General features: G+C 69.0%; 44 protein-coding genes and 3 pseudogenes. 25 read left to right on the top strand and 22 right to left on the bottom strand.

All coding sequences use genetic code 11. From position 1 onward, the window contains the following. The 4 genes and pseudogenes from RZR99_RS28135 to RZR99_RS28120 all read left to right on the top strand — a co-directional run. A pseudogene (locus RZR99_RS28135) lies at positions 1–282 on the top strand (type VI secretion system tip protein VgrG); the annotation flags it as partial. Between the two features lie 13 nt (positions 283–295). Beyond that, the gene (locus RZR99_RS28130) at positions 296–2587 is read left to right on the top strand and encodes a T6SS effector phospholipase Tle3 domain-containing protein (RefSeq protein WP_323123049.1); all 2292 of its coding nucleotides are present in this window, start codon (positions 296–298) and stop codon (positions 2585–2587) included. A gap of 125 nt (positions 2588–2712) precedes the next feature. Further along, on the top strand, positions 2713–4242 hold the full coding sequence (locus RZR99_RS28125; protein ID WP_323123048.1) for a type VI lipase adapter Tla3 domain-containing protein: 1530 nt from the start codon (positions 2713–2715) through the stop codon (positions 4240–4242). A 118-nt stretch (positions 4243–4360) separates the two neighbouring features. Continuing rightward, the gene (locus RZR99_RS28120) at positions 4361–4999 is read left to right on the top strand and encodes an isochorismatase family cysteine hydrolase (RefSeq protein ID WP_323123047.1); all 639 of its coding nucleotides are present in this window, start codon (positions 4361–4363) and stop codon (positions 4997–4999) included. Positions 5000–5101: 102 nt separating this feature from the next. Here the strand turns inward: RZR99_RS28120 and RZR99_RS28115 are convergent, their stop codons facing one another. From RZR99_RS28115 to RZR99_RS28105, 3 genes and pseudogenes are all read right to left on the bottom strand, one after another. Then, positions 5102–6637, bottom strand: coding sequence for an FAD-dependent monooxygenase (locus RZR99_RS28115; protein WP_323123046.1), 1536 nt, complete (start codon positions 6635–6637; stop codon positions 5102–5104). A 202-nt stretch (positions 6638–6839) separates the two neighbouring features. Continuing rightward, positions 6840–7808 (bottom strand): annotated as a pseudogene (locus RZR99_RS28110) (DUF2242 domain-containing protein); the annotation flags it as partial. Between the two features lie 375 nt (positions 7809–8183). Then, the gene (locus RZR99_RS28105; protein WP_323123044.1) at positions 8184–10994 is read right to left on the bottom strand and encodes a TonB-dependent receptor domain-containing protein; all 2811 of its coding nucleotides are present in this window, start codon (positions 10992–10994) and stop codon (positions 8184–8186) included. A gap of 389 nt (positions 10995–11383) precedes the next feature. On the opposite strand from RZR99_RS28105, the gene RZR99_RS28100 reads away from it, so the two are divergent. Next, positions 11384–11758, top strand: coding sequence for a transposase (locus tag RZR99_RS28100; RefSeq protein ID WP_323123043.1), 375 nt, complete (start codon positions 11384–11386; stop codon positions 11756–11758). Between the two features lie 859 nt (positions 11759–12617). Here RZR99_RS28100 and RZR99_RS28095 read toward each other — a convergent pair. Next, positions 12618–13529: a LysR family transcriptional regulator gene (locus RZR99_RS28095; RefSeq protein WP_323123042.1), complete on the bottom strand. Its 912-nt coding sequence runs from the start codon at positions 13527–13529 to the stop codon at positions 12618–12620. A gap of 81 nt (positions 13530–13610) precedes the next feature. Here RZR99_RS28095 and RZR99_RS28090 point away from each other — a divergent pair, with 81 nt between their 5' ends. The 3 genes from RZR99_RS28090 to RZR99_RS28080 all read left to right on the top strand — a co-directional run bounded on the left by RZR99_RS28090 (position 13611) and on the right by RZR99_RS28080 (position 18294). Beyond that, the gene (locus RZR99_RS28090) at positions 13611–14540 is read left to right on the top strand and encodes a carbon-nitrogen hydrolase family protein (RefSeq protein ID WP_323123041.1); all 930 of its coding nucleotides are present in this window, start codon (positions 13611–13613) and stop codon (positions 14538–14540) included. Between the two features lie 557 nt (positions 14541–15097). Next, a complete protein-coding gene (locus RZR99_RS28085; protein ID WP_323123040.1) occupies positions 15098–15922 on the top strand; it encodes an alpha/beta fold hydrolase in 825 nt (274 codons plus the stop codon). 506 nt (positions 15923–16428) lie between these two features. Further along, entirely contained in the window at positions 16429–18294 is a 1866-nt protein-coding gene (locus RZR99_RS28080; RefSeq protein ID WP_323123039.1) for a phosphoenolpyruvate carboxykinase (GTP), read from the top strand. Between the two features lie 136 nt (positions 18295–18430). Here RZR99_RS28080 and RZR99_RS28075 read toward each other — a convergent pair whose 3' ends face one another. From RZR99_RS28075 to RZR99_RS28055, 5 genes are all read right to left on the bottom strand, one after another. Further along, complete coding sequence (locus RZR99_RS28075; protein WP_323123038.1) at positions 18431–19453, bottom strand: AraC family transcriptional regulator; 1023 nt, start codon at positions 19451–19453, stop codon at positions 18431–18433. A gap of 116 nt (positions 19454–19569) precedes the next feature. Further along, positions 19570–20766: a porin gene (locus RZR99_RS28070; RefSeq protein ID WP_323123037.1), complete on the bottom strand. Its 1197-nt coding sequence runs from the start codon at positions 20764–20766 to the stop codon at positions 19570–19572. A gap of 145 nt (positions 20767–20911) precedes the next feature. Next, positions 20912–22105: an MFS transporter gene (locus RZR99_RS28065; RefSeq protein WP_323123036.1), complete on the bottom strand. Its 1194-nt coding sequence runs from the start codon at positions 22103–22105 to the stop codon at positions 20912–20914. A gap of 144 nt (positions 22106–22249) precedes the next feature. Beyond that, a complete protein-coding gene (locus RZR99_RS28060) occupies positions 22250–23536 on the bottom strand; it encodes a D-arabinono-1,4-lactone oxidase (RefSeq protein ID WP_323123035.1) in 1287 nt (428 codons plus the stop codon). A gap of 57 nt (positions 23537–23593) precedes the next feature. Further along, a complete protein-coding gene (locus tag RZR99_RS28055; protein ID WP_323123034.1) occupies positions 23594–24823 on the bottom strand; it encodes an amino acid deaminase/aldolase in 1230 nt (409 codons plus the stop codon). 428 nt (positions 24824–25251) lie between these two features. On the opposite strand from RZR99_RS28055, the gene plcR reads away from it, so the two are divergent. The 3 genes from plcR (at position 25252) to RZR99_RS28040 (ending at position 28438) form a co-directional block, all read left to right on the top strand. Further along, the gene (gene plcR, locus RZR99_RS28050) at positions 25252–25959 is read left to right on the top strand and encodes a phospholipase C accessory protein PlcR (RefSeq protein ID WP_323123033.1); all 708 of its coding nucleotides are present in this window, start codon (positions 25252–25254) and stop codon (positions 25957–25959) included. A gap of 79 nt (positions 25960–26038) precedes the next feature. Further along, positions 26039–27415, top strand: coding sequence for a pectin acetylesterase-family hydrolase (locus RZR99_RS28045; protein WP_323123032.1), 1377 nt, complete (start codon positions 26039–26041; stop codon positions 27413–27415). Positions 27416–27520: 105 nt separating this feature from the next. Continuing rightward, a complete protein-coding gene (locus tag RZR99_RS28040) occupies positions 27521–28438 on the top strand; it encodes a 3-hydroxyacyl-CoA dehydrogenase NAD-binding domain-containing protein (protein ID WP_323123031.1) in 918 nt (305 codons plus the stop codon). Between the two features lie 48 nt (positions 28439–28486). Here the strand turns inward: RZR99_RS28040 and RZR99_RS28035 are convergent, their stop codons facing one another. After that, the gene (locus RZR99_RS28035; RefSeq protein ID WP_323123030.1) at positions 28487–29284 is read right to left on the bottom strand and encodes an AraC family transcriptional regulator; all 798 of its coding nucleotides are present in this window, start codon (positions 29282–29284) and stop codon (positions 28487–28489) included. 124 nt (positions 29285–29408) lie between these two features. On the opposite strand from RZR99_RS28035, the gene RZR99_RS28030 reads away from it, so the two are divergent. Next, entirely contained in the window at positions 29409–30317 is a 909-nt protein-coding gene (locus RZR99_RS28030) for an ATP-binding protein (RefSeq protein ID WP_323123029.1), read from the top strand. Positions 30318–30341: 24 nt separating this feature from the next. Here the strand turns inward: RZR99_RS28030 and RZR99_RS28025 are convergent, their stop codons facing one another. The 8 genes from RZR99_RS28025 to RZR99_RS27990 all read right to left on the bottom strand — a co-directional run bounded on the left by RZR99_RS28025 (position 30342) and on the right by RZR99_RS27990 (position 36208). Then, on the bottom strand, positions 30342–30605 hold the full coding sequence (locus tag RZR99_RS28025) for a DUF4148 domain-containing protein (RefSeq protein ID WP_323123028.1): 264 nt from the start codon (positions 30603–30605) through the stop codon (positions 30342–30344). Between the two features lie 171 nt (positions 30606–30776). Beyond that, a complete protein-coding gene (locus RZR99_RS28020; protein ID WP_323123027.1) occupies positions 30777–31715 on the bottom strand; it encodes a copper resistance D family protein in 939 nt (312 codons plus the stop codon). Next, positions 31712–32080, bottom strand: coding sequence for a copper resistance CopC family protein (locus tag RZR99_RS28015; protein WP_323123026.1), 369 nt, complete (start codon positions 32078–32080; stop codon positions 31712–31714). The genes RZR99_RS28020 and RZR99_RS28015 overlap by 4 nt, the downstream gene beginning before the upstream one ends. A 57-nt stretch (positions 32081–32137) precedes the next feature. Then, complete coding sequence (locus RZR99_RS28010) at positions 32138–32500, bottom strand: copper-binding protein (protein ID WP_323123025.1); 363 nt, start codon at positions 32498–32500, stop codon at positions 32138–32140. A 77-nt stretch (positions 32501–32577) separates the two neighbouring features. Next, complete coding sequence (locus tag RZR99_RS28005; RefSeq protein WP_323123024.1) at positions 32578–33870, bottom strand: multicopper oxidase family protein; 1293 nt, start codon at positions 33868–33870, stop codon at positions 32578–32580. A gap of 2 nt (positions 33871–33872) precedes the next feature. After that, the gene (locus tag RZR99_RS28000; RefSeq protein ID WP_323123023.1) at positions 33873–35429 is read right to left on the bottom strand and encodes a TolC family protein; all 1557 of its coding nucleotides are present in this window, start codon (positions 35427–35429) and stop codon (positions 33873–33875) included. Further along, positions 35426–35731 (bottom strand): hypothetical protein, encoded by a 306-nt coding sequence (locus RZR99_RS27995; protein WP_323123022.1) that lies wholly within the window; start codon positions 35729–35731, stop codon positions 35426–35428. The genes RZR99_RS28000 and RZR99_RS27995 overlap by 4 nt, the downstream gene beginning before the upstream one ends. An 87-nt stretch (positions 35732–35818) precedes the next feature. After that, on the bottom strand, positions 35819–36208 hold the full coding sequence (locus tag RZR99_RS27990; RefSeq protein WP_323123021.1) for a hypothetical protein: 390 nt from the start codon (positions 36206–36208) through the stop codon (positions 35819–35821). A gap of 223 nt (positions 36209–36431) precedes the next feature. Between RZR99_RS27990 and RZR99_RS27985 the strand changes: the two genes are divergently transcribed. Further along, a complete protein-coding gene (locus tag RZR99_RS27985) occupies positions 36432–37103 on the top strand; it encodes a heavy metal response regulator transcription factor (protein ID WP_323123020.1) in 672 nt (223 codons plus the stop codon). Beyond that, positions 37100–38497, top strand: coding sequence for a heavy metal sensor histidine kinase (locus RZR99_RS27980; RefSeq protein WP_323123019.1), 1398 nt, complete (start codon positions 37100–37102; stop codon positions 38495–38497). Before RZR99_RS27985 ends, RZR99_RS27980 begins: the two co-directional genes overlap by 4 nt. Positions 38498–38513: 16 nt before the next feature. Here the strand turns inward: RZR99_RS27980 and RZR99_RS27975 are convergent, their stop codons facing one another. After that, positions 38514–39362, bottom strand: coding sequence for a LysR family transcriptional regulator (locus RZR99_RS27975; RefSeq protein WP_323123018.1), 849 nt, complete (start codon positions 39360–39362; stop codon positions 38514–38516). 249 nt (positions 39363–39611) lie between these two features. Here RZR99_RS27975 and madL point away from each other — a divergent pair, with 249 nt between their 5' ends. From madL to RZR99_RS27920, 11 genes are all read left to right on the top strand, one after another. Further along, complete coding sequence (madL, locus tag RZR99_RS27970) at positions 39612–40007, top strand: malonate transporter subunit MadL (RefSeq protein WP_323123017.1); 396 nt, start codon at positions 39612–39614, stop codon at positions 40005–40007. A gap of 12 nt (positions 40008–40019) precedes the next feature. Beyond that, on the top strand, positions 40020–40787 hold the full coding sequence (madM, locus tag RZR99_RS27965; RefSeq protein WP_323123016.1) for a malonate transporter subunit MadM: 768 nt from the start codon (positions 40020–40022) through the stop codon (positions 40785–40787). Between the two features lie 229 nt (positions 40788–41016). After that, on the top strand, positions 41017–42663 hold the full coding sequence (gene mdcA / locus RZR99_RS27960) for a malonate decarboxylase subunit alpha (RefSeq protein ID WP_323123015.1): 1647 nt from the start codon (positions 41017–41019) through the stop codon (positions 42661–42663). A gap of 12 nt (positions 42664–42675) precedes the next feature. Continuing rightward, positions 42676–42993, top strand: coding sequence for a malonate decarboxylase acyl carrier protein (mdcC, locus tag RZR99_RS27955; protein WP_323123014.1), 318 nt, complete (start codon positions 42676–42678; stop codon positions 42991–42993). After that, entirely contained in the window at positions 42990–43925 is a 936-nt protein-coding gene (locus tag RZR99_RS27950) for a biotin-independent malonate decarboxylase subunit beta (protein WP_323123013.1), read from the top strand. The genes mdcC and RZR99_RS27950 overlap by 4 nt, the downstream gene beginning before the upstream one ends. Beyond that, positions 43912–44634: a biotin-independent malonate decarboxylase subunit gamma gene (gene mdcE, locus RZR99_RS27945; protein ID WP_323123012.1), complete on the top strand. Its 723-nt coding sequence runs from the start codon at positions 43912–43914 to the stop codon at positions 44632–44634. The genes RZR99_RS27950 and mdcE overlap by 14 nt, the downstream gene beginning before the upstream one ends. Then, on the top strand, positions 44609–45280 hold the full coding sequence (gene mdcG, locus RZR99_RS27940) for a malonate decarboxylase holo-[acyl-carrier-protein] synthase (RefSeq protein ID WP_323123051.1): 672 nt from the start codon (positions 44609–44611) through the stop codon (positions 45278–45280). Before mdcE ends, mdcG begins: the two co-directional genes overlap by 26 nt. Further along, a complete protein-coding gene (mdcB, locus tag RZR99_RS27935) occupies positions 45277–46200 on the top strand; it encodes a triphosphoribosyl-dephospho-CoA synthase MdcB (RefSeq protein WP_323123011.1) in 924 nt (307 codons plus the stop codon). The genes mdcG and mdcB overlap by 4 nt, the downstream gene beginning before the upstream one ends. Further along, positions 46197–47132 (top strand): malonate decarboxylase subunit epsilon, encoded by a 936-nt coding sequence (gene mdcH / locus RZR99_RS27930; RefSeq protein ID WP_323123010.1) that lies wholly within the window; start codon positions 46197–46199, stop codon positions 47130–47132. Before mdcB ends, mdcH begins: the two co-directional genes overlap by 4 nt. Positions 47133–47229: 97 nt before the next feature. After that, positions 47230–47763 (top strand): phospholipase D-like domain-containing protein, encoded by a 534-nt coding sequence (locus tag RZR99_RS27925; RefSeq protein WP_323123009.1) that lies wholly within the window; start codon positions 47230–47232, stop codon positions 47761–47763. Between the two features lie 87 nt (positions 47764–47850). Continuing rightward, positions 47851–48720: an alpha/beta hydrolase family protein gene (locus RZR99_RS27920; protein ID WP_323123050.1), complete on the top strand. Its 870-nt coding sequence runs from the start codon at positions 47851–47853 to the stop codon at positions 48718–48720. 249 nt (positions 48721–48969) lie between these two features. Here RZR99_RS27920 and RZR99_RS27915 read toward each other — a convergent pair whose 3' ends face one another. From RZR99_RS27915 to RZR99_RS27905, 3 genes and pseudogenes are all read right to left on the bottom strand, one after another. Then, positions 48970–50568, bottom strand: coding sequence for an ATP-binding cassette domain-containing protein (locus RZR99_RS27915; RefSeq protein ID WP_323123008.1), 1599 nt, complete (start codon positions 50566–50568; stop codon positions 48970–48972). 311 nt (positions 50569–50879) lie between these two features. Continuing rightward, positions 50880–53477 (bottom strand): condensation domain-containing protein, encoded by a 2598-nt coding sequence (locus RZR99_RS27910; RefSeq protein WP_323123007.1) that lies wholly within the window; start codon positions 53475–53477, stop codon positions 50880–50882. A 1-nt stretch (position 53478) separates the two neighbouring features. Beyond that, positions 53479–54242 (bottom strand): annotated as a pseudogene (locus RZR99_RS27905) (AMP-binding enzyme); the annotation flags it as partial.

Raw genomic sequence — 54242 nt, 5'->3', positions numbered from 1 at the left:
GGGGATATCAAGCTGCTGTCGGCGTCGCACCAGTGGGGCGGGCCGTCGACGGAGCAGGCGACGAAGACGGCGTTCGGCAATCAACCGACCGATCAGCGTTTCAAATTGCACTACCCCGGCGAGGACGGAGACCTTCCCTCGGCTGTGAACAAGAAATTCCGGATAACGCTGGACGACGGTCGCGTGATCGAAGGCAAGACCGATGCGAACGGGTTGACCGACCTCGTCAAGGACGACGCGATGCGCATCGCGAAAATCGACTATCTGAAGCCGAAGCTTTGAGCGTGAATCCATCATGACCGACAACAGCTCGTATAACGTGGCCGCGCAAGGCGCTGCCGCGACGATGGCGTGCCGTCCCGGCGACCGTCCCGTGCAGATTCCGGCCGATAGGCCGGGCATCGTCATTGTGATTCATGGCGTGAACGATCCGGGCGGGTCGTTCGGGGCGATTGAGAAGGGGCTGTGCGATGGGCTGAATGATCGGTTGTCGAGGAAGGATCTCAGTTCCGGAAAATACGGCGCGGATTATCTAACCGCGGCGAAAAAGAAACAGCCAGACAGGAACGATCAAACCTACCTGAACGATCCGGAAAAATACCTCTACCGCAGAGAGGACGATACATCGACGCACAGCTTTGTCATCCCGTTTTACTGGGGATACCGCGCGTCGAACAACGAGATCGCAAAGCACCATGATGCAGGTGACGTGAAGAGCAAGCAGGAGGATCCAAACGGCTATCTGATGACGCGGGGCCAGTATCAAGACAAGAAAGGAAATCGTCTCGATAAACACTTCGCCAAAGGCGGTGGCTTCTTCGCGAATGCGACGAACAACATCCCCGACATGTACAACACCCACTTCAAAGCGCCCTGGAAAGGCAAGCAGGCGAGCAAGCAGGGGTTGGCGCCCAATTCGTCTTACATCGCGGACGCGCCCGAGCGCCGTTATTTCGTTCTCGCGGCGGAGCGGCTCGCGAATCTGATCAGCACCATCCGGGGTATTCAGGCGTCCGACGAGGCGAAGGCGGAAGGTTACGATCCGGCAAACGACACCATTACCGTGGTGGGCCATAGTCAAGGAACGATCATCACGTTGCTGGCGCAGGCGCTGCTCGCTCAGCGAGGCGAACGCTGTGTCGACTGCATCATCATGGTCGATAGTCCTTATGGTTTTCACACGACCGACATGAGCGAGCAGACCGGTCAGGCCAAGTTGAAGACCTTCATCGACATCGTCAACGAGGTGACGCAGAAGCCCTACTCGCTTCCCAAGCTGACCGACCTGCTGGTTGCGTGCGATCAGTCCGGCGGCCGGACGGGCAAAGGCTGGACGCCGGAGAAGGGCAAGCGCAAGGACAAGCTCGGTAACGAGGTGACGTTCAAGGAGCGCGATAACCGGGGTAAGGTTTATTCGTATTTCTGTCCTGAAGATACCGTGGTCGCGTTGAGCAACATCCATGGTATCGGCACCTTTGGCGTGCCTGACGACGTCGAAACAGAAACGTACTACCGCGATCCGAATCGCACGCGTCCGCAGCACTATAGCCAGAAGCTGAACGCGATGAAGGATCTGCAGGGTATGCGATTCTTCCAGCGCATGTGGACCCGCATGGAGCGCGATCGTAACGGCGACGGAAAATTCAAGAAGGTGCTGGTCGGGTTGGCGCCGGCGCGTGTGCCCGTTCGGGAGAATGCCGAACGCCTGTCGGTCGGTCCGGACACCGATGGTTCCATGCTGGGAACGGCAATCGTGTCGGGCACGAATATGGCGACGATGGACTCGCACACGCGCAATGAGATCCGCTATATCAATGGTGAGGCCCTGACGCCGCCTCATGAGCCGGATATGTACGCGGGTGAGGCGGTTCAGGGTGGACCCAAGCCCGGGCATGCGGACGTGGCGGGCAAGCTTGCTCCCGATGCGATCGAGCAGAATGTCGCGCTGGGCAACCAGTACGCGTCGTTCAAGTGGATCGATGTCGATACGACCATGAATCCGTTTGCGGATGTCGACCAGTACAAGGCACAGTTCAATGCGAGCAAGTCAGTCGAAGATCAGTCGCAGAACTGGAAGCTTGTACCCAAGACGGTCCTCCTTATGCCGGTTCCGGGTGTGTTCGTGATCCAGCGCGAGCAGACGCCGAATGAAGCGCGGCAGACGATGTCGAATGATGCGAGTACATGGGATGCGAATAACTACCACGGCGCTATTTTGCGGAGCAGCGAGAATCAGCGTTGGGTGACGGCGATGGATGTGGCTATCGGGCAGGCGGTGAGTATGGACGACAAGGATTGGCGTGCACTGCTGGCCATGATGGCGGACTGGAAGCTTGATTCCAAGATTTATAAAGCGTTAACCAATAACCCAATCTATCAAGCAGGAAAGTTAGATCAGAAGACAGCGAAATTGCTTGAGGCGAATATGAAGTACTACACGACCGGAGTTTTCCCGCCTGAGTCGGTTGTGTCGCTTGAGACGATGCCGCCATTGGTGACGAGCGAAACGGTTGCGCAGCAAGAGAATCCTCCATCTCCGCCTCCTGCGCCGGTATTTCAATTTGGGAATTACTCGGGATTGAAATAATGACAACGAGACCGCGTATCTGGCCTTACGTCGTCGCGTTCGCCGGGTTGGCATTGCTGTGGACGTTTCTTGTGATGAACCATTATTATCGAGCTTGGCAAACCACGGGCGAGGGAGCTTGGGACATGAGCAGCAATATCCGCAACGGCGTATTTATCCTGTTCGGTATCGCCATTGTGGCATACGGTGCAAGTTTCGCTTGGCTTCATCGTTCGCAGACAAGCGGTAGTGTGAGTACTAGAGATGGCACCCAAGGCGTTGTTTTAACCGAACCTGACGTAGCACACGGCATCCTTGCTCAAACCGGTCAGCGATTTGCGTTAGAGGTACGAGGGCTTTCCATTGTCGTTGGTACAAACTCTAGCGACGAGATCTGGCGGGCCATCGAGTCGAAGGCAAGCAACTTCGAGACGTATCGATCGCAGGATCCGAAGGATCATGCAAAGAGTTCGGATGAACGAATGACTCGCTTGGGGGTCGCGGAGACGGTTGCATTCGAGACGGGAGTTAAACGTGCCGTCGAGCGTTGGCCGATTCCCGTCTTCATCTGGGGGCCGCTGAAGGCAGCGCACTCGGGTCGTGCAGCCGTCGATATTTCCGACGCGAGACAAGAGGCAGGACTGGGTGCGACTCTGTTCCTCTGGCAAGAGGATTCCAATACAGATGATCCGATCGTAATGATTGAAAAACTGTTCGAGTTTTTCGATACGCATCCGGACGTACCTCAGGCTATATTGTTCAGCGAAGATGGCTCCATGTTGAGAAGCTTGCTGCAGACTCCTGGGGAAAAACCTTTACCTCGATGGGAATACGTTCCGGCGATCCCGGACAGCTACGAGGTGATGGTTGTGTCGCGTTCGGATCGCGTTGACAAACTGATTCGGCCGTTTGCGGTTGATGGCGTAAGCGGCGATGCCTCGGACGATGGCAAACTTTGGGACTACTACTGGGAAAAGAATGACGGCCAAGGCCCCGATGGATTCGCCGCATACTATCGTTCACATACCAAGAACGAGGGCGTGGGTCCTACTTGGGTGCCGGGCACAATGCAGGCGAGTTGGTGGCAACAACAGTTGCCTGCATTCTGGAAGGGCATCAGCAACAAGGGCCCAGGACAATTCACGCCTACGCCATATCTACCGATTCGCTGGACCGAAGGCCAACTGAAACAGTTCGACAACGCGCCGCTGATCGGCTATTTGCATCGACCGGTCGACGTCAAGTTGTCGAATGATCAAGGGCAACCGCTCAAGACTTCCGAGCAGGCCGAAGCGCTCAAGGCCGGTTGGACACAGGCGCTGCGCACATTGCCGGAGGGCGTTGTGCCCAAACGCGTGTTTTACGACACGAGCGGGGATCGTCAGTGGGCGATTCCGCTGACTCAGGCACTTGCCGGAGCGGGTAAAACGGCACCGGACCTGGGCGATGTGCATGAAGGTTACGACATAGGGCGGCGGATTGCCGATACGGGAGTGAGTTCGGCGATGGTCCAGATGGGGTTGGGGTTGATCGCGGGGTACACGGACGGTGCGACGAGTGCGACCGTCAGCCGTCGTCCGGACGGTCGAGCGACGATCATCATGGTGAGCCCGCCTTCACCCGAGCGAAAAGCGGAATGGGAGAAGGCGAACGGTAACGCCAATCCGTTTGATTGACCCGCCCGGATAGTTGCTTGCATGACGCCATAAAGTATCATCGCGACGGCGACGAAGCGTCGAAAGATGTCGTGTCGCGACAGACGCTCCCCGGCGTCGAAATCGAGGAGAAACGTCGATGGCAGGCACTTTGAGTCCCGGCAGCAGCGAGGTCGAAATCGTCGGCGCACCCGCGTCGCGCCCGAAGCCGCCGATCCCGGCAATCGTGCCGGCACGAACCGCGCTTGTCGTCATGCATTACCAGACCGACATTCTCGGGCTCTTTCCCTCGGTCTCGCAGGCCTTGCTCGCCAACACCCGCACGCTATGCGAGGCGGCGAGAGCCCAAGGCGTGGCCGTCTATTTCGCCCATCTCCACTTCAGCCCCGGCTATCCGGAAGTCAGCCCGTCGAACAAGAACGGGCAGGGGATCAAGCAGCTCGGCCTTTTCGTCGACGACCGGATTTCGCCGGAGCTGGACCGGCGGCCCGACGAACCGGTCATCGTCGCGCATCGCGCCAGCGTGTTCTTCGGCACCGACCTGCAGGCCCGGCTCGCAGCGCAAGGGATCGATTCGCTGATCATGGTCGGCATTGCGTCGACCGGTGTGATGCTGTCGTCGGTCGCGTATGCGAGCGATGCGGACTTCCGCCTGTTCACGGTGAAGGATTGCTGCTACGACCCGGATCAGGTGGTACACGACCATCTGTTTTCCACCGCATTCGAATCGCGCACCACGGTGCTGTCGCTCCCGGATGCCTTGCGGCTGCTTGCGTAGGCGCGAGGTGACTGCGCCGGAGCAAGCCCGGGCCGCGCGAGCGACGGGCGACGATCGAGCGATTGGGCCGATGCCATCCGCGCCTCGCCGGCGCCGGCCGGTTCAAGCCGACTCGGGTTCGTTTTCCGGCATGCCGAACCAGCGCGAGGCGGCCTGAACCGCCGCCTCGTGGTCGGGAGAAGCGGCATCGCCGGCCCAGGCGACGAAGCCGTCGGGGCGTACGAGTACCGCGCTCACCCCGAGGCGATTCGTCACATCCTGTCCGACATACGTGATCCGGTCGCGCCAGCGGTTCGCCAGTGCACGAAGCGGGGGACGCGCGTCGAAGTCCAGCAGCAGGCCTTTTCCCGTCGCGAGCAGCCCGCCGAGCGTCGTGCCGTCGATCAGCGCGAAATCGGGCGCGCTGCGGCCCGCCAGCGGGTGGCTGTCGCCGAGATCGTAGCGGAGCGCCGTGCCCCAGACCCTCTCGGCGAAATAGGTTGCGCCGTCGCGCGTCTCGATGAGGTCGCGGATGATGGCCTCGAGCGCGCGCGAACTCCGGCTCGGCCGCATGAGCGCGACTTGGGCGCGCGACCAGTCGAGTACCTGCGCGCCCACCGGATGCCGCTCGCTCGCATAGCTGTCGAGCAGGCCGGCCGGCGCGTCGCCGCGAAGGGTCGCGGCCAGTTTCCAGGCGAGATTCATCGCGTCGCCCACGCCCAGGTTGAGACCCTGGCCGCCCAGCGGGGAATGGATGTGCGCGGCGTCGCCCGCGAGCAGCACGCGCCCCTTGCGGTATGTCGTTGCGTGATGGGCGCGATCCGTCCAGGTGGTGGCAAGCAGCAGCGACGTCACGGTGACGTCGGTGCCGGAGACATGGCGCAACACCGTCTGCACATGATCGAGCGTGATCGATTCGGTTCGATGGAACGCGCCGCCATCGAAATCGACCATCGCGATAGTCCCGGGCTTCTGGAAGGTGTACATGCCCGTCGGCGTGTAGTGGCGGCCCGGCTCGAGCGTGTCCTGATCGGCCAGTTCGACCTGGACGGAGTAGCCGGTGAATTCGGGATCGGTGCCGACGAACTCGAAGCCGCCGGCCTTGCGGATCGTGCTGCGTCCGCCATCGCAACCGACGAGCCATCGTCCGTGAAAGACCTCGCCTCCGGCGCGAACGGCCACGCCGTCCTCCGACGCGTCGAAGCCTTCGACGCCGAGGCCGTACCGGATCTCGACTTCCAGCGCGGCGGCGCGCGCGGCCAACACGGTTTCGAGATGTTCCATCTCGACCGCCATGCTGGTGCCTGCCGGGCCGGGCAGGCGATACGGCCACTTCGAGGTGTCGATGTTGTCGTGATGGAACTGGATGCCGGCGAAGTGGCCGCCCGGGCGGCGCGCCTGCTGCATCCAGTGCGGCGTATTCTCCGCGCCGTCTTTTGCGCGTTGCGGCGCCGCGATCTCGTTCAGCAGGCCGCGCCGGTAGAAGGCTTCGATGGTGGGCGCCGACAGGCCGCGCAAACCGAACGGAAGCCGCTTCAAGGGAGAGCTCCGGTCCCCGGCCTGTTCCAGCACCAGCACCGAGCGGCCGGCGAGGCGCAGCTCGCAGGCGAGAAACAGGCCGACCGGGCCCGCGCCGGCAATCACGACGTCATGGATCAAAGTGGATTCCTTTCAGTGTCTTGACTGCTGCCGTGCGGCGTCGCGGGAGGTCGGGGTCTTGCGGGCGATGAGGGGCGGGCAAGTCATGAGGTAAGCGGCGCGCCGCCCGCGCGGCGGCGCTGCAATTTTTATCGTATCACCCGCATGTGATCGGTCAATTGAAAGGATCACGGGGTGGTCTCCATCCTGGTTCGTCTCAGTTTGCGCTGCCGCCGGAGGCCGCCGAGGCGGACGCCGGCGTGGCTTGATCGGCGGCCGGAGCGATGGTGCCGGGTTGTGCCGGGGATGCGGACCGGACTGCGGGGGCCGGTGCCGAAGCAGGGGCCGGAGCAGGCTCAGATGCCGAGACAGGCGCAGACACCGAAGCAGGCGCAGACACCGAAGCAGGCGCAGACACCGAAGCAGGCGCAGACACCGAAGCAGGCGCAGACACCGACCCAGGCACCGACACCGACCCAGGCGCAACCGCCGAAGCCCCCGCCGCTTCCACTCCCGCCCCCGGCAGCGCATTCGCCGTCGGCACGGCCGGCGTATTCAGCTTGAGCGGCGCCCCCTCGGCCGTCACGGCGGGCTCGGGCAGCGGGACGACGGGCTCTTTCTCGGCCGCTTTCGCCGCAGCCTTGTCGCGGCGCGCCGGATCGATCTTCAGGAAGTGATCGACCAGATTGAAGAAACGTTCGTAGAACACGCCGGCGGGAATCGTCTCGCTGGCGATCTTGACCATCGCATCGTCGCTCGATCCGATCGGCAGCGACAGCGAGCCAAACACGCTCAGACCGACGCTTGCCGACGTGTTGGTTTTCTTCAGCGAGTAGCGGTCCTGCACCGCGTTGACGTACGCGATGCTGGATGCGCCGTCCGAATCCGCATCCGCGCAAACCACGTGGAATTCGATGACGACGTGCGAGTCGTTGCTCGGCTGGAAGTTCTTGCTGCCGTCGACCGCATCGGCGCGCGCGAGGTTGGTGATGTAGCCCTGGCTCAGCAGCGCGCGGCGCGCGGCCTCGCAGGTCGCGGTCGCCCGTTCGTGGAACGTGCGCGTATAAGGGCTGCTCGCCGCGTCGAACTGCTCCTGCTGGTAGAGCGGCTTCGGGGTCGACGAGCAGGCCGACAGCGCGATCGCGATCGCGGTCGCGCACGGAACGGAGAACAGTCGGAATCGGTTGTGCATGGCGTATTTCAAGAGGATCGGCCAGAGGGTGAAGCCTGTCGGTCGACCCTGTTTGACGCGAAGGGTCGGCCACCGCCGATCGGGTACTGCCGCTTGCGTGAATCGACGTCGCTGGCGCGCTTCGCGCGGCGGCTCGCCCGTGATCCGGGGCGGCGCGGCGTGGCACGGCTGGCCGCTATTATAGTTTCCTTTGGCGGCGGCCCGGCCCGAGTTCCGATATCGTATCGGCGCGCCGCGCGGCGGCGACCCGCTCGCCGGCCCGCCGGGAGCAAGCCGGAGCGGGCGCACCGGCGGGGCGGCCGGCACAAGACCGGCACAAGACCAGCACGAACCGGCCCCTGCGGCGACGGCCGCCTGGCGCGGCGCGCCGGGCCCTCAGTTGAAGCGGTGATCGAACTCCAGCCAGAACGTCCGGCCGTACGGCATGTAGTAGCCGACCGTGTAGTACGGCCATCCTCCGGACGTGTCGTGCTTCACGGTGTTCATCAGGTTGTTGACGATCAGCATCAGCGACGAGTCCTTCGTGAACTGGTGCGCGACGCTCAGATTCGCGAGCGCGGTCGGCGTCAGATATCCGGTCTGCCCGGCATTGGGCACCTTGCCGTACCGTTCGACCTGCAGCGTCGACGTCCACTTGGGCAGCGACCAGGTGAGACTCACCATCAGCTTGTCGGGCCACTCCGGGTTGCCGGTGGGATTTTGCAGCGAGTGCAGCAGATCCTGCACGGGGCCGTTCGCGTACTGCTGGTACTTGTGGCTCAGTACCTTCGTGTAGTTCACGGCCCATAGGAAGCTGCCGTAGCCGCGCACCCGGTAGCGCCACTTGCCGCCCAGGTCGAAGCCGCTCGTGCGCTCCATCGCCGCGTTGATCGGGTTGACCAGGATCGTGTTGATCGCGCCGGGATTGAGCACTGCCGTCATCGGGTTGCGGATCACGCGGCGCAGCGCGTCCTGGCAGTCCGCCGAATTGGGATTGGCCTGGCCCGAGCGGCATGCCGCCTCGGTACGCAGCAGATTGTCGGGATCGATGACGGTGACCAGGTTGTCGATGCGGATGTTGTAGTAGTCGGCCGACAGGTCGATGTCCGGCGTCGGCGCCAGCACGAAGCCCGCTCCCCACGACTTGCCGTTCTCGGGCTTGAGATTGTTGTTGCCGGTCTGCACGTAGTTGACGCCCGGCGACACGTTCGCGAATTCGCAATTGCTGATCGGCTGGCCCGCCTGGCTGCAGCGGTAGTAGTCGGTCGTGCTCTCGTAGTAGCCCTTGGTCTTGCCCTGGTAGATGTAGTTCATGTCCGGCGCGCGAAAACTCGTGCCGTAGTTGCCGCGCAGCAGCAGCGTGCGCAGCGGCCGATATTCGAGGCCGAGGTTGTAGGTCAGCTTGTCGTTGCTGCGGCCCGCGAACGTGTAGTCGTCGTAGCGGGTCGCGACGCTGGCGTTGAGCTGGCGGAAGATCGGGATCCGCAGCTCGAACGCGGCGGCGTAGCGCTTGCGGCTGCCGCTCACGCTTTGCACGTCGCCCGCGTTGTAGTACGCGCCCTGGTTGATCAGCGGGTCGGGCGTATTACTGAAGCCCTGCGTGCCGTACTCGAGCACGCCCGCCGCCTTCACGGCGCCCGCCGGCAGCGTGAACAGGTTGCCGTTGGCGCTCAGGCTGACGGTCTGCGTCCACGAATTGTTCTGGCTCGACGATTGCGCGTACAGCGAACTGAACTGGGCCGGCGTGAGCGGCGTCGCGAAGCGGCCCGGATCGGGCGAGTAGATCGGTACGCCGCCCGCGGTGGTGCCGAGCTGCGGGCCGAGATAGTAGTTGTCGATGCCGGACAGCAGCATCGGCCGGGTTGCGCGGCTCTGGTAGCCGGAAGCGCTGTACGCCAGTTCGTAGTTCCAGCTGCTGTCGAGGATCGTGCCGCGCACGCCGGTGATCAGGTTGCCCGCGCGGTCGTCCCAGCGCCGGTTCCAGGTCGACGCGCCGCCGATTTCCTCCGGCGCGAAGCGCTTGCTCCAGACTTCGTTCGCGCCCGTCGTCTGATTGAAGAAATAGCCGTCGCCGGTCGCGACCGACGTCCAGCTCGGGCCGCGCGTGTTGTTCTCCGTCTGGTTCCACGCGACCGACGCCGAGCCGAACAGCGTCGCCTGCGCGTTGAGCCGGTACTCGAAGCCGCCGTACAGGTTCTCGCTGCTGTTGCTGGTCTGCGTGGTCCAGAACGCCGGCTTCGCATTGCCGCTGCCGCAGTATTTGCCGTTGACGGTCGACGCGGTGCCGCCGAACGCGCCGATGCCGCTCAGTGCGCCGCATGCGCCGGGCGCGCCCAGGTAGGCCCCGGTGTCGAGATTCTGGCGCGACCAGATGCTGGTCGGCAACTCGCCGTTGAGCGTGGACGACGCCATGAAGTCCCGCTGCGACGACCAGATCGGATTGGTCCGGCTGACCTCGAGGCCGAACACGGTGCTGAGATTGCCGAACTCCTTGCCGCCCGTCACCTGCAGCCGCCCGTTCGCGCCGCCGCCGCGCTGGGTCGTGCCGCCCTTGACGTTCACTTCGACGCCGTCGATGTGCTTCTTCATGATGATGTTGACGACGCCGGCGATCGCGTCGGAGCCGTAGATCGCGGAGGCCGCGCCGTTCAGGATCTCGATCCGGTCGATCATCTCGGACGGGATGTTCGCCAGATTGACGAAATTGACGTTGCCGTCGTACGCGACCGGATAGTCGGCGACCCGGCGGCCGTCGACCAGCACGAGCGTATGGTTCGGGCCGAGGCCGCGCAGGTTGATCGCATTCGCGGACGGCGTGAACGTGTTGCCGTAGTCGGCGCCTTGCGTGAAGCCGGTGTTCTGCGTCTGCTGTTCGAGCGCGTCGAACACGTTCCGGTAGCCCTTGGATTCGAGATCCTGTCCGGTGATCACGGTGACCCCCGTCGCGCCTTCCTTCTCGGAGCGCGGAATTCTCGAACCGGTCACGACGAACTTGCGCAGCGTGGCGGCATCCTTGGCCGCCGTGCCGCTCGCGGGCTGCGCCGCGTCGGCGGCGCCGGCCGTTGCCGGTGCGCTGGCCGCGACGGGCGGCGGGACCGGCGAGGTTTCCTGTGCGCTGGCCTGGTTGCCCCCCGCCAGCAATGCGATCAGCCCGAGCGAGGCCACGCGTGCTTGTACTGAGTACAAGACGTTGTTGTTGATGGTCATGATGTCGCCGACGACGAACGCGATGTAATTGTTGAATGGAGGTGACGCCGGACCGGTGAGACGTGACGAGGCAGGTGCTTGGCGAGCCTGGTTTTTTTGACGGGTGCCGCTGAAATTTTTCGTAATTTATAGAGTCGGCGAAAGCGGGGTCAAACAATCTTTGCTTATATCGATGTGAGGGAGCCGGGGGCAAATGGCGCTGGGCGCTTTGTATAGAACAACATCGCATTTAGCGGTGCGGCAGGCTCATGTATCGTGGGCTCCCTGTCGGGCGGGCCGCGGCGATGATCGATCGTTGCCGCCGGCCGGACGCGGGAAGCGGCGGGCGATGCGCGACGCGAGTGCCGGAATGGGTCTGGTCGAGGTGAACAGCGATGCGGTGTGATGAATTGAGCGACGACGAGTGGGGGCGGGTGGAGCCGCTGTTGGACGACGAGCCGGCGCGGCGCGGACGGCCGCGCGCGGAGGCGCGCAGGGTGGTCAATGCGGTGTTGTGGGTCTTGTCGACCGGAGAGGGCTGGGGGGCGCTGCCCGAACGGTTTCCATCGTCGCCGACTTGCCGCCGCCGCTTCGAGGCATGGCTCGCCAGCGGTACGTTCTACGAAGTGATCGGGCGATTGCGCGACGGCGGACGGCGGGTGTCGCTGGACGGCCGGATCGGCCCGACGGCGGCGAAGCCGCTCGCGCTGCCGCGTTGCGATTCGCCGTATGTCTTCGCGTGCCGCGCGCCGGCTTCTTGGCGCGCGCCGGTCAAGCAGGAGTAGCGCCGCGCGGCGCATGCCCGCGGGCTTGGTGGTGGGGTTTCCGGGCGCGGCGTGGGAGCCGGCGTTCATGACGCGAGACGGCGTGGATGCGACGCGCAGGCGGGCCGTTGCCGCTCGCGCGATGCGCGGCTGTTCCGACGCATGGGTTCGACTGTCGCGAGCGATGGACGATGCATCGCGGGTGCCGCTTGCTTGGCGCGACGTGCATCATGGATTGCCGCAGCGTGCGATGCGTGGCCGCTTGGCAACGTCGACTCGATATCCGTGAATAGTGCATGACGTGCGCGCGTCTCGTGGAATGACCGGTGCGAATATCGTGATGCGCGCAATGCGGGGCTGCCCCGGCGCGCCGGCTCGATATCCGTGAGCATCGCATGCTCTGCATAACGAACAGATCGGACCGTCGCGACGCATGTCACGCACAAGCCGCCCGTGTAGCCAAGCTCGTCTCCGCGATCCGTAGATGAGATCCGCCGGTGCCGCGTGCCGTGGTTCGCCTGTCCCGATCGTTGCCGCGCGGCATCTTGCATAGACGCGAACCGGCTTCGGCGGGCGACCCATGACGACCGGTCCGCCCGGCCGCACCGGCGGCGGTCCGGTCAACGCGGCCGCTTGCCGCCGCAGCCGTTCGGAAATGCCGAGCCGGCGGTTCGATCGAAGCCGGCTATGCGCGACGGAGAGGGGCGACGATCGTCGATAGCCTGTCCCATTCCCTGATAGGCCGTCCATGTCTGATGCCTTTCCCGCCGTGCCGTCGCGCCGCGCATGGCTCGCGCAAGCGGCCGCCGGCTCGGCCGCGCTCGCGACCGGCACGCTGAGCGGCGCGCTGTGACGGCGGCCTCCGGCGTCCCGGATCGCATCAGTCGAGCAGGCGCCCGGCGCAGTCGGCGATCGCGTCCCGCGCGCGCATGATGGCCGGATCGCGGGAGGCGCTCGTGCGCCAGCCGATCTCGACCGTATAGCCGGGCAGCGCGACCGGACACGCATACGCTTTGAGCGGCGTGGCGCGCGCGATCGCGCGGGCGGCGTGAGCCGGAATCGTCGCTACCGCGTCGGTGCCGAGCAGCAGGTGCGGCAGCGCGGCGAAATGCGTGGTCGACGCGGCGACGCGGCGGCCGCGGCCGAGCGCCGCGAGCGCTTCGTCGACGATGCCGATCACGCCGCCCGACGACACCAGGATGTGATCGCGCCGCAGATAGTCGGCGAGCGTCAGGCGGCGCGGCGCGCCGGCGCGCGGATCGACGACGCACGCGTACGCGCCCGCGCCGATCACGCGCCGGCTGAGCCCGCTCGCGGAGAAGCCGCCGGAAGCGAGCGCGAGATCGACATGCCGGCCGAGCAGCGCGTCGCCCGCGATGCCGCTGTGGGTTTGCCGGAAGATCAGCCGCAGCGCGCGGCCTCGTGCCGCGACCGCGTCGATCAGCGCGCGTCCGAGTGCGATCTCGAAGTCGTCCGACATGCCGACCGAGATCGTGCGGCCGACTTGCTCGCCCGCGTCGGCGCTCATCGCGAGACTCTGCCGGCAGCGATCGAGCGCGTCGGACAGGATCGGCTTCAGCTCGTCCGCGCGCGGCGTCGGCGACAGCCCGCGGCCGGTGCGCACGAACAGCGGGTCGCGATAGAGCGTGCGCAGCCGCGCGAGCGCCGCGCTGACGGCGGATTGCGTCAGATCGAGCCGCAGCGCGGCGCGGCTCGCGCCGCCTTCCTCATGAAGCGCCTCGAACACCTTCAGCAGATTCAGGTCGATGCGGGCGATATCGATGGTGTTCATATCAGATATGTTTGTATCGATTTGATTGATGACCATCATATCGGCAAAGATGACGCGGTTCACTTCCGGAGAGACGTCATCATGCCCCGCTCAGTCATCGCCGCCTTGCAGACCGGCGCGTCGCCCGACGGCACGCGCGCCACGCTCGACACGATCCTCGGCTACGAAGCCGCGATACGCGAGCACGGCGCCGCGCTCGTGGTGCTGCCGGAGGCCGTGCTGGGCGGCTATCCGAAAGGCGAGAGCTTCGGCACCCGGCTCGGCTACCGGCTGCCGGAAGGACGCGACGCGTTCGCGCGCTATTACGCGCGGGCGATCGACGTACCCGGGCCGGAGACCGACGAGCTGGCCGCGCTCTCACAACGCTGCGGCGCGCATCTGGTCGCCGGGGTGATCGAGCGCGGCGGCAGCACGCTGTATTGCACGGCGCTGTTCTTCGATCCGCGCGCGGGGCTCGTCGCGAAGCATCGCAAGCTGATGCCGACCGGCGCCGAGCGCCTGATCTGGGGGCAGGGCGACGGCTCGACGCTGCCGGTCGTCGACAGCGCGGCGGGGCGCCTCGGCGCGGCGATCTGCTGGGAGAACCACATGCCGCTGCTGCGCGCCGCGATGTACGCGAAGGGCGTGCAGGTCTGGTGCGCGCCGACCGTCGACGAACGCGACATCTGGCGGAGTTCGATGCGCCATATCGCGCACGAGGGCCGCTGCTTCGTCGTCAGCGCGTGCCAGGTGCTGGCGTCGCCGCGCGCGCTCGGCGTCGATGCGCCGGGTTGGGAACCGGATCGTCCGCTGATTCGCGGCGGCAGCCTGATCGTCGGGCCGCTCGGCGACGTGTTGGCCGGCCCGCTGATCGGCGAGGCGGGGCTCGTGACCGCCGCTATCGACACCGACGAACTGGTGCGTGCGCGCTACGACTTCGACGTGGTCGGACACTACGCGCGCGCCGACGTGTTCTCGCTGCACGTCGACGAGCGGCCCAAGCGGCCGGTGGTGTTCAGCGGAGCGGCGTGACCCTTGCGGCGCCGCCCGCACCGGATGCGTGCGCGAGCAGCGCCGCCGCATCCGTTTCCCGCATCGCGCGAGCGACAATACGGTCGTCACGTTCGATCGATATACTGCGGTCCTGCGCATCTCACGCTCCACGCCGCGAATCGACCCCGATTCGCGCAGACACGGAGGCGCTTCATGGATATCACGCAGCCCCGCAGTCCCCTGATGGCGGCCGTCGCGCCGCGCCGGCACGGCTGCCGCGCTTCACGCGCGCGCCGGTCCGGGGCCGCCTGTGCGCGCCTTTCCGAGGCGACTGGACGGTGCCGGTCCCGCATCGCCCGCGATCGCGCGCATCCACCCGAGCGCTTCGAAACGGATCGGCACGGTGGTGCGATGCGGTTCTGCCCGAGCCGTCTTGTGCCTAGGCTCCCCAGTGTTTCGGCGACGCTCGCTGTAGCGGCCCGTCAGCCCGATTCGAACCGCGCGACGATGCCGATCGCGATCGCATCGCACGCGCTTGTCCGCGCGCCGGGCCGGCGCCCGCCGCGCCTTCCTCCCGCACTTCAAGGATGCCACTGATGACCACGATCACGACTCGGGACGGTACGCGAATCTTCTACAAGGACTGGGGCAGCGGGCGCCCGGTGGTGTTCTCGCACGGCTGGCCGCTGAACGCCGATGCGTGGGACCCGCAGATGCTGTTCCTGCTGCAGCACGGCTATCGCGTGATCGCGCACGACCGGCGCGGCCACGGCCGCTCGGACCAGCCGTCGCACGGCAACGACATGGACACCTACGCGGACGATCTGGCCGCGCTGCTCGACGCGCTCGATCTCGCCGAGGCGACGCTCGTCGGTCACTCGACGGGCGGCGGTGAAGTCGCGCACTACATCGGCCGGCACGGCACCCGGCGGGTGGCGCGCGCGGTGCTGATCGGCGCCGTGCCGCCGTTGATGCTGAAGACCGAAGCGAATCCGGGCGGCCTGCCGCTCGACGTGTTCGACGGCATACGCGAAGGTGTCGCCGCGAATCGTTCGCAGTTCTACCGGGATCTCGCGGTGCCGTTCTTCGGCTTCAACCGGCCGGGCGCGCAGGTGTCGCAGGGCACGATCGACGCATTCTGGGCGCAGGGGATGACGGGCGGGATCGCCGGCCAGTACGCGTGCATCCGCGAATTCTCCGAGGTCGACTATACCGGCGACCTGAAGAAGATCGACGTGCCGACGCTGATCCTGCATGGCGACGACGACCAGATCGTGCCGATCGACGCGGCCGGACGCCGCTCGGCGGACATCGTCAAGGGCGCGCAATTCAAGGTGTATGAAGGGGCATCGCACGGGATGTGCGCGGTGAATGCGGATCGGGTGAACGCCGATCTGCTGGCTTTCCTGCAGTCGTCGTAACGGCGGCGCGGTCCGTTCAACGGGACGGACCGCGCGCGGCGGCGTTTCGCCTCGTGCTTCGATTCCTGCTTCGCCTCGCATTTCGCACGATCGGTTTCTTTCCCTATTGCATCGCGGTGAAAAGAGTGCGCCCCTCCGCGCGCTCGGGATCGGCATGTCCGCGCGCGCCGCGCCGGGGCTGCATTCCGGCATGCGGCGTGTCGAGGCGCGATGCCGCGCTTCCTTGCTGCGGCGCAACGCCATCCCCATTTCTGCGATGGTATGCTGGCCGACACCTCATTCGCATGGCAGTCGTACGGCAAGCATGGCGCTCCCGTCGCGCGTTACCCCAGATAAAACGAACGCTCCGCACGCAACGGAGTCGGAACAGTGAGTGTGACGCCCGAGCATGCGCGCATGCGCACGCGTGCGGCCCGCAGCGGCCGTGCGGCAGCCGATGCGCACCGGTTCCAGCGCGGGTCGCGCCCGCCCACCGAATTCTGGTTCCACAACATGGAGACACCCACATGACCCAAAGCCACGCGGCCGAGCACACGCGTACCGTTCCAATCGATGCACCCGACTACGTCCGTCATCGCGGACTGATCGACTGGGTCACGCAGGTCGCCCGGCTGACCGAACCCGATCGGGTCGTGTGGTGCGACGGTTCGCAGGCCGAATACGATCGTCTGTGCGATGCGATGGTGAAGCAGGGAACGATGATCCGGCTGAATCAGGCGAAGCGGCCGAATTCGTTTCTCGCGCTGTCCGATCCGTCCGACGTCGCGCGCGTCGAGGATCGCACCTTCATCTGCAGCGAACGCCGGGACGACGCCGGCCCGACCAACCACTGGGTCGCGCCCGCCGAGATGCGCGAGACGCTCGACGGTCTGTTCCGCGGCGCGATGCGCGGCCGCACGCTGTACGTCGTGCCGTTCTCGATGGGGCCGCTCGGCTCGCCGATCGCGCATATCGGCGTCGAGCTGTCGGACAGCCCGTACGTCGCGGTGAACATGCGCATCATGACGCGCATGGGCCGCGACGTGCTCGCGGCGCTCGGCGACGACGGCCACTACGTGCCGTGCGTGCACAGCGTCGGGCAGCCGCTCGCGGCCGGCGAGCAGGATGTGCGGTGGCCGTGCAATCCGACCAAGTACATCGTGCATTTCCCCGAGACGCGCGAGATCTGGAGCTTCGGCTCCGGCTACGGCGGCAACGCGCTGCTCGGCAAGAAATGCTTCGCACTGCGCATCGCATCGACCATGGGGCGCGACGAAGGCTGGCTCGCCGAGCACATGCTGATCCTCGGCGTGACGTCGCCCGCCGGCAGGAAGTATCACATCGCGGCGGCGTTCCCGTCCGCATGCGGCAAGACCAATTTCGCGATGCTGATCCCGCCGCAGGGCTTCGAGGGCTGGCGCGTCAGCACGATCGGCGACGACATCGCGTGGCTCAAGCCGGGCAAGGACGGCCGCCTGTATGCGATCAATCCGGAGGCCGGCTATTTCGGCGTCGCGCCGGGCACCGGCGAAAAGACCAATCCGAACGCGCTCGCGACGCTGAAGGAAAACGTGATCTTCACCAACGTCGCGCTGACGGACGACGGCGACGTCTGGTGGGAAGGGCTGACCGATACGCCGCCCGCGCATTTGCGCGACTGGCAGGGCCACGACTGGACGCCGGAGATCGGCAAGGCCACCGGACGCAAGGCCGCGCATCCGAATTCGCGTTTCACCGCGCCCGCCGCGCAATGCCCGTCGATCGACGACGACTGGGACAATCCCGCCGGCGTGCCGATCGACGCGTTCATCTTCGGCGGCCGGCGCTCGACCACGGTGCCGCTCGTCGCCGAAGCGCGCGACTGGACCGAGGGCGTGTACATGGCGGCCACGATGGGCTCGGAAACCACGGCCGCCGCCGCCGGGCAGCAGGGCGTGGTGCGCCGCGATCCGTTCGCGATGCTGCCGTTCTGCGGCTACAACATGAGCGACTACTTCGCGCACTGGCTCGCGCTCGGCGAGCGGCTGGCCGCATCCGGCGCGCGCCTGCCGAAGATCTACTGCGTGAACTGGTTCCGCAAGGACGCGGACGGCCGCTTCGTGTGGCCGGGCTTCGGCGAGAACATGCGGGTGCTGAAGTGGATGCTCGACCGGATCGACGGCACGGGGCAGGGCGTCGGCAACGCGTTCGGCGTGACGCCGCGCTACGAGGATCTGAACTGGGACGGGTTGGCGTTCACGCCCGCGCAGTACGAGCAGGTGACGTCGATGGATCCGGCCGCGTGGCGCGATGAGCTGGCGCTGCATGCCGAACTCTTCGACAAGCTGAAGGCCCGCTTGCCGCAAGCGCTGGTCGATACGAAGGCGAAGATCGAAAGCCGGCTCGCCGGCTGACGATCGCGGCGGCCGCCGCGCGAGCGGCGCCGGGCTGAACGGGCCGCACGGACACCCCGTCCGTGCGGCCCGTTCGTTTTCCGCGCGAGGCATGAAGCCGGACGGCGCGGGCGCATGCGATCGTCGCGAACCGGTTTCAGAGCGGCGCGCCGTGCGGCTCGCGCGGCCCGTGTCCGGTCCAGCGCTTGAACGCGCGGCGGAAGTTGTGGGAGTCGCTGAAGCCGACTTCGTGCGCGACGTCCTCGATCGACAGGCGCGGGTTGCTCAACAGCGTGAACGCGCGCTTCTGGCGGATGTTGTCGATCATCGTCTGGTACGACACGCCCTGATCGGCGAGCCGCCGCCGCAGCGTGCGCTCGCTCATGCACAGCTGCGCGGCGATCGCGGCGAGCGTCGGCGCGCGCCGCAGGTCGCGGCGCACGATGCGTTCGATCGATTCCAGGAAGTCGGTGCCCTCGGCTTCGGGCGGCAGCGTGGTCTGCAGGAATTCGAGCGCCTGGCGATGCGCGAGCGGGTCGTAGGTCGCGATCGACCGGCTGCCCCAGTCGGCGTCGCACGAGAACAGGTTGTGCTCGCGTTCGAACCGCACCGGGCACTGGAAGATCCGCGTGTAGTAGTCCGCGTAATCGGGACGGGGGTAGCTCAGGTCGACCGCTTTCGGCCGGAAGCCGTCGCCGGCCAGCGCGCGGCCGATCTTCATGAAGCTGCCGAACGCTTCCTCGACCAGGAATGCCTCGATGTCCGGTTCGAGAAACAGGTTGGTCGCGTAGATCGACATCGCCCGCGCATCGACCGTGAGGTCGAAGTGCAGCAGCGGGCCGGTGTGCCGCTGCAGCCGCATGCCGACCGCGATCGCATCCTTGAAGGTGGGACTCGTCAGCATCGCGTAGCCGACCAGGCCGATCGACGCGATCGTCTCGCGGGTGCCGAGTTCGAGGCCGAGCGCGCGCCGGGGCGCCATCTCGAGGGCGCGCCGGATCATCGCGCTCGCCTGCCGCAGCGAAATCCGGCAGGACGGATTGGACAGATCGGCCACGTCGAAGCCGAGGCCGAGGCACAGCCGTGTCGGGTCGATGCCCAGTTCCTTGCTTGTCTCCGCCAGGCACCGCAATAAATGAACCGGCAGATTCGCCGTCGTATAACGGGCGGTATCGTCCATGGGTTCTCCATGCTTTTTCCCACGGATTGTACTCGTCCCGCCCGGGCGCGGCGCCCCTCCGGCCCGCGCGCGATCCGGCGGCGGCGCGCAGCCCGCCGCCGCGCCTTCCATCCCGCTCAGAAGTAGTGGCGCACGCCGACCATCGCGCCGAGCTGGCTGGAGGCCGTGCTCGGCGACTGGCCGTTGACGCCCACCAGCTGCGCGCCGATCAGGCCGCCGCGATAGAGCGCGTAGTCGAGTTCCGCGTACAGCATGTCGCGCTTCGACAGGCTGTAGCCGGCCACCACCTGGTACTGCCGCGCGCGGCCGTCGAAATCGGCGGTGTAGCCGGTCTGGCGGGTCCACCATGCGTTGACGGCGGCCGTCAGCGCCGGCGTGATCCGGTAGGTGAGCCCGGCGAGGAACATGTCGCGCCGGCGAAAGCCGCCGGGCGTGGTCGGGTCGACCACCTGCGCCGGCGAAATGATGCCGAGGGCAGCGAGATCCGCCGCGCTGAACGGCCCGTTGGCGAACGCCGTGAAATCGTTGTCGCGCGCGTTGCCGATGTAGCCGGCGTTGAAGGTGGCGTCGCCGAGCGTCACCGAGCCGCCGCCGGTGTAGATGTCGAACTTCGCGTGCGTCGCGTCGTCCCAACTGCGCAGGAACGAGGCGCCCGCTGCGACCGGCCCCTTGTCCGGCGCATACGCGATGGCCGCGCCCAGCTGGCCGCCCTGCACGCCGCCGCCCGCGTGCCCGCCGGGCGAGAATTGCGCGAGCAGGTAGACGCTGCCCAGTTGCGCGTTGTACTGGATCATGTTGCTGGTGCGGGCGCCGGCGAGCATCGTCTGCTCGGGCTTGAACAGGTTGACGTAGGGATCCTGCGGGCCGGCCCACAGATTCGAGCCGTAGGTCATCGACACGCCCTCGAACGCGACGTTGTACTGGCGGCCGAGCATCAGCTGGCCGAGCGTGGTCGACGTCAGTCCGACATACGACACCTGGAAGAAATTGTCCGAGCCGATCGGCACGATCGAGCCGCTGTTCGGGCCGAAATGGCTTTCGAGCTGGAACTGTGCCTGCAGGCCGCCGCCGAGATCCTCCTGCCCCTTGATGCCCCAGTAGCTTTCGGTCAGGCCGCCGCCTTCCGTCATCGAGACCTTGCGGCCGGTCGAAACCGGCGCGCCGTCGGGTCCGTAGGACACGCCGTGCGTCTCGTAGCGGATCCCCGCGTCGAGCACGCCGTACAGGGTCACGCTGCTTTGCGCGTGGGCGGCGGCGCCGCACAGGGCCAGCGCCGCGCAGCACGCGACGCGGAGGCTTTCGTGACGATTCATTGTGTACTCCGTACGGAATGGCGGGGTGAAAGGCGGACGCGGCGGGGCCTCGTCGGGAACGACTGTAGGAAGCCAAATTTCCCCGGGCCAAGGCCGCGGCGGCCAATTTTGTGGTGCGTCGCGGCCAGCGTGGCCGCGCGGCGGCTCAGCGCGACAGCTCCCCGACGCCGCCGGATGCGCCGGGCGCCGGCGCGCCGCGCAGCGCGAGCCACGCGAGCGGCGCGGCGGCGAGCACGCCGGCGCAGAGCAGGTGCGCGACCTGCGTGCCGCCGTACCGGCCGAGCAGCGCCCCCGACAGCGCGGTGCCGATGCCGGCCGCGACGAAGGTGACGACGATGGTGCGCGCCACCAGCGAGCCGTCCGGATCGACGTCGGACAGCAGGCCCGTGAGGAACGGCACGATCACGAAGAACGCGCTGTTCAGCAGCAGTTGGCTCAGGAAATACGGCCACGCGCCGGCCGCGCCGAAGAACCACAGCAGCGACGCGATCATCGCGAGCTGCGCGGCCCAGATCAGCTTCAGCCGGTGCGGACGGCTCGCGCCGTGCGCGGGAATGAGCGCGCCGACGAAGCCGAGCAGCGACGACACCGACAGTAGCACGCCGATCGTCGAGGTCGACAGGCCGGCGCGCGCGCCGACGAAGCCCGCGATCGCCCATTGCGATGCCTGGACGCCGTAGATCAGCATCGTTACGCCCCAGATCGCGGCCACCGTGCGCCACGGCACGGCGCCGCGCTGCGCGCGCGCGAGGGCCGCGGGCGCCGCGTAGGCGCCGATGCGTCGAATCGCGGGTGCGAGCGCCGCGACCACGCCGACCAGCAGCCCGAACAGCCAGCGTCCGGACGACGCGGGCGGCATGAACGAAATGATCACGAGGATGCCGCCGTTGATCGCGCCGGCTAGCAGGTTGATTTGCCCCCAGAGGCGATCGGTCGACGCGCGCTGCGATACGCCGGACGCCACGACGACGAACAGCATCCCTTCGAACAGGCCGGTCAGCCCGCGCGCGACGCCGATCAGCGCGACGCTCGGCGCAAGCGCGCTCAGCGCCTGGCCCGCGATCACGCCGAGCATGCCCGCCAGCGTGAACGGGCGGGCCGCGCGCGCGATCCAGCGCGGCAGGATCGCGCAACTGAACGCCATGCCCAGGATCTCGATGCTGACGATTCCGGTCGCGGTGTCTTCGCCCAGCCGGAAGCGCGCCATCACGGCCGCGACCAGGAACGGCGACAGGATCAGGCCGTTGGTGGCGGCTGCGAACGCGAGCGCGAGCCGCGCGACGGCGCTGCCGGACGGATCGGGCCGCAGCGCGGCGGCGGGAGGGGCGGCTGGGTTCATCGGCTCTCCTGGGTCGGGAAACGGGACGGCGCTCATGGTAGGAACGGGCGGGACCGCCGACCATCGGTCGTATCCCGGATACGAGGCGGACGCGCTTCGCCGCGCGTCGAAGCATTCGCGTGGCGTGGCGGCGCGCATCGCACGTTACACGCCCAGCAGCGTGCGCAGATACGGGCTCAGGAAGCGGCCCTGCGGGTCCATCCGTTCGCGCAGCGCCAGAAAATCGTCCCAGCGGGGGTAGCACGCGGACAGTTCTCGCGCGGTGAGCGCATGCACCTTGCCCCAGTGCGGCCGGCCGCCGTGGTTCCGGCAGATGGCCTGCACGCCCGCGAAATACGCGTCGTGGGGCATGCCGCGATACTGGTGCGCCGAGATGTGCACGCTGTCGCGTCCGTAGTTCGGGCTGAGCCAGATATCGTCCGCGCGCACCCAGCGGTATTCGAGCGGGAACATCAGCGGGAAATCGCGGCGCGCGATGAACGCGCGGATCTCCCGCAGCGCGTCGGCGCCGCGCTCGGCCGGCACGGCCCATTCCATTTCGTTGAAGCGGACCCGGCGCACCGTCGACAGCATCGCGTGGCTCGCGTTCACCTGACGGCCGGGCGAGACGGCGGACGCGCACAGCCGGCTCAGCGCGGGGCACAGTGCCGGCACGTGCCTGCCGAGGCCGCACAGCGTACCGAACACCGAGTTCTCCAGGAACGATTCGGCGGCGCGGCCGGCCCAGCCGGCGGCGTCGATGTCGTCGTCGGTCACGTCCCACGCCTTGGTGAGCACGGTGTCCGTGTGCGGGAACCAGTAGAACTCGAACGAGCGATGGCGCGCGCTCAGCGCATCGGCTTGCTCGAGGCACGCGTCCAGCGCCATGGTGCCGCGTTCGAGACGGAGCCGGAACGACGGCACGAGACGCAGCCCGATCTCGGTCAGCGCGCCGAGTACGCCGAGGCCGATCCGGCCGCCCGCGAACACGTCGGGATGCGTGTCGGCGGACGCGCGGATCTCCGTGCCGTCCGCGCCCATGAAGGTGAGGCTCGCGATCTGGGTTGCGAGATTGCCGAGGCCGATGCCGGTGCCGTGGGTGCCGGTGCTGGTGGCGCCGGCGATCGACTGCACGTTGATGTCGCCGAGGTTTTCCATCGCCAGCCCGTGCGAGGCCAGCGCGGGGCCGAGCGCGGCGAGTCGCGTGCCGGCGTGGACCCGCGCGATCCGGCAGGCGGGATCGATGTCGATCACGCCCTGCAGCCGGTCGAGCGACAGGATGAGGCCGTCGGTCTGCACGAGCGGCGCGAACGAATGGCCCGCGCCGACCATGCGCACCGCCGCGCCCGACGCCGCGGCGCCGCGCAGCGCGGCGGCCAGCGCATCGCGCGACGCGGGATAGGCGACGCTCGCCGCCGGACTGCTCACGTACCCGGACCAGTTACGCCACATGACGCGTTCCTCGCTGACTTCGATGCATGCCGGATGAATGGGGACGATGCGCGCGCATCACAGGAAATGCCGGCCTTCGCCCCGGTAGGTGAGCGCCTCGCCGCTCACGCGGCCGTCGCGGATCAGCAGCAGCGTGTTGAAGCGCTCGCACAGTTCGCCCGCCTTCGCGTGGCGAAACAGCAGCGGCTCGCCGATGCCGGGCATGGTCATGCCGGCCGGGTGCCGCACGGGCGTCTGCACCTCGCCCGCGCCTTCGTTGTCGATCAGCGCGCAGCCGGGCGGCAGCCACGGCCGGGGCAGGCGATGTTTGCCGGCCGGTCCGGACGCGACATAGCCGCCGCCCGAGCAGGTGACGATGCCCGGTTGCGGGATCCGGGTGACGGGCAGCGCGAAGCCCGCCGCCGGCAGCACGCGAAAGGCGGCGTAGTGGTCGAACAGCGTCGGCGCGTAGAGGCCGGAGCCTGCCGCGAGTTCGGTCACCGACGCGTCGCGCCGCGTGCTCTCGATGCTGCCGGTGCCGCCGCCGTTGACGAAGCGCAGCGCGTGGCCGGCGGCCGCGAGCGCCTGCGCGACCGCCTGGCGGCGCGCATTGACCTCACGGGCCGAGCGCCGCTTCAGCCAGCGCAGCAGCGCGTTGCGCACGGCGCTGCCCGGCACGTCGTCCATCACGCCGGCGATCTGGCCTTCGTAACCCATCAGGCCGTCGAGCCGCACGCCGGCGCGGCGGGCGATGTCGTCCGCGAGCGCGACGGCGCTCGCCGCGTCGCGTACCGGCGAGCGGTACATGCCGAAGTAGAGCCCCGGGAACGGCGAGGACATGTCGAGGTCGATCGCGAGCGGGATGACGACGCGCTCGAGGCGGGCCAGCGCGTCGATGTGCTCGACCTGCGCGACGCTGTCGACCATCAGCGTGATCGAGCGGCCCAGGCGCAACTGCGCCGCGACCGCGCGCAGCTCCGCGGGCTCGACGCTCGGATAGGCGACGACGAGATCGTCGAAGCCGTCGCCGGCGAGCCAGGCGGCCTCGGCGGCCGAGTAGCACAGCAGCCCCTGCATGAACGGGCCGGCCGCGAGGATCGCGCGCAGCATGGCGCGCGAGCGCACCGATTTCGTCGCGACGCGGATCGGCATGCCGTTCGCGCGCTGCCTCAGGCGATCGAGGTTGAGGTCGACGTGATCGAGATCGACGAACGCCGCCGGCAGCGCGCGGCCCGCCAGCGCTTCGCGGTAGTAGGCGTAGTCGTGCGCGCGGCGGGGCGCGTGAAGCGGTGTGTCTGCTTGATTCATCGACCTTGCCCGGAGAAAGCGGAATGCAGGGCGCATCCGTCGGACCCAGCATAGAAGCGGTCAAAAAACGCACCAAGCGCGCAGCAGGTCGTTCGATGGGTCCGATCCGGCCAACCTCGTTGCGCCGGGGCGTGGGAGCAAGAACGGGATCGGACGCGTCGAACGGCGCGTGTCGGGCGGCGTGCGGGCGGCCCGTTGCCCGGCGTCGCGCGAAGGGCCGCGCCCGCGCCGGACGCGGGTGACGCGGCGTCTCGCGCGATCGCCGGAGCGGGCGCTTTCGCTGCGCGAAACGCGTGCGCAGCGCGCGCAAATTTCCCCGTGTTTAGTGGGTGCGTTCTAGCAACGATTTTGACCATGCGGATGTTTCGACCTAGAACCTACTCGCGGACAGACGGGGTGAACCCGGAGCGGCCGAACGAGGAGGCGACGTGACACAACCCAGGACAATTTGGCGCCGCGCGCTGCTGGTGGCGAGCATCGTCATCGCGGTGGCGGTGTGGCGATACGAGACGCCGTCCGAGGCGGCGACCGCGCCGGCCGCGCGCCCCGACGCGGCGGCGAATCCGTCGGCCCTCGCGCCGGCGGCGACGCCGGTCGCGAACGCGCCCGGTCCGGCGGAGCGCAGGCTCGATCTCGCGGCGTTGCGCCGCAGTCTGGCCGGCCGCGCGGACGCCGGGGCGGAGCTGCAGCGCATCGTCGCGTTCGCGCGCTTTCGCGATCAGGTCGCCGAGTACGGCCGCGATCGCGCCAGCCTGTCCGACGCGGATCGCCGCGCGCTGGCCCGGCAGATTCTCGATGCGCTGCCCGACCATGTCGCGCGCGGCGAAATCGTCCCGGTGCAGGCCGAGGCGCTCAGCGCCGCGCTGCTGATCGACGCGGAACCGGATCCCGCCACCCGCAGCGCGGCGGTGCAGTCGATGCAGCGGCAATGGGACGGCTACGCGCAGCAGACCGTCGGCCCGTCGCCCGCGCAGGACCCGCGCTACCAGACCTACGCCCAGCAGAGTCGCGACATCGTCCAGCAGGTCCAGGCGAGCGTTGCCGATCCCGAGCAACAGCAGGTCGTCATCGGACAGCGTTTGCAGGCGTTGCGCGTGCAACTGTTCGACGGCGGCCCGCCGGCCGGTGCGCATTGAGGTATCGACGCGCCGTGCACGATGCACCGCCGCGTATTCGCGCGGCGGATAACACGCAATCAATGAAGAGGGAGGGGCAATGTCGATACACACCTGTCTCAAGCGACTCGGCCTGGCCGGCCTGCTGGGCTGCGCCGCGCTCAACGGCCATGCCGCGGATACGACCGCGCCTGATCCGTCGATTCCGTACTACGCGTGGTACGAGGTCACCTTGCCGGAAAGCAGCGGCGCGTCGTGCGGCAACGGCACGCCGATGCGCTTCTACATCAACCGCGCGCAGTCCGACAACCTGCTGTACATGATGGAGCCGGGCGGCGCGTGCTGGGACTACGGCACCTGCACCCAAACCTCGACCGGCGCGGAAGCCGGGCTCGGCGGTTTCAATCCGGACGGCATTCCGCACAACTACATGAACGGCACGACGAACGAGAGCCTGCTGTCGTCGTTCCTGTCGCCGCTGCTCACGCGGATGGATCTCGAGCACATCCTGGTCGGCGAACCGGCGGTCGAGACTCAGGACTGGACCCAGGTGTTCGTGCCGTACTGCACCGGCGACATTCACATGGGCAGCGCGGTGCGCAACTACACGTCGCCCGGCGGCGACTGGCGCATCCAGCACTACAGCGGGTTGAAGAACATCCAGGCGGTCTCGCAGTGGCTGGTCGCGCACGGGTTCGGCAAGCCCGGCCGGCTGCTGGTGTACGGGATGAGCGCGGGCGGCTACGGGACGCTCGCGAACTACGCGTCGATCCGCAACACGCTGCAGCCGCAGGCGCACAGCTCGCTGCTCAACGACGCCGGCACGGTCTTCAATACGCCGTTCAACGCCGATCCGGCGGCCCATCCGTCCGTCGGCCTGTATGACAAGGCGCTCACCGAGTGGGACATGGCGGGCCCCGACGGGATGATCACGCTGAACAGCAAGCTGACGCGCGGCTTCGATCCCAACAACATGGGCAGCGCGTACGCGGCGCTGTCGGCGACCTATCCGCACGACCGCTTCGGCTACTCGACGTATCAGCGCGACAAGATCATCGCGGCCTACCACTACCGCGCGTTCGTGCCGGCCGTGATCGCGGCGCCGGACGACGCGAGCAAGGACGCGCTGTCGCTCGCGATGTTCGACCAGGAACTCGACGGCCTGAAGACGACGCTGAATCCGCTGCCGAACTTCGGCTACTTCATGCCGTGGGCGCGCGACGACTTCATCGACAACCACCAGGTGACCGCGGTCAGCTTCACGGGCTCGGGCATCCACGAGAACGGCATCGACGCGGATATCGGCACGTTCGTGAACGACCTGCTCAACCAGAAGGATCCGGCGGACACGCCGGTGATGAAGGCGTTCCGGACCGAGCAGTGGTCGGACTTCACGTTCTCGACCTTCCTCGCATGGATCGACAGCATCTTCAATCTCACCGGCGAGGCGGGGCCGATCTCGAGCCATCACGCCTGACGGTGCCGGCGGCGGCCGCATGCCCGGGCCGCCGCCCTGAAGCGCGGGCCGACCCCGCGCGATTCGGTGCGACAATCGTCTGCATATCAACACGGAGACATGCAGATGACTATCCAACGCATCGCCGTCGTCGGCGCCGGCGTGATCGGCGCCAGCTGGACCGCGTTCTATCTGTCGAAGGGGTTCGACGTCGTCGTGACCGATCCCGCGCCCGACGCGCGCGAGCGGCTCGAACGATCGCTGCGCACGGTGCTGGGCGAGCGCCGCGACGAGCTGGCCGCGCATCTGCGCTTCGAGGCGGAATTGTCCGACGCGCTGGCGGGCGTCGAGTTCGTCCAGGAGAACGGCCCCGAGCGTCTCGATCTGAAACGCGCGCTCTACGAGCGGATGGATGCGCTCTTGCCCGCGCACGTGCTGATCGCGTCCAGTTCGTCGGGACTGACGATGTCCGCGATCCAGACCGCCTGCGCGCATCATCCGCAGCGCTGCCTGATCGCGCATCCGTTCAATCCGCCGCATCTGATTCCGCTCGTCGAACTGGTCGGTGGCGACGCGACCTCGCGCGATGCGATCGACGCCGCCCGGCGTTTCTACGACGGGCTCGGCAAGGTGACGATCGTGCTGAACAAGGAGATGCCGGGCCACGTCGCGAACCGGCTCGCGGCGGCGCTGTTCCGCGAGGTGTATCACCTGGTCGGCGAGGGCGTGGTGAGCGTCGCCGACGCGGACAAGGCGGTGTCGTGGGGGCCGGGCCTGCGCTGGGGGCTGATGGGGCAGAGCCTGATCTATCACCTCGGCGGCGGCGAGCACGGCATCGCGCATTTTCTCGATCACCTGTCCGGCCCGATGACGTCGTGGTGGGACGATCTGGGTACGCCGTCGTTCAATCCGGACGTGGACGGCCAGCTGATCGACGCGCTGCGGGAGATCCAGGGCACGCGGACGATGCAGGCGCTGGGCGCGGAGCGCGACCGGCTGCTGGTGGAGCTGATCGACGCGCGGCGCCGGAGTTTCTTGCCGTGAGCCTTCGCTCGCGCCGCCGTGCGAACGGGCGTTCGGGCGGCGCGCCGCTCAGTTGTAGAACGCGGACGGCACCACGCCGAAGTGCCGCTTGAACATCGCGGTGAACGCGCTCTGGCTCGTATAGCCGTGATCGAGCGCGACGCTCAGCACCTTCTCGCCGTGCGCGAGCCGCTTGAGCGCCAGCAGCAGCCGCGCCTGCTGGCGCCAGCGGCCGAAGGTCAGCCCGGTCTCGCGGCTGAACCAGCGGTACAGCGTTTTCTCCGACACGCCGAGCTGGTCCGCCCACGCGCCGATGGTGCGGTGATCGTCGGGCGCGGCGAGGATCGTGTCGCAGACCGCCTGCAGGCGCGCATCGTTCGGCCACGGCAGGTAGAGCGGCAGGCGCGGCACCGCGTTCAGTTCCGCGAGGATCAGCTGCATCAGGTGGTCGTCGCGCGAACCCGGCGCGTAGTCGAGCGGCACGTCGATCGCCGCGACGATCAGCTCGCGCAGCAGCGGCGGCACGTCGACGACACCGGTGCCCGCGCGCAGCCCGGCGGCCACGGAGGGTTCGACGAACACGGTGCGCATCTTCACGTCGCCGCTCATCTGCACCGCGTGATCCAGCTCCGGCTCGAGCCAGACGCCGCGCGTCGGCGGCACGACCCACGCGCCGGTGGACGACGTCACCTGCATCACGCCCTCGATCGCGTAGAGCAGCTGCGCGCGGCGGTGCCGGTGCGTTTCGATGTGCGTGCCGTTCGGATAGAACGCCGCCATCGCGGCGACGGGCATCGGCGTGTTTTCGTAGGGCAGGTGGTCGACAGCCGGCGAAACGGCTGACCGATTTGCGGCAAGAGTCGACATATTGGCGAAAGACGGGTGGGAGGGTTACGCGCACGATGGCACTTTTCCATGTCATCGGGCAACAAATGAATGCATCGTATGTTCTTTTGAGCATTTTGGCCAATCGGCGTCGCGGGAGCGCGGCATGACGGATCAGTCGGATCTCGGGCTCGATCGCCACGCCGCCGGGCTGTTCAGCCGGCTCGACCGGCTCGCCGCGCTGCTGGAGGCGACGCTCGCCGCGCCGGACGTCGCGCCGGTCGACTGGGAGGCCGCGCATGCGTTCCGCTGGGTGTCGGATCGCCCCGGTGCGGGCCGGCTGGTGCCGGTGCCGGCCCCGGCGCTGATCGGCTTCGACGCGCTCGCCAACATCGAGCGGCAGGCGGCGCTCGTCAGGCAGAACACCCGCCAGTTCGTGCTCGGCCATCCGGCCAACAACGTCTTGCTGACGGGCGCGCGCGGCACGGGCAAGTCGTCGCTGGTGAAGGCGTGTCTGCACGCGTTCGCCGCGCACGGGCTGCGGCTCGTCGAGGTCGGCAAGGACGGGCTCGATGCGTTGCCGCAGATCTTCGACAGCGTGCGCGGCCGGCCCGAGCGCTTCATCGTGTCGTGCGACGACCTGTCGTTCGAAGCCGGCGAGACCGGCTACAAGGCGCTCAAGACCGTGCTCGACGGATCGGTGGCGGGCGGTGCGCCGAACGTGCTGATCTACGCGACGTCGAACCGCCGCCATCTGGTGCCGGAAAGCGCGGCCGACAACGCGCACCACACGATCGCGGAGAACGGCGAACTGCATCCCGGCGACGCGGTGGAGGAGCGGATCTCGCTGTCCGAGCGCTTCGGACTGTGGATCACGTTCTACGGCTTTTCGCAGGACGACTACCTGCGCGTGGTCGAGCGCCGCCTGCAGGCGCTCGGCCATGATGCGGCCGCGTGCGACGCGGCGCGCCAGCCCGCGCTGCAATGGGCGATGCAGCGCGGCGCGCGCTCGGGCCGCATCGCGGTGCAGTTCGTGCAGGACTACGTCGGACGGCTCGCGTCCGGGGGCGCGTGACGGGGCGGCACGCGCGGGCGGCGCTTACTGCTGCGATTGCTGCTGCGCCTGCGGTTGCGCCCACTGCGGATTCGCGGCGGCGAAGCGGGCGCGGTTGATGTCGATCGTCGGCTGATCCGGCGGGTAGTTGCCGTCGGTGGTCGGGATCGTGCCGTCGCGATAGGCCTGGATCAGTTCGGCCCGGACTTCGGCGCGGGTCTTGCCCTGCGGCGCATCGCTCGTCTGGGCGAGGACCGGTGCGGCGGCGCAGGCGAGGACAAGCGCGGCGAACAGGCGTGGGACGTTCATGAGGGGCTCCCGGAATGGATCGTTGTGAATGGGGAAGCGGCCGGCGGCCGGCTTCCGGTGCTTCACATTCTGGACAGCCGCCCCTGAGCGGACGCTGACCGGATCATGGCGATTCGGTCAGGATCGCGACATACGGCCGGCGCGCGTGCGCATGTAAGCGGAGTGTCGGCTTCAACCGGTGCCCGGCAGCGGGCTGCCGGCGAGCCGCGCGGCGGCCAGCATCGCGATCGCGAGCGTGGCCGCCTCGATGCGCAACACCGTTTGAAACCGCGCGAGCCCGTGCCGCCAATCGGGCGACGCGGGCTCCCGTACCGCGCGCATCAGCGCGGGCATGACCGCGCAGCGGTTGTAGCCGCCGAGCGCGGCCGCCGTCGCGACGAAGCCGAGCTTGACCGCCAGGATCGCGCCGTAGGTCGAATCCAGCAGCGCCGCGCCGCTGCCGAGATTGCGCCAGCCGTTGAAGGCGCCGGTGCCGACCAGCACGACGAGCGCGACCGTGGCCGTGTCGGACAACGCCTGCATGAATTCCCCGCCGCCGGCGGAGCCGGAATCGCGCCGCAGGCGCGGCACGACCGCGAACGCGGCGAGCAGCACGATGCCGACCCACACGCTGATCGCGAGCAGATGCAGCCAGTCGATCCAGACCGGCGGCGAGAAGCGCCCGGCGTCGACCGGATGTCCGCTGTGACTGCGCGCGAGCGCGCCGATCGCCAGCAGCGCCGCGAGCAGGACGGGATGGCGCAGCGCGCCGTCGTCGCCGCGCCGCCACGCGAGCAGGGTCGCGCCGCTCAGCGCGGCCGCGTTGACGAGCCAGGCTCGGCCGAAGCCGGTGCCGAGGAGCGGCGCGCAGACAGCGGGCCCGGTCTGCGCGAGGGGCGTCTCGCTCATCGATGCGCAATGCAGCCAGAACGCGACGACGCTGGCCGCGATGCTCGTCAGCAGCGCCGCGCGCAGGATGCGCGCGCCGTGCCGCCGGATGTCGCGATGCCACGCGAGCGCGGGATCCCCGCACCAGCGGTGGACGGCCAGCACGCCGATCGCGAGCGCGAAGCCGAGGTTCTGCAGCACGACGAACGCGAGCGTCGGCCATTCCGGCAGCGCGCCGTTCATGGCCGCACCTGGAACGGGTAGCGGCCGCGCGCCTTGTGGCCGTCGCCCGTCATCACGCTCCAATGCACGACGTAGGCGCCGGGTTCGAGAGCGGGCATGGGAAGCGCGAGCGTGCGCGGGTCGGCCAGCGCCGCTTTCGCGCTGCCGGTGTCGACCGGCGCGCCGTCGGCACGGGTGAGCCGCAGCGTGCTGAACGCCGCTTCGAGATCTTCGTTGAAGGTCAGCCGCAGCGCGGCGGGCGACGCGGCGACGCTCGCGCCGGGTTCGGGCAGCGCGCGCTCCAGCCGGCCGTGCGCGTAGACGGGCGCGGCGAGGGCGGCCGCGAGAATCGGAACCAGGAGTAAAAGACGGATCGGTGTTGACATGGGCAGTCCTGAATCGAACGGAACCACACTGCGTCCGGCGCGGACGCAGCGGCGGACTTACGGCTTCTGCAGGCGGGTGACGGTCAGCGCGCCGCCGATGTCCTCGGCGACGAAGTCGATCGTGTCGCCCACGCGCACCGTGTTCAGCATCGACGGGTCGCCGACCTTGAAGCTCATCGTCATCGCGTCCATGCCGAGGTTGTCGAGCGGGCCGTGCTGGATCGTGAGCTTGCCTGCCGCCGCGTCGATCTTGCGCACGACGCCGTGCGACATGCCGGACGAGGCGGCGTCGTGCGCCGCCGTCTCCGAGGCGGCGCAACAGGGCGCGGCCGGTGCGGCGGGCGCGCCGCGGGTGGCGAACGCGTGCGGCGCGAATGCGAAGGCCGCGCCGGCGACGAGAAGGGTGAACGCTTGTTTCATGGTGACGCTCCGGAGGTTGAGTGCGCCGGACCCGATGTCCGGCGATGCTGCTGAGTCGGGGGGATGAGGCGAGGGGGTCAGCCGGGCGGCGTGCCGCGGTATTCGTATGCGACGGTGCCGGCCGGGTGGCGATACCAGCCGGGGTCGCGGTAGTCGCCGCGCGCGAGATCCGCGCGCACCTTCAGCACCGAGAACATGCCGCCCATCTCGATCGGGCCGAACGGTCCGTTGCCCGCCATCATCGGCAGCGTGTTGTCGGGCAGCGGCATCTCCATCTCGCCCATCGAGCCGCCGCGCTCGCCCATCGCCATGTAGCCGGGAACCAGCCGGTTGATGCGCTTGGCGAGATCCTTCTGCGGCACGCCGATCATGTTCGGCACGGTGTGGCCCATCGCATTCATCGTGTGGTGCGACTTGTGGCAGTGAAACGCCCAGTCGCCGGGCCGGTTCGCGACGAATTCGATCGCGCGCATCTGGCCGACGGCGACGTCCGCCGTGACCTCCGGCCAGCGCGCGGCCTTCGGCACCCAGCCGCCGTCGGTGCCCGCGACCTCGAAGTCGTGGCCGTGCAGGTGGATCGGATGGTTCGTCATCGTCAGGTTGCCGATGCGGATCCGCACCCGGTCGCCCAGGCGCGCGGGCAGCGGATCGATGCCGGGAAACACGCGGCTGTTCCAGGTCCACATGTTGAAGTCCGTCATCTCGTTGACGCGCGGCGTGTAGCTGCCGGGGTCGATGTCGTAGGCGGCCATCAGGAACGCATAGTCGCGATCGACGGGCACGAAGGCGGGGTCTTTCGGATGCACGATGAAGAGGCCCATCATCCCCATCGCCATCTGCACCATCTCGTCGGCGTGCGGGTGGTACATGAAGGTGCCCGATTTTTCGAGCGTGAACTCGTACACGAAGGTCTTGCCGGTGGGGATGTGCGGCTGCGTGAGGCCGCCGACGCCGTCCATGCCGCACGGCAGCAGCATGCCGTGCCAGTGCACCGTGGTGTGCTCGGGCAGCCGGTTGGTGACGAAGAGGCGGACCTTGTCGCCTTCGACCGCCTCGATCGTCGGGCCGGGCGACTGGCCATTGTAGCCCCACAGGTTCGCCTGCATGCCGGGGGCCATCTCGCGCACGACAGGTTCGGCGATCAGGTGGAACTCCTTCCAGCCGCCGCGCATGCGCCACGGCAGCGACCAGCCGTTCAGCGTGACGACCGGCCGGAACGGCCGGCCCTGTTTCGGCGCGGCGGGAGGCTGGGTGGCGGCGCCGTCCATGACGGGCGCTTCGGGCAGCGACGCGGCGCCCACGCGGCTCACCAGCGCGGCGCCGACGAGCGCGGCACCCGAGCCGCCGAGAAAGTTTCGACGTGACAGCATGTTCATTGACCTCGAGGGGAAGAAGGGGCGGCGGACGCGGAGGATGCCGGGGACATCGAAGGCGTTGAAGGCATCGAAGGCATCGAAGGCATCGAAGGCATCGAAGGCGTCGAAGGCATCGAAGCATTAGCAGAAGCCGAAGAACCCGAAGAAGCTTGCGACACGACATCGGCGCTCGCCGGCAGACGCCCGCCGAGCGCCTGCCGCAGATCCGCGTCGGCGAGCCAGTAGCCTTTCAGCGCATCGAGATAGCCGTTGACCGCGCCGACCTGGTCGCGCGCGTCGGCGAGCAGTTCGAACACGCTGGCGAGCATGCCGTTGTAGCGCAGCAGCATCTCGTCCGAGATCGTCTTCCTGAGCGGCACGACCTCGTCGCGATAGTGCGTCGCGAGCGCGTAGCCGGCCGTGTATGCGGCGTAGGATTCGCGGACGTCGGAGCGCGCGTCGATCGCGGTCTGGCCGAGCCGGTTGACCGCCTGCAGATAAAGCGCCTGCGCGCGCGCGACCTTCGCGCCGCCCCAGTCGAACAGCGGTACCTCGATGCTGATCTGGTAGCCGCGCTCGGTGCCGGAATCGGTCGCGAAATTGTCGAGATAGCCGACCTGGAGCGCGTTGACGAAGCGTGTCGCCCGGGTGAGCCCGAGCGAGCTGGCGACGCTTTGCACTCGCAGCTTCTCGGCCTGGATATCGAGCCGGTTCTCCATCGCGTAGCGTTCGAGATGCGCGAGCGCCGGCTGCGACGGCGGCAGATCGGGCAGGCGCTCGGGCAGCCGGTATTGCGCGGCGGGGCCGGCGAGACCGAGCGCGCGCGTGAGCTTCTCGCGCGCGGCGAGCGCCTGCTGGCGGGTGCGCGCGAGCGTCGCCGCGGCTTCCGCGTAGAACGCCTGCTCGCGCACCGCGTCGAGCCGGCTGTAGTGGCCGGCGCTGCGCAGGCGCTGCGCCAGTTCCGCACTGGCCTGCGCGGCATCCTCGACCTGCCGCGCGTAGCGCGCGCCCTGTTCGGCGGCGACGGCTTCGACGTAGGCGCGCCGCGCGTCGGCGGCGGTCTTCAGCATCGCATCGGCGGCTTGCAGCTTGGTCTGCTCGAAGCGCCGTCCTTCGATTTTCGATGCCATCGGCAACGCGATCGCGCCCATCAGCGGCAGCGTGATCGCACGCTCGATCGACAGGTTGCCGTCCTGACGGGTGCGGCTGAACGAAAAACCGGGATTGGGCAGCCGCCCGGCCTGGACCAGGTCGGCCTCCGCGATGCCCAGTTCGGCATAGGACGCCTGCAGCGCGCGGTTGTTGAGCAGCGCGAGCTGCACCGCGTCGTCGCTCGACAGCGGCTGCGCGATCAGTTCGCGGGTGCGCTGCTCGACCGTCTGCCGGTCGGCGTCGGAGCGCACGTAGAGCGCGTCGCGGCCCAGGCGCCCGGTAGCGGTCGACGCGACGGTGCCGAAGCCGCCGTCGGCCGAGAACGTGGTGCAGCCGGCGAGCAGGGCGAGCGCGGCGAGCGCGGCCGTCGCGCGCAGCGGCGGCGCGAATGGCGGTTTGACGCAGAGGCGGGCGGCGGTCATCGGGCGTGCTCCGCATGCGGGTCCGCCGGGGCGGAGGCGCGGCCCGGCCCGGTCCCGGCCGCCTGCGCCGGCCGCGGCGCGACTTCGCGGTTCAGCGCCGGCCAGGACGGCGCGGCGCCGTCGCGATACGGGCGGTAGGCCGCGAGGGGCGCGGGCGGCGCGGCGGCCGGCGCTTCGGCGGCGGGATCGTCCGGATGAATCAGGACGACGGGGGACGCGGGCGCCGGCGCGGCGGTTTGCGCATGAAGCGCGAACGGCCACGCGGCCGCCGCGCTCAACAGCGCAGCTGACAGCAATTGCATGGAAAGTCTCGTCGGGTTGGCCCGCGGCGGCGCAGGTCGCGCGTCGCGGACGATCTCAGGGTGCGCGGCGCGAGCCGCGTGCGAGGATCAGACGAGAGCGGGGCGGGGCGGACGTTCGATGCCGTCCGTGAGGAACGACGCCTGCGGGGCGGCGAGCCCGAGCGGGCGGGCGTCGTGCGCGGCACCGGCGTGGACGGCCGGCACGGCGGGGCCGCCGAGCGCCGCGCCGACGCAGCACGACGCGCAACTTGCGCACGGGTGCGCGTGGTGCTGGCCGCCGCTGTCGGCGGTATGCGGATGCGCGCGCTGCGCGGACGGTTGCCCGTCCGGTTCGTCTCCATGCTGCGCGGCGCCGTGCGGGTCGCCCGCCGTGCCGGCGTGCGTCGGCCCGCACGACATCGTGACAGCCGCGAACGACTGGAACGGCAGCGCGACGGCGAGCAGCAGGACGAGGAGGAGACGGCGCAGGGTCGACATGGAGGCGCAGCGTAGCATGCGGGTTCCCGGGCTTGTCAGAATGCGGACCCGATATGGCCGCGCTCGGGCCGGTCCGGGCATGCCGCGCCGCGCTCGCGCGTCGCCGCGCTGTCCGGAACATGACAGAATTGTCATGTCCGGGCCATGTTTGCCGTCCGCCGGACCCTTTACCCTTGCCCGGGCCTATTCTCCGATCTCACGCGGTTCGACCGCGAGTGCCGACATGCGAATTCTCATCATCGAAGACGAACAGAAAATGGCCGCCTATCTGCACAAGGGGCTGACCGAGGCGAGCTTCACCGTGGACACCGCCGCCGACGGCCGCGACGGGTTGTTTCTCGCGCTGCACGAAGATTTCGACCTGATCGTGCTGGACCTGATGCTGCCCGAACTGAGCGGCTTCGACGTGCTGAAGCGGCTGCGCGCGCAGAAGCAGACGCCCGTGCTGCTGCTCACCGCGCGCGACGCGGTCGCGGACAAGGTCGAGGGTTTCGAGCTGGGCGCGGACGACTATCTGGCGAAGCCGTTCGCGTACGCGGAATTTCTCGCTCGGGTGCGTTCGCTGCTGCGCCGCTCGCCGCGCATCGCGCGCGACCGGTTGACGGTCGCCGATCTCGAGATCGACCTGATCAAGCGGCGCGTGCAGCGCGGCACGACGCGGATCGATCTCACCGCGCAGGAATTCGCGCTGCTGCAGTTCTTCGTCGAGCGGCAAGGCGAGGTGCTGACCCGCACGCTGATCACGTCGCGCGTGTGGGACATGAATTTCGACAGCGACACCAACGTCGTCGACGTCGCGGTCAAGCGGCTGCGCGCGAAGCTCGACGCGCCGTTCGAGCGCAAGCTGCTGCATACCATCCGGGGCATGGGCTACGTGCTGGAGGATCGCTCGTGAAGCGGGCCGGCCGGCCTTACTCGCTGCTGATCCGGCTGACCGTCGCGTTCGCGGTGCCCGCCTTCGTCGTGTTCGCGGTGATGGGCGCGTTCCTGTACGACTCGCTGTCGACCGAGCTGCGGCGGCGCGACGACTTGGAGATCGAGGGCAAGCTCGCGCAGTTCATCGAGCTGGTGCACGAGGCGGGGTCGATCGACGCGATTCGCGGCAGCCAGCAGTTGTTCCGCGACGTGCTGATGTCGCATCCGGGCGTCTATCTCGCGATCTGCGACGCCAGCAACGACGCGCTCGTGAGCGACGTCGGCCCGCGCCTGCCGATGGCGAAGCTGATGAGCGAGGCGAGCCGGGGCGGCATACCGGTCCAGTGCGATCTGGCGCAGGTCGGCGACGCGCGCTGCATCTTGGGCCGAGAGCGGCTCCCGTCCGGCGAGACGGTGCATGTCGCGGTCGTGCGCGCGGCGAAGGAGCGGCACGCGCTGCTGCAGAGCTACTACAAGACGATTGTCTGCACGGTCGGGCTCGGCGCGCTGTTCGTCGGGCTGCTCGGCTACCTGGTCGTGCGGCGCGGGATGCAGCCGGTGGAGAGCATCGGCCGGCAGATCTCGCAGATCGAGGCGCACAGCCTGGGCGAACGGCTCGATCTGGAGGGCGGCCCGCAGGAGCTGCACGAGATCGCCACCGCCGTGAACCGGATGCTCGACCGCCTCGAGCGCGCGTTCGTGCGGCTGTCGCAGTTCTCGTCGGAACTGGCGCACGACATGCGCACGCCGCTCGCGAACATGATCAGCGCGTCGCAGGTCACGCTCGGCCGGCGCCGCTCGGCCGACGAATACGAGACGCTGATCGGTTCGAACATCGAGGAATGCGAACGGATGCAGCGGATGATCGAGAACATGCTGTTCCTCGCGCGCACCGACAACGCCACCCAGGCGATGCAGGTCGCGCCGCTCGACGCGGGCGCGGAGCTGCGCCGCTTCGCCGACTATTTCCACGACATGGCGGACGAGTGCGGCAAGACGATCGTCGCGGCCGGCGACGCGACGCTGCAGGCCGACCCGCTGCTGTTCCGGCGCGCGCTGAACAACCTGATCGCGAACGCGCTCGAGCATGCGGAGCCGGGCAGCGCGATCGAGCTGGCGGCGGTGCGGCGGGCATGCGGCGTCGACGTGTCGGTCGCGAACCGGGGCGCGACGATTCCGCCCGAGCACATCGACAAGATCTTCGAACGCTTCTATCGCGCCGACGCGGCGCGTCACGGCGCGGCGCAGAACGCGGGCCTCGGGCTGGCGATCGTCGCGTCGATCATGACGCTGCATCACGGCAGCGTCGACGTGTCGAGCGCGGCGGGACGCACGGTGTTCACGCTGCATTTCCCGGACGAACGCCCCGCGTGACGCGCGGGCGTCGGCGTCAGAGTTCGGCGGCGGCGGCCACGAGCGTCGCTTCGAGCGCGAGCGTCGGTCGCGACGCGGAGGCCGGCCGGTCGATCACGTATTCGAGGTCGCCCAGCTCGGGCAGGCCCGCGTCGAGGCGCGCGAGCCCGGCGGGGATCACGTAGCCGGCGAATGCGCTCACGCCGAGCCCCGCGCTCGCCGCCGCGCGCAGCACCGCGATGCTGCTGCTGACCACCGCGATCCGGTGCGGCCGACCGATCGCCTCCAGCGTCTCCAGCACGCGCCGGCGCGACACGCTCGGCTCCGGATGCAGCGCGAGCGGCAGCACCGCCTCGCGGCCCGTCAGCGGCGAAGCGGGGCCGGTACACCAGTACAGCGGCTCGGTGCGGATCACCCGGCCGCGCCGGCTGCCCGCGATGCGCTTCGCGAACACCAGGTCGTGGCGACCCTCGTCCAGCGCGTCGAACAGGTCGCCCGACAGGCCGGTCGCGATCGCCAGTTCCACGTCCGGGTTGCGCTGCAAGAAACTGGCGAGCGCGGCGGTCAGGTGGGTCGACGCGAAATCCTCCGACAAACCGAGCCGCACCTTGCCGGACAGCGGCGGCCCGCAGACCGACGTCACCGCCTCGTCCATCAGTTCGAGAATCCGCACCGCGTAGCGGTGCAGCGCCTCGCCGTTCGGCGACAGCCGCACGTTGCGGGTGTCGCGCTCGAACAGCGGCCGGTCGAGCAGTTCCTCGAGGCGGCGGATGTGCTGGCTGACGGTCGATTGCGACAGGTTCACCCGCTCGGACGCGGCGGTGAAGCTGCCGGTCTGGGCGACGGCGACGAAGCTGCGCAGCAGTTCGGGCGGTAGCGGACGCATTGTTAAACCCACTGAATCGGTTTCGACAAATCATAAATGGCGGAAACCGGCGGGACTAGTATGTCCCCGGACCCTGCCGAGAGGCCGGCCGCCGCCGTTCACGCGAGGCGCGCCGGCGGCCGGCGCCGCGCCAGCAGTCTACGGCAATCCCGTGCGGCCGGTCCGATCCCCGCCCGAGAACGCGCTCCCCGCGAGAGCCGCCGGGCCGCGGCGCGCACGCCGCGCCAATGCATCATCAGGAGACGACTCATGATCATCTACGGTACCGCGCTGCTCGCGTTCTGCCATCTGGCGGGCTTGTTCCTCGGCGATCTGCTGGGCGCCGCCATCGGCGTCAAGACCAATGTCGGCGGCGTCGGCATTGCGATGCTGCTGCTCATCTTCCTGCGGCTCTCCCTGCACCGGCGCGGCTGGCTGCCGAAGGAAACCGAGGCGGGGGTCGGCTTCTGGGGCGCGATGTACATCCCGGTGGTGGTCGCGATGGCGGCCAACCAGAACGTCGTCGCGGCGCTGAAGGGCGGGCCGGTCGCGCTGCTGTCGGCGGCGGGCGCGGCGGCCGTCTGCGCGGGCTGCATCGCGGTGCTTGCGCGGACCGGGCGCGACGACACGTCGCTGGCCGCGCTGCCGCCGGCCGCACAGTCCTGAGCGGAGGCCGCCATGCTCGGCATGTTCGAGAAGGTTTTCGCGCACAACGGCCTGGTCGGCGCATTCGCGCTGGTCGGGCTGATCATGTGGGTGTCGTCGGTGCTGTCGAAGAAGCTCACGTTCGGCCGCGTGCACGGCTCCGCGATCGCCATCCTGATCGGCCTCGTGCTCGCCTACGTCGGCGGCGCGGCGACGGGCGGCGAGAAGGGCCTCGCCGATCTGCGGCTGTTCACGGGGATCGGCCTGATGGGCGGCGCGATGCTGCGCGACTTCGCGATCGTCGCGACCGCATTCGAGGTGCAGGCGACCGAAGCCCGCAAGGCCGGGCTGATCGGCGCGCTGTCGCTGCTGCTTGGCACCGTGCTGCCGTTCATCGTCGGCGCGTCGATCGCGCGCGCGTTCGGCTACGCGGACGCCGTCAGCATGACGACGATCGGCGCGGGCGCCGTCACCTACATCGTCGGCCCGGTGACGGGCGCGGCGATCGGCGCCAGCTCCGACGTGATCGCGCTCAGCATCGCGACGGGGCTCGTCAAGGCGATCATCGTGATGGTGGGCACGCCGCTCGCCGCCGGCTTCATGGGGCTCAGGACACCGCGCTCGGCGATGATCTTCGGCGGCCTGGCCGGCACCGTGAGCGGCGTGAGCGCGGGGCTCGCGGCGACCGACCGCCGCCTCGTGCCCTACGGCGCGCTGATCGCGACGTTCCATACCGGCGTCGGCTGCCTGCTCGGGCCTTCGCTGCTGTTCTTCGCGACGAAGGCCGTGGTGGGCGGCTAGTGTCCGCGCCCGTCGGTCGCGGCCCGTTGCGCGCGGCAGGCGCGCCGACGCCGGCGCCCGGCGTGAGCCGGACCGGGCGCGCACCGCTTCGCGGCGCATCCCGTCGTGCGCCGGCCGCCGCCGATCCATCGCCGCGCGCGCTAAGTCGGATTGCGCAACTTCATCAATCGGCGGCGCGGCCCGGCATAGAATGCCGCAGGACAGCCGAACCGGCTCGGGAGGAAACGCTATGACGGGATGGACTCAGGCGCGGCAGGCGCGCGACACGCGGCTCGCCGCGGGCGCGCCGTTCGCGCAGGGCAAGCGGGTCGCGGCGCACGACGCCGTGGCGCTGCTGGAGGCGGTGCTGCGGCCGGGCGACCGCGTATGCCTCGAAGGCGACAACCAGAAGCAGGCCGACCTGCTGGCGGGCGCGCTCGCCGAAGTCGATCGCGCCAAGGTGCACGGCCTGCACATGGTGCAGTCGGGCGTCGTGCTGCCCGAGCATCTCGACGTGTTCGAGCGCGGCATCGCGACCCGGCTCGATTACGCGTATTCCGGCCCGCAGTCGCAGCGGATCGCGAAGCTGCTGTTCGGCGGCAAGATCGAGCTGGGCGCGGTGCATACCTATCTCGAACTGTTCGCGCGCTACTTCATCGATCTCACGCCGCAGGTCGCGCTGATCGCGGCGGTCAGCGCGGACCGCGACGGCAACCTCTACACCGGGCCGAACACCGAGGACACGCCGACCGTCGTCGAGGCGACCGCGTTCAAGGACGGCATTGTGATCGCGCAGGTCGACCGGATCGTCGAGCGCGTGCCGCGCGTCGACATTCCGGGCGACCGCGTCCACTTCGTCGTCGAGGCGGGCCGGCCGTTCTACGTGGAGCCGCTGTTCACGCGCGATCCGGCCGCGATCACCGAGACCCAGATCCTCACCGCGATGCTCGCGATCAAGGGCATCTACCTGCCGTACGGCATCAAGCGCCTCAATCACGGCATCGGCTTCAACACGGCGGCGATCGAGCTGCTGCTGCCGACCTACGGCGAGCGGCTCGGCCTCAAGGGCAAGGTCGGCACGCACTGGGCGCTGAATCCGCATCCGACGCTGATCCCCGCGATCGAGTCGGGCTGGGTCGAGCAGATCCACTGCTTCGGCTCCGAGGTCGGCATGGACGACTACATCCGCGCGCGCTCGGACATCTATTTCACCGGGGCCGACGGCTCGCTGCGCTCGAACCGCGCGTTCTGCCAGACCGCCGGGCTCTACGCGTGCGACATGTTCATCGGCTCGACGCTGCAGATCGACCTGGCCGGCCATTCGTCGACGGTGACGACCGAGCGGATCGCGGGCTTCGGCGGCGCGCCGAACATGGGCAGCGACGCGCGCGGCCGGCGCCATCCGAGCGAGCCGTGGCTCAAGGCGGGCGCCGAGGCGGACCCCGACACGCCCGCCGCGCTGCGGCGCGGCCGCAAGCTGGTCGTGCAGATCGGCGAGACCTTCGGCGAGAAGAACGTGCCGATGTTCGTCGAACGGCTCGACGCGCTGCGCCTCGCGGACAAGCTCGATCTCGATCTGGCGCCGATCATGGTGTACGGCGACGACGTCACGCATATCGTCACCGAGGAAGGCATCGCGAATCTGCTGCTGTGCCGCGACGCGCACGAGCGCGAGCAGGCGATCCGCGGCGTGGCCGGCTATACGGAAATCGGCCGGGGCCGCGATCGCGCGATGGTCGAACGGCTGCGTGCGCGCGGCGTGATCCGCCGTCCGGAGGATCTCGGCATCGATCCGCTCGACGCCGATCGCCGCTTGCTCGCCGCGCGCTCGATCAAGGATCTGGTGCACTGGTCGGGCGGCCTGTACGCGCCGCCGTCGCGCTTTCGGAACTGGTAAGGAGACGAGGCCATGGAACAGCTGAATTACCGCTTTACTGCGCGCGGCCGCGCGCGGGGCGATCGGGCGACGGCGCTGGTCGGCGTCGTCGCGTCGGGCAATCTCGAGGTACTGGTGGAGCGCGTGCTGGCGGACACCGAATGCGAGGTGGACATCCGCACGGCGGCGGCCGGCTTCGGCGCGGTCTGGGAGGCGGTGGTCGCCGATTTCGTCGAGCGCCGCTCGCCGGGCGGCCTGCGCCTGTCGATCAACGACGGCGGCGCGCGGCCCGACATGGTGTCGCTGCGGCTCGCGCAGGCCGTGCGCGCGCTGGAGGGAGAACCGCGATGACGGATGACGCAACCCCGCTCGCCGCGATGATGCCGGCGGGCGCGAGCTGGTACGAGGCGTCGGCGCGGCAGCGCGTCGAGGGCCTGCTCGACGCCGGCTCGTTCGACGAATTCATCGGGCCGCGCGAGCGCGCGATCAGTCCGCATCTGCCGCGCTTCGATCTGCCGCAGCAGTTCGACGACGGCATGATCGTCGGGCGCGGCGCGTTCGGCGGCCGGCCCGTGCTGATCGCCGCGCAGGAAGGCCGCTTCATGGGCGGCGCGTTCGGCGAGGTGCACGGCGCGAAGCTGACGGGCCTGCTGCGCGCCGCGCGCGAGATCGGTTCGATGCCGGTGCTGATCCTGTTCGATACGGGCGGCGTGCGCCTGCAGGAAGCGAACGCGGGCGAGATGGCGATCGCCGAGATCATGCGCGCGCTGCTCGATGCGCGCGCGGCCGGCGTGCCGGTGCTGGGCCTGATCGGCGGCCGCTCGGGCTGCTACGGCGGCGGCGGGCTGCTCGCCGCGTGCTGCTCGGCGCTCGCGGTATCCGAGCAGGGGCGCATCAGCGTGTCGGGGCCGGAGGTGATCGAGACGAATCGCGGCGTCGACGAATTCGATTCGAAGGATCGCGCGCTGATCTGGCGCACGATGGGCGGCAAGCACCGGCGGCTGCTCGGCGCGGCCGCGTACTTCGCGGACGATTCGATCGACGGGTTCCGCGACGCGGCGCGCACGCTGCTCGGGCGCGCCGCGCCGTTCGACCTCGCGGCGCTCGAAGCGAAACAGGCGCGCCTCGACGCGCGGCTCGCGCGTTTCGGCGAGTGCGCGGACGCGCTCGACATCTGGCGCGCGCTGGGCGCGGCCGAGCCCGATGCGATCCCCGGGCTGCCGTACCGCGACTTCGTCGCGCTGGCCGAATCACTGGAGGAGGGGCGCGATGACGCTCGATGAAATCCTGACCTCGCTGTTTCCCGCCGGCCACGACGTGGTCGAGCGCGACGGTCTGCTGGCCGGACGCGGCGTGCTCGCGGGCGGCGCGCTCGACGTGATCGGCGTCTCGGCGCGGCGCGCGGTGGGCGTCGACGAGGCGCTGTGGCTGTCGGCGCAGGTGCTGGCGGTTGTCCGGCGCGGCGGCGCGACGCCGATCCTGGTGCTCGTCGACAGCGACAGCCAGCGGATGAGCAAGCGCGACGAACTGCTCGGCCTGAACGAATACCTCGCGCATCTCGCCCAGTGCCTGCTGCATGCGGACCAGCTTGGCCATCGAACCGTCGGCCTGCTGTACGGCCACACCGCGGCGGGCGCGTTCATCGCGACGGCGCTCGCGACCCGCACGCTGGTCGCGCTGCCGGGCGCGGAGCCGGAGGTGATGGATCTGCCGTCGATGGCGCGCGTGACCAAGCTGTCGCTCGAGGTGCTGGAGGACATGGCGAAATCGACCGCGGTGTTCGCGCCGGGGCTCGACAATCTGGCGAAGACGGGCGCGGTCGACGCGGTGCTCGATCCGGCGCGCTCGCTGGCGGAACAGCTGGGCGAGCTGCTTGCGCAGCCGTCCGATCGCACCGATCGCCGCGACCGGCTCGGCGAGGCGCGGCAAGGCCGCCCCGCGGCGGCCGCGATCGCGCGGCGTGTCCATGATCTCGCGCGCGCCGCCGGCTGATTCGCCGCCGGCCCGGCATCGGCTGGTGCGGGTGGTGCGCGACGCGTGGCCGGCGGTGCTCGCCGCGCACGGGCTCGCGCACGAGCCGTTGCTGCACGACTGGGCCGCGCGCGGCCGGCCGCTGATCGTCAGGCGGCCCGCGCCCGGCGAGCGGGGGCTCGCGCTCGGGCTGCCGCTGCCGCCGTCGGCGGGCAAGCGGCGGATCGCCGTGACGGTGCGCGCGTCGCAGATCGCGTCGATCGAGCCGCCGCCCAACCTCGATGCGGTCGCGCCGGCGGCGCCGCCCGCATGGCAGCCGTGTCTGCGCGCGCTGGCCGCGCTGGCCGCGCGGCACGCGGTGGACTGCCGCGTGTTCGGCAGTCTCGCATGGCAGGCGCTGACCGGCCTGCCGTATCTCGGCGCCGCTTCCGATCTTGACATCCTGCTCACGCTGCCGGCGGAGCGGCACGCGCTGACGGCGCTGCTCGACGGACTGGCGGCGCTCGATGCCCGCGCGCCGATGCGGATCGACGGCGAGCTTGTCCGCGCCGACGGCGCGGGCGTGAACTGGCGCGAACTGCAGACGGGCATGGGCGAGGTGGCGGTCAAGACGGCGACGGAGGTGGTGCTGTGCGCGCCCGACGCGTTCCTGGAGGTGTCGCGATGAGCGTGACGGCATCGGCATCGGGCTTTGCGCGGGACGGCTGCGACGGCGCCGTGCTCGATCGATGCGATCCGCCCGGGGCCGGCGCGGCATTCGATGTCCACGCGCTCGCCGCTTGCGCGCAACGCTGCCTGATGCTCGAGATCGCCACCTGGCCGAAGCCCGGACTCGTCAGCCATGTCGATGCCGGCAGCCATCTCGACATGGATGCGGCCACCTTCATGCGCAGTGCGGCGGCGCTCCGGCCGTTCTTCGCGGAACTGGCGGAGGCCGGCGCGCGCGATGCGGGCATGGCGGCGCTGCGCCGGATCGGCCTGCGCGCGGAGCACGCGATGCTGGCCGCCACCGGCGGCGTGAACACGCATCGCGGCGCGATCTTCGGCCTCGGGCTGATGTGCGCGGCGGCCGGTAGGCGCGCGGCGGGCGGTGCGCCGGCCGCGACGGCCGCGACGCTCGGCGCGATCGTCGCGCGGCGCTGGGGCGCGGAGATTCTCGGCGGCCCGCGGCCGAGCGACAGTCACGGCGAGCGCGCGATGCGCCGTCATGGCGTCGGCGGTGCGCGCCGGGAGGCGGCAGACGGCTTCGCGAGCGTCTACCGCGTCGGCCTGCCCGCGTTGCGCAGCGCGGCGCGGCTGGCGCCCGGCGACGCCGAGGCGGCCCGCGTGCACGCGTGTTTCGCGCTGATCGCGGCGCTCGACGACACCAATCTGCTGCACCGGGGCGGCCGCGACGGCCTGGATTTCGCGCAGCGCGCCGCGCGGGTTTTTCTGGCGCGAGGCGGGGTCGGCGCGGCGGACTGGCGTACCCGCGCGGCGGCCGCGCATCGGGCGTTCGTCGCGCGGCGGCTGAGCCCCGGCGGGGCGGCGGACCTGCTCGCGATGAGCCTGTTTGCCGCCGCGCTCGATTCGGAGGCCGCGTCATGACGCTCGCGATTCTGTGTTCCGGGCAGGGCGGCCAGCAGGCCGACATGTTCGCGCTGACGGGCGCGCTGCCGGAGGCGGCCGGGCTGTTCGCGCAGGCGGCCGCGCTGCTGGGGCATGAGCCGCGCGACTGGGTGCGCGCGGCGGCCCCGGATGCGCTGCACGCGAATCGCGCCGCGCAGATTCTCTGCACGCTGCAGCCGCTGGCCGCGATGATCCGGCTCGCGCCGATGCTGCCGCGCCGGCGCTGCGTGGCCGGCTACAGCGTGGGCGAAGTCGCGGCGTGGAGCGTCGCGGGATGCGTCGACGCGGAAACGGCGCTCGCGCTTGCCGCGGCGCGCGCGCACGCCATGGACGCGGCCGGCGCCGGCGGCGAGGGGATGCTGTTCGTGCGCGGCCTCGCGCGGGCGCAACTCGACGCGTTGTGCGCGGGCCGCGATGCCGCGCTGGCGATCGCGAACCCGGGCGACGCGTATGTGCTGGCGGGCCGGCAGACGGCGCTTGACGAGATCGCCGCCGACGCGCGGCAGCGGGGTGCCGCGCGGGTCGTCCCGGTGGGCGTCCGGATCGCGTCGCACACGCGCTGGCTCGCGCCGGCCGTGCCGGTATTCCGGCGCGCGCTGGACGCCGCGCGGGTCGAACGCGGCGCGCTGCCCGGCACGCGCCTGTTCAGCGGCATCGACGGCGCGGCGGTGCTCGACGGGCGCGACGGGCTCGACAAGCTCGCGCGCCAGCTTGCCGAACCCGTCGAGTGGGCGGCCTGCCTGGCGGGTTGCGTCGAGGCGGGCGCCGGCGCGTTCCTCGAACTCGGGCCGGGGCGGGCACTCGCGGAGATGGCGGCGGGCGCGTATCCGGGGCTGCCGGCGCGCAGTCTCGCCGATTTCCGGTCGTGGGACGGCGTGCGCGACTGGCTCGCAAAGATCGATCGCGCGTGACGCGGCGGGGCGGGCCGCCGGTGCCGCTCCGATCGGCCGGCTCCGCATGCGCCAGTGGGTGTGCAAGCGAGCCGGACGTGGCTAAAATGGCCGCCCCATGAAAAAGCACGCCAGTTTCCTCGGTCTTTCCGTCGCGCTATGTTGCGCGTTTTCCGTCCCGCTGCACGCCGCGCCGATACCGCCGCGCGACCTCGCGATCGGCGTGCATGCCGGCGCCGACGACCCGATCGGCGACACGGCGCTCGAATTGATCCGCCAGGCGCGGCGGCGGGTGCTGGTGGCCGGCTATCCGCGCGTGCCGCCCGCCGTCGCGGCGGCGCTGCGCGCGGCTCGCGCACGCGGCGTCGAGGTGCGCGTGGTGCTCGACCGCACGCACGCGTCGGACGGTTACGGCGGCGCCGCGCTCCTCGCGCGCGCGGGTATCGAGGTCGCGATCAACCGCCGTTATCCGTTCGCTCACGATCCGTTCGTCGTTGCCGACGATTCGGTCGCGTTCGGCTCGTCGAGCTTCGCGCGCGCGAGCGACTTGCGCGGCGCGGGCCGTTTCAGCGTGCTGCGCCGCGCGCCGAAGTTCGCCGAATCGTATGCGAACGAGTTCCGCCGGCTGTACAGTCTGTCCGGGCAAGAGTGAGCGGCGCGGGGCGCCGGCCGTTCCGGCGGGCGTCTGGCGAAACAGCCGGTTCGCTTGCACAATAGCCACTCGATAACGGGGATGGCGATGCACGAGGAACCGGGAATCACCGCCGAGACGATACGGTTTGCCGCCCGCGACGGACGGCTGCTGGCAGGCACGCTATACACGCCGCGCGCGTCCAACGGCCGCAGCGTGCTCATCAGCAGCGCGACGGGAGTGCCGCGCGGCTACTACGACCGCTATGCGCGTTTCCTGGCCGGCGACGGCTTCACCGCTTTGACCTACGACTACCGTGGCATCGGCGAATCCCGTTCGGGGCCGTTGCGCGCCGATCGCGCGCGCTTGCGCGAGTGGGGCGAAGCGGATCTGGCGGCCGCGATCGATCATCTGGCGGCGCGCGCGCCCGCGCATCGGCTCGTCGCGGTCGGCCACAGCATCGGCGGGCAGGTGTTCGGCCTTGCGGACAACAACCGGCAGGTGGCGGCGCTGATGACGATCTGCTGCGCGAGCGGGTACTGGCGGCTGTGGCCGTGGTATCGGCAACTGGTGCTGGGGACGCAGTGGTGCTGCCTGATGCCGGCCGTCAGCCGGGCGCTGTCCTATTACCCGGCACGGCGTCTCGGCCTCGGCGGCGAGGATCTGCCGGGCGGCGTCGCGCACGACTGGGCGCGCTGGTGCCGCCATCCCGACTACGTGATCGACGAAACCGGGCAGCCGCTGCGCGCGCATTTTCACGGGTATCGCGGGCGGATCCTGTCGTATGCGGTCAGCGACGACTGGATGGCGCCGCCCGCCGCCGTGCGTGCGATGCACGACTGCTATGCGGGCGCGGAGATCGAGTTCCGCGAGATCGCGCCGCATCCGGGCCAGCGCCCGATCGGGCATTCCGGCTATTTCCGCGACGACAACCGTGCGCTCTGGCCGTCGGGCGCGGCGTGGCTGCGGGCGCAGTAGGCGGCGGGCGTGCCGCCGTGACGGGCACGCTTCGCTTCGCTTGACGCCTGCTTCGCCGGCGTCTTTCGGTCCCGAGGCAGTCTGCCGGCCGGGCGATGGCCGCTGCTTCGAACCGCGCGCCGATGCGCCCATCGCGGCCGGCCTGTTCGATGCCGCGCGGCGTGCGGCGAGACGGCGGCGGTCTCGCCCGGCGGGGCTTCGTATTGCCGCCGGGCGAATGCATCGCCGGACGCCCCGGCCGCTCGACATTCATCCGGCGCGGGCATAGAGGTCGCCCGCGGCGTCGGATCGTTCGGACGGCGCAATGCGTCCGTGATCCAACCGAATCACGCGATCGGCGGTCGGGAAATACCGGTCGTCGTGGCTGATGACGATCAGGGTCTTGCCGCGCTGCTTCAGCTCGGGCAATAACGTCTGGTAAAAATAGTCGCGAAAGGCGGGATCCTGATCGGCCGCCCATTCGTCGAACAGACAGATTTCCCGATCCTCCGCGTAGCACTGCAGGAGCGCCAAACGCTTGCGCTGGCCGGTGGACAGCTTGAGTTGCGACAACTTGCCCTGCTCGACCTCGACCTGGTGATCCAGATCCAGCTCGCGCAGCCAGGTTCTGATCCGCTCGTCGGGAACGCATATGCCGGAGGAATCCAGGACGTGATCGAACAGGAAGAAATCGCCGAACACGCTGGCGAATCGAAGGCGATACGAGGGCGAGCCGAACGGAACCGGATCGTCGTCCAGATACAGTTGACCCGACGTGGCGGGCAGCAGCCCGCAGAGCATGTGCATCAGCGTCGTTTTGCCGACGCCGTTGGGGCCGACGATAAACACGAGTTCGCCGCGCTGGATGCTCAGGTCGAAAGGACCGATTTCGCGATCCTTGGCCGCGTCGGGATACCGGTAGTGCAGCCCGCAAGCGTGCAGCCACCGCCATGGCGTGGCGCAAGGCGCCTCCTGGCGCACGGGCGTCGTCTGGTCGACCTGGGTACGCAAATCGAGGCCGATCTGTTCCAGATGCCGAAGGCTGCTGATCCCGGCGGCGATCTGCTGGTTCGCCTGAATCAGGAAGTTCAGCGGTCCGACGATGAACAACCCGCCGACCACGAAATTCAGGATGCTCGTGCCGGGTAGGTTCAGGGCCGTGCGCCCCAGATAGACGACGGCGAACACCGCGCCGTAGGTCAACGCCGATGACCATGCCTGATGCAGCCCCAGGCGCAAGTACACCCGTTCCATCGTTTGCTCGGCCGTTCGAATGGCCGGGGTCAATATTTCGGCATAGAAATGTTCGGCCCGCGCCGAGTTCAGCCCCATCTCCTTCTTCGCGTCGGGGATGGTGCGGAAGTGCGAGAACAGGGTTTCCTCGTTCTGACGCATCACGTCGAACTGTTGACGGGTCGCGCGAAGCAAGAGAAAGCCGCTGCCCAGCGGGATCGTCAGCCCGACGACCAGGATGCCGAAGAGCGGCGGCGAGATCGTGAGGAGATAGATCGCGCACGCGATCGCCAGGAACGCGTTGTAGGCAAACTGCGGGGCGAGCAGCACGAGCGGGCCGATGCGGCCGATATCCTGAATCAGCACGCCGACGACCGAAGCGGAACGGGTGATGAACCGGTGATAGTCGAGCTGGATGAAGCGTTGCGCCAGATCCGCGCGCAGCCTCGCGACCAGCGAACTGCCCAGCCGCGCGAGTATCAGTTGAGAAATGCTGTTGGCGGCGCACAGTGCCGCGAGCCAGCCCAACCCGAGAAACAGCGGCCGGGTGCTGCCGTGAGCGAGGGCTTCCACGGCCAGCCGGTTGATCTGGGCCAGCAATCCGATGGTCAGGAGCGCGCCCGTGCCGGACAGCAACGTGCTGCCGATGAGCGGCCAGCGATAGCGCCGGAGGAATTGGGCGATCAGCATGGCAGATCGCCGTCGTGTGACGGAACCTGTCCGGCCGCCTCCGCGGAGGCGGGCACGCGCTCGTGCGCTCCCGGCATCCAGTCGAGCACGGCGATCGCATGTCGAGGTTTCATTCGATTCATCATTGATTCCACTCAGGTTCGTTGAAATGGGCTCGACGCGCCCGCGACGACACCCAGGTTGCTCGACGGCATGCCTGTCGCGGACACGTCGCGGATCACTCGGGCGACGCCGCGCGGCATGTCGGCGGGGCGGGTCTACTCGATGTTTCGTTCGAGCAACTGCCCTGCGGCCGTCGTGCCGGGCTCGACGCCCGGCGCGTGTCGTTCGGCCGATAAGTGAGGATGGGGCGCATGTGTTTCATTCTCCAGTGCGGCGGCCAGGATCGGGCCGATCCGTTGCAGCGGTTCGGGATGCGTCATCGCTCCGTGCAGGCAGGCGATGTCGTGAGTGACGACGAGTCCGCCGACATACGGCTTCCAGGCGTCGGGCGTGTTGAACGTGATGGGGTTCGACTCCGCGATCGTCGCCCGGAAAAGCAGCAGGTTGCCGTCGAACGCCTGCGGGCTGAACTGACTCAGCAGCGTCGGCGTGACCCGGAATTCGTCGAAGATCGCTTGCAATACCGCGTCGTCGGCGTCACCCAGGCGCCGGCGGATTGCGTCGAGCGGCAGCGGTTCCGCGTCGCGGTCCCAGGGCGTATCGGACAACACCTGGGCCACGTGTTCCATCAGTTCCTGATCCGTCGCCGGTGGCGGCAGGGGGGTCTCCGGCGGGACCGGGTAGGTGTCGAGCATCACGAGCTGCCCGACCTGTTCGCCCTGGTCCTGCAGCCGTGTGGCGATCGCATGCGCGATGTGGCCGCCGAGCGACCAGCCCAGCAGGTGGTAAGGGCCGCCGCGCTGCACGGAGCGGATTTGCTCGACATAGTCGGCCGCGATCGCGTCCATGTCGTGGAAGCGTCGAACCGGCTCGCTCAGCCTGCGTGCCTGCAGCGCGTAGACGGGGCGGTCGGGCAGGTAGCGCAGCAATCCCGCGTAGGCCCAGCCGAGGCCCCCGCCCGGGTGAATGCAGAAGAGCGGCGGGCGGTGCCCCTGCGTGCGCAGCGGGAGGAGCGGGACGAGTGCGTCGGCCAGTGTGTTGAGGTCGGACGGGGTTTGGAGGCGTTGGGCCAGAAGCGCAATCGACGGCGCCTCGAATAGCACGCTGATGGAGACTTCTCTGCCGAACTCGGCGCTCACCATTTTCAGCAACCGCACGNGGATGCAAAGCTGATCGGTCGCGTGCGCGTCGGTCGCGTTCCAGGTGTCGAGCAGCAGCCGGCGCTCGTCGGCCGGCACGACCTGCAACTGGTTGAGCCGCGTGTGTGGCGCGTGGTCGAGCGCGTCGGCGATGTGCTCGAGCGCGCACGCCATGTATCCGCATACACGCTCGGCGGAGATCGCGTCCACGACCTGGACGGTCAGCCCGAGCGCCTCGCCGGAGTCCTCCACCGAGAGCACGACCGGGTAGTTGGTCCGTTCGCGCCCCTCGACGAAGCGCATGCCGTCGTGGGCATTCGCGTCGCGTTCGGCGAGCACGTTGTGCCGATAGTTGAGCAGCGAGCTGAACAGCGGCGCGCTCGTATCGAGGCCGCTGCAACGTTGCGCGAGCGCGAGCGACGCGTGCTCGTGCGCCAGCAGCCCGGCCAGCCGGGTCTGGGTCACGCTGATGGCGGTCAGCAGATCGGTGTCGTCGACGTCGAGCCGCAACGGCAGCGTGTTGATGTACAGCCCCAGCGTGCGGTTCGCGCCGGCGCCCGCGGCCATCCGGCCGAACAGCACGGTGCCGAACACCACCTGCTGTTGCGCGCTGGTGCGCGCGGTCACCAGCGCCCACGCGAGGTGGCACAGGCTCGCCAGGCTCACGCCGAGGCGCCGCGCCTGCGCGCGGAGCCGCGCGTTGAGCGCGGCCGGCAGGGTGTGGCGGACTTCGTCGAGCCGCGCGCCGTCGAGGTGCGCTTCGGTCAGCCCGAACGGCAGCGTGGCGGTATCGATGCCGCCCAGCATGTCGCGGAAGAACGACTCGTGCGCGGCGTCGCTCACGCCCAGGCGCGCCTGGGCAACCAGGTTGCGGTACGGCTGCGGCGCGGACAGCGTGGCTTCGCGGCCGCTCATGATCGCGCGGACTTCCGTGTCGAGCAGTTCCAGCGTGGTGTGGTCGCCGACCAGGTGATGCAGCAACAGCAGCGCATGCCAGCCGCCGTCCGTTCCGGGCGCGATCGCGAAGCGCAGCAGCGGCGCCTCGGTCAGGTCGAGCCGATAGTGGCGCGCATCGAAGCGCTGTTGCAGCTGCTCGCCGATCGGACCGTCGGCCGGATCGAGCGTCAGCGGCATGACGGGCACCTGCGCCTGGCGCAGTACCACCTGGGCGGGCGTGCTCAGGTGCTTCCAGAAGAAACCGGTACGGAGGATGTCGTGCCGGTCGGCGACGCGTTGCACGGCGGCCAGATAGCGGTCGAGCAGCGACCGGTCGGCGAACGTCATCTGCGCGCTCAGCAGATAGGGGTCGCCCTCGGCGGCCAGCAGGTGATGGAACAGGATGCCGTCCTGCAGCGGCGCGAGCGCGTAGATATCCTGAATGTTCGCTACGCCGCCCGGCACTTGCGCGACGAGCGCGTCGAGGTCCGTCTGCGACAGATCGATCAGCGGCAGCTGGTCCGGCGTGAGCGTGTGCGGATGCGCGGGAATCGCGTTGAGCGGCGCGACGATTTCGCGGCCCTGCCCGAGGTTGCCGCCGAGCGCTTCCAGCGTCGGGTGCTGGAACAGGTCGCGCACGGCAAGACTCAGGCCCTGCTCGCGCAGACGCTCGATCATCTGGATCNTGCCCCTGCGTGCGCAGCGGGAGGAGCGGGACGAGTGCGTCGGCCAGTGTGTTGAGGTCGGACGGGGTTTGGAGGCGTTGGGCCAGAAGCGCAATCGACGGCGCCTCGAATAGCACGCTGATGGAGACTTCTCTGCCGAACTCGGCGCTCACCATTTTCAGCAACCGCACGGCCAGCAGGGAATGGCCGCCGAGGGTGAAGAAGTTGTCGTGACGGCCGACGCGTTCGACGCCGAGCAGTGTCTGCCAGAGCGACGCGAGGGTGGTTTCGATGTCGCCTTGCGGCGCCTCGTAGTGTTGATGGGCGAATGCGTCGTCGGAAGGCGCGGGAAGCGCCTTGCGGTCGAGTTTGCCGTTGGGGGTGAGCGGCAGGTGGTCGAGCCGGACGAAGGCGGCCGGCACCATGTAGTCGGGCAGCCGGGTGTCGAGATGCGCGTGCAGCACGTGAGCCAGCTCGCCGTCGGCGGCCGCGCCGTCGCGCAGCGTGACATAGGCGACGAGCCGGGTATCGCCCTGCGGGTCGTTGCAGGCGATCACGACGGCTTCGCGCACGTCGGGATGCGCGGCGAGCTGAACCTCGATTTCACCGGGCTCGATGCGGAAGCCGCGGATCTTGACCTGCTGGTCGTTACGGCCGAGGAACACGAGACGGCCGTCGGACAGGTAGCGGGCGAGATCGCCGGTGCGGTACATGCGTGCGCCGGGCCGAGTGCTGAACGGATCGCGGACGAAGCGCTGAGCGGTGAGTTCGGGCTGGT

This window comes from Burkholderia alba (assembly GCF_034721475.1).
In the GTDB taxonomy this organism is placed as follows: Bacteria; Pseudomonadota; Gammaproteobacteria; order Burkholderiales; family Burkholderiaceae; genus Burkholderia; species Burkholderia alba.
This window is presented reverse-complemented; position numbering and strand designations above follow the sequence as displayed.

Bases quoted from the DNA above. Each gene is read 5' to 3' on its own strand.
- RZR99_RS28130 (WP_323123049.1), top strand. From the start codon at position 296: ATGACCGACAACAGCTCGTATAACGTGGCCGCGCAAGGCGCTGCCGCG.
- RZR99_RS28125 (WP_323123048.1), top strand. From the start codon at position 2,713: ATGAGCAGCAATATCCGCAACGGCGTATTTATCCTGTTCGGTATCGCC.
- RZR99_RS28120 (WP_323123047.1), top strand. From the start codon at position 4,361: ATGGCAGGCACTTTGAGTCCCGGCAGCAGCGAGGTCGAAATCGTCGGC.
- RZR99_RS28105 (WP_323123044.1), bottom strand. From the start codon at position 10,994: ATGACCATCAACAACAACGTCTTGTACTCAGTACAAGCACGCGTGGCC.
- RZR99_RS28095 (WP_323123042.1), bottom strand. From the start codon at position 13,529: ATGAACACCATCGATATCGCCCGCATCGACCTGAATCTGCTGAAGGTG.
- RZR99_RS28090 (WP_323123041.1), top strand. From the start codon at position 13,611: ATGCCCCGCTCAGTCATCGCCGCCTTGCAGACCGGCGCGTCGCCCGAC.
- RZR99_RS28085 (WP_323123040.1), top strand. From the start codon at position 15,098: ATGACCACGATCACGACTCGGGACGGTACGCGAATCTTCTACAAGGAC.
- RZR99_RS28080 (WP_323123039.1), top strand. From the start codon at position 16,429: ATGACCCAAAGCCACGCGGCCGAGCACACGCGTACCGTTCCAATCGAT.
- RZR99_RS28075 (WP_323123038.1), bottom strand. From the start codon at position 19,453: ATGGACGATACCGCCCGTTATACGACGGCGAATCTGCCGGTTCATTTA.
- RZR99_RS28070 (WP_323123037.1), bottom strand. From the start codon at position 20,766: ATGAATCGTCACGAAAGCCTCCGCGTCGCGTGCTGCGCGGCGCTGGCC.
- RZR99_RS28065 (WP_323123036.1), bottom strand. From the start codon at position 22,105: ATGAACCCAGCCGCCCCTCCCGCCGCCGCGCTGCGGCCCGATCCGTCC.
- RZR99_RS28060 (WP_323123035.1), bottom strand. From the start codon at position 23,536: ATGTGGCGTAACTGGTCCGGGTACGTGAGCAGTCCGGCGGCGAGCGTC.
- RZR99_RS28055 (WP_323123034.1), bottom strand. From the start codon at position 24,823: ATGAATCAAGCAGACACACCGCTTCACGCGCCCCGCCGCGCGCACGAC.
- RZR99_RS28045 (WP_323123032.1), top strand. From the start codon at position 26,039: ATGTCGATACACACCTGTCTCAAGCGACTCGGCCTGGCCGGCCTGCTG.
- RZR99_RS28040 (WP_323123031.1), top strand. From the start codon at position 27,521: ATGACTATCCAACGCATCGCCGTCGTCGGCGCCGGCGTGATCGGCGCC.
- RZR99_RS28035 (WP_323123030.1), bottom strand. From the start codon at position 29,284: ATGTCGACTCTTGCCGCAAATCGGTCAGCCGTTTCGCCGGCTGTCGAC.
- RZR99_RS28030 (WP_323123029.1), top strand. From the start codon at position 29,409: ATGACGGATCAGTCGGATCTCGGGCTCGATCGCCACGCCGCCGGGCTG.
- RZR99_RS28025 (WP_323123028.1), bottom strand. From the start codon at position 30,605: ATGAACGTCCCACGCCTGTTCGCCGCGCTTGTCCTCGCCTGCGCCGCC.
- RZR99_RS28020 (WP_323123027.1), bottom strand. From the start codon at position 31,715: ATGAACGGCGCGCTGCCGGAATGGCCGACGCTCGCGTTCGTCGTGCTG.
- RZR99_RS28015 (WP_323123026.1), bottom strand. From the start codon at position 32,080: ATGTCAACACCGATCCGTCTTTTACTCCTGGTTCCGATTCTCGCGGCC.
- RZR99_RS28010 (WP_323123025.1), bottom strand. From the start codon at position 32,500: ATGAAACAAGCGTTCACCCTTCTCGTCGCCGGCGCGGCCTTCGCATTC.
- RZR99_RS28005 (WP_323123024.1), bottom strand. From the start codon at position 33,870: ATGCTGTCACGTCGAAACTTTCTCGGCGGCTCGGGTGCCGCGCTCGTC.
- RZR99_RS28000 (WP_323123023.1), bottom strand. From the start codon at position 35,429: ATGACCGCCGCCCGCCTCTGCGTCAAACCGCCATTCGCGCCGCCGCTG.
- RZR99_RS27995 (WP_323123022.1), bottom strand. From the start codon at position 35,731: ATGCAATTGCTGTCAGCTGCGCTGTTGAGCGCGGCGGCCGCGTGGCCG.
- RZR99_RS27990 (WP_323123021.1), bottom strand. From the start codon at position 36,208: ATGTCGACCCTGCGCCGTCTCCTCCTCGTCCTGCTGCTCGCCGTCGCG.
- RZR99_RS27985 (WP_323123020.1), top strand. From the start codon at position 36,432: ATGCGAATTCTCATCATCGAAGACGAACAGAAAATGGCCGCCTATCTG.
- RZR99_RS27975 (WP_323123018.1), bottom strand. From the start codon at position 39,362: ATGCGTCCGCTACCGCCCGAACTGCTGCGCAGCTTCGTCGCCGTCGCC.
- madL (WP_323123017.1), top strand. From the start codon at position 39,612: ATGATCATCTACGGTACCGCGCTGCTCGCGTTCTGCCATCTGGCGGGC.
- madM (WP_323123016.1), top strand. From the start codon at position 40,020: ATGCTCGGCATGTTCGAGAAGGTTTTCGCGCACAACGGCCTGGTCGGC.
- mdcA (WP_323123015.1), top strand. From the start codon at position 41,017: ATGACGGGATGGACTCAGGCGCGGCAGGCGCGCGACACGCGGCTCGCC.
- mdcC (WP_323123014.1), top strand. From the start codon at position 42,676: ATGGAACAGCTGAATTACCGCTTTACTGCGCGCGGCCGCGCGCGGGGC.
- RZR99_RS27950 (WP_323123013.1), top strand. From the start codon at position 42,990: ATGACGGATGACGCAACCCCGCTCGCCGCGATGATGCCGGCGGGCGCG.
- mdcE (WP_323123012.1), top strand. From the start codon at position 43,912: ATGACGCTCGATGAAATCCTGACCTCGCTGTTTCCCGCCGGCCACGAC.
- mdcG (WP_323123051.1), top strand. From the start codon at position 44,609: ATGATCTCGCGCGCGCCGCCGGCTGATTCGCCGCCGGCCCGGCATCGG.
- mdcB (WP_323123011.1), top strand. From the start codon at position 45,277: ATGAGCGTGACGGCATCGGCATCGGGCTTTGCGCGGGACGGCTGCGAC.
- mdcH (WP_323123010.1), top strand. From the start codon at position 46,197: ATGACGCTCGCGATTCTGTGTTCCGGGCAGGGCGGCCAGCAGGCCGAC.
- RZR99_RS27925 (WP_323123009.1), top strand. From the start codon at position 47,230: ATGAAAAAGCACGCCAGTTTCCTCGGTCTTTCCGTCGCGCTATGTTGC.
- RZR99_RS27920 (WP_323123050.1), top strand. From the start codon at position 47,851: ATGCACGAGGAACCGGGAATCACCGCCGAGACGATACGGTTTGCCGCC.